We start from the raw sequence: 55469 nt of genomic DNA, 5'->3' as shown, positions 1-55469 counted from the left end.
GAGGGCGCTCAGTCAGTGACGGTTACCGTCCGGGTGTGGATGCTCGGCGGCAGGGGGAGGTCCGGGAAGGCGACCCTGACCGCCAGCTCGAGGCGGTCGGTATCGCTGCCGAAGAGCGCGACCGGCAGCTCGGTCGCCCCGAGATAGCTGTCCTTGGCGGTCATCTCCACCCCGTTGACGGTCACGCGCAGGCCGGCGCGGGCCGCGCCCGCGGCCGTGCGCACGGTCACCTCGTGGAGCGAGCGCTCGCCGCGGCCGACGGTGTCGGGAAGGTCGCCCCAGTCGACCTCGACGACGGGCAGGTCGCGGGCGGCCTCGTGGACGCGTTCGGCGACCCCCTCGGCCAGCCCCGCGGCGGCGAGGCCGTCGACCCCCGTCGCGACCACGTCCTCGGGCGTTTCGAGGCCGGCCGCCGCGAGGGTGCGCGCGCGGGTCGCGCCGACGCCCTCGATGGCGGTCAGCCCGACCGCGTCGGCGCTGATCCCCGTCTCGACGCGGGCGACGACCCGGGCAACGAGGTTGGCGGTCTCCGCGCCGTCGAAGCGGTCGAGGACGGTCCGCAGCGCCCCAAGCAGCCGGAGTGCGTTCTGCCGGATGATCCACGCGTCGCTTTTGAGCGCACCAGGAGTGGAGCCGTCCATCGCCGCCCGGAGGATGGCGAGCACCTTCCGCGAGCCGTCGGCAAGGTCGTCGGCGCGCTCGCCCAGCACGGCGTCGATGGCGTCGGCCTCGTCAGAGCGGGCGCTGACGCTGTCGAACTCGAGGGCGCCGGCGACCGTCCGGAGGACCTCGAACTCGCCGGGGTCGGTCTCCGCGAGTGCGGCGAAGCGAGCGGCAGTCTCCAGGCGCAGGTAGAAGTCCGACGCCAGCCGCCCGAGTTCGGTCGGCTCGACGGCCAGCCCGTCGACCTCGATGAACCCCTCCGCGGCGAGCCACTCGAGGGTGTCGCTGACGCGGTCCCGGAGGTCCTCGCCGGCCACGTAGCCCGCGGCCCGCTGGGCGCGGACGTAGTAGAAGGTGGTCTCCAGCCAGTCCATCGCGTCGCCGACGTCCCCGACGGTCCCGAGCGCGATCTCCGCGTTGAGGTGGACCGCCAGGTCCCCGCCGGGGGGAGCCTGGCGGCTCCCGTCGCTCTCGCCGTCCCCCCCGTTCCGGGTTGCAACCTCGGCGTCCTCGTCGCCGGCCAGCCGGGAGTCGATGGGCTCGCCGTCCCGGAGCAGCCGGCGGTACCGCTCGGCGTCCTCGGGGGGGCAGACCACCCAGGCGTAGCCGGTATCGTCGTAGCCCGGCCGGCCCGCTCGCCCGAGCATCTGGAGGACGTCCAGCGGACTCATCTCTACCTCACCTTCCAGGGGGTCGTGGAGTTTGGTGTCGCGGATGACGACACACCGGGCGGGGAGGTTCACCCCCCAGGCGAGCGTCGAGGTCGAAAAGAGGGCGACGATGCGGTCCTCGCGGAACCACCGCTCGACGCGCTCCTTGTCCGCCCGCGAGAGGCCGGCGTGGTGGAAACCGACGCCGTCGAGCACGGATTGCCGGAGGGTGTCGTTGTCGAGTTCGGCGGCCTCGGTGTGGAAGTCGTAGTCGCCGCGGGCGTCGACGGGAACGTCGCGCTCGGCGAACTCGTCGCGGGTCTTCTCGGCGGCCCGGACGGTGTCCTGCCGGGAGGAGACAAAGACGAGCGCCTGGCCGCCCTCCCGGAGGTGGGGTTCGACCAGGTCCAGCGCCCGGTAGAGCCGGCGGTACTTGTCGGCGAAGGCGTTCTCGCCGTGGCTGTAGGTGGCGACGTCGGCCTCCAGCGGCACGGGCCGATAGGAGTCGTCGAACTGGAAGGTCGTCTCCGCGGGGGCGTCCAGCCACGCCGCGACGTCCTCGACGTTGGGCATCGTCGCCGAGAGGGCCACGACCCGAGGGTCACAGAGCCGCCGGAGGCGGGCGACGGTCACCTCGAGGACGCTGCCCCGCTTCTCGGAGTCCAGCAGGTGGACCTCGTCGATGATACAGCAGTCGATGTCGGTCACGAACGAATAGCGCCGGGAGTCGTACTTGCGGGTGGCGGAGTCGGCCTTCTCGGGGGTCATCACGAGCACGTCCGCCCGCTCGGCCCGCCGGGAGTTCAGGTCGCGCTCGCCGGTGACGACGTAGACGGAGTAGCCCAGGTCCTCGAAGCGCTCCCACTCCCGTTCCTTCTCGTTGGTGAGCGCGCGCAGCGGGGCCAGGAAGAGGGCGGTCCCGCCCTCGGCGAGCGTCCGGCAGATGGCCACCTCGGCGACGGCGGTCTTGCCGCTGGCGGTCGGCGCGCCCACCACGACGTTCTCCTCGGTGTCGAGCAGGGCCGGCAGGGTGGCGGTCTGCATCCGGTTGAACCGCTCGAAGGGAAAGGCGTCGGCGAAGTCGGGGAGCACGTCCGCGACCGCGATTTCGGCCTCGGCGTCGGGCGGACCTGACACGGACGTGTCGGGGGGCCCTGCCGACAAAGAGGTTTCGCGTTCCGCCGTCCGCCGGACTGCCGGGCCACGCGTCCGTCGGACCCACTCGGGGCCGACGGACCGCACGCTTTTGTCTGCGGGCCCGTAACAGCCGTCAATGAGCGGTGTGCGCAAGCCCGAGTGGCTGAAGACGCGGCCGCCGTCGGGCCAGCGGTTCACTCACATCCGGCAGACGCTCGACGACCACGACCTCAACACGGTCTGCGAGGAGGCCAACTGCCCCAATCTGGGGGAGTGCTGGTCGGGCCGTGACGGCCCGGGGACGGCCACGTTCATGCTGCTGGGCGAGCGGTGCTCGCGGGGCTGTAACTTCTGTGACGTGGAGACCGGCGGGATGGAGCCGCCGGACCCCGAGGAACCCGAACAGGTCGCCGACGCCGTCGCCGAGATCGGGCTGGACTACGTCGTCCTGACGAGCGTGGACCGCGACGACCTCCCCGACCAGGGGGCGGGCCACTTCGCCGAGACCGTCCGGGAGATCAAACGGCGGGACCCATCAGTCCTGGTGGAGGCGCTGATCCCGGACTTCCAGGGGGAGCCCGAGCTGGTCCAGGAGGTCATCGACGCCGGGCCGGACGTGCTCGCCCACAACGTCGAGACCGTCGAACGGCTCCAGTGGCCGGTTCGGGACCGCCGGGCGGGCTACGAGCAGTCGCTGTCGGTCCTCTCCCGGGTCGCCGACGCGGAGCCATACGCCAAGACCTCCGTCATGCTCGGGGTCGGGGAGTACGCCCACGAGGTCTACCGGACGCTGCGGGACCTCCGGGCCGTGGGCGTCGACGTCGTCACTCTGGGCCAGTACCTCCAGCCCTCCCGCTCGCACCTGGAGGTGAGCGAGTACGTCCACCCGGACGTCTTCGACACCTGGGAGCGGGTCGCCGAGGCGGAACTGGGCTTTCTGTACTGTGCGGCGGGCCCGATGGTCCGCTCCTCGTACCGCGCCGGCGAACTGTTCGTCGAGGCTCTCGAACGCGACGGGAAGTCGGTCGACCAGGCGCGGGCCGACGCGAAGCGGGCGGACGGCGACTGATGCCGGCGGGTGCGGCCACCGCCAGCTGCGGTGATCAACTGTTCATAATTACCGCGAGTAACACCCCGAAGGCTGCCGAGAACCGGCAGACATAACCGCGAAACGCATAAACGGCGCGGGGGGCAAGCCTGGAAGTATGTCGTACTTCGGCAGGTGGTTTCTCTGAGTACCCTCCAGGCGAGCGGTCAGGTACAGGTGCTGGACGAGAGCGGGCAGGTCCGGGAGGACGCCGAGGTGCCGGACCTTTCCGACGACGAGCTGGTCGAGATGTACCGCGAGCTGAAGCTGGGCCGGCACTTCGACCGGCGGGCGGTGAGTCTCCAGCGCCAGGGCCGGATGGGCACGTATCCCCCCCTGTCGGGGCAAGAGGCCGCCCAGGTCGGCAGCGTCCACGCCCTCGCCGAGCCGGACTGGCTGTTCCCCAGCTACCGCGAGCACGTCTCCGCGTACGCGATGGGGTGGCCCCTGGAGAAGATCCTGCTGTACTGGATGGGGACCGAGGAGGGCAACGTCGCCCCCGAGGGCGTCAACATGTTCACCGTCGCGGTCCCAATCGCCACCCAGATACCTCACGCGACCGGGGCGGCCTGGGCGGCGAAGCTCCGCGACGAGGACCGGGTGACGATGTGTTACTTCGGCGACGGCGCCACCAGCGAGGGCGACTTCCACGAGGGACTGAACTTCGCCGGCGTCTTCGACGTGCCCGCCGTCTTCTTTTGCAATAACAACCAGTGGGCCATCTCGGTCCCCCGGGAACGCCAGACTGCAAGCGCCACGCTGGCACAGAAGGCCCGGGCCTACGGCTTCGAGGGCGTGCAGGTCGACGGGATGGACCCCCTCGCCGTCTACCAGGTCACCCGCGACGCCGTCGAGAAGGCCCGGACCGGCGAGGGCGGCGACCCCGAGGTCGGCGGGGCGACCCGGCCGACGATGGTCGAGGCCGTCCAGTACCGCTTTGGCGCCCACACCACCGCCGACGACCCGACGGTCTACCGCGAGGAGGAGGAAGTCGAGCGGTGGCGCCGCCTGGACCCCATCCCGCGGATGGAGACGTTCCTCCGCGAGCGGGGCCTGCTCGACGACGAGCGGGTCGACGCCATCGAGACCGCCGTCGAGGCAGAGGTCGCCGACGCCATCGACGCCGCCGAGACCCACGAGCGCCCCGACATCGAGGAGATGTTCAAAAACGTCTACGCGGACATGCCCGGGCGGCTCGAAGAGCAACTGGAGTACCTGCGCGACCTGGAGGCCCGTCACGGGGGTGACCTGCTCGAATGAGCACCGACACCGGCGCCGACGGGGACGCCGAGGCCGACGCAGGCACTGGCCCCGGGGGAGAACCCGGCGGCAGCACGCAGAATCTCACGCTCGTTCAAGCCGTTCGGGACGGCCTGTACGGCGAACTCGCCCGCGACGAGGACGTGCTCGTGATGGGCGAGGACGTCGGCGAGAACGGCGGCGTCTTCCGGGCCACCCAGGGGTTGATCGAGGAGTTCGGCGACCGGCGCGTGGTCGACACGCCGCTGGCGGAGTCGGGCATCGTCGGCACCGCGGTCGGCCTCGCGGCCTTCGGCATGCGCCCGGTTGCGGAGGTCCAGTTCATGGGCTTTCTCTACCCCGCCTACGACCAGCTGGTCTCGCACGCCGCCCGGCTGCGCAGCCGGAGCCGCGGGCGCTTCACCTGCCCGCTCGTGGTCCGGGCGCCCTACGGCGGCGGGATCCGCGCGCCCGAGCACCACTCCGAGTCCACGGAGGCGGCGCTGGCGCACATCCCCGGGCTGAAGGTGGTCGTCCCCTCGACCCCCTACGACGCGAAGGGGCTGCTCGCGGCCGCCGTCCGCAGCGAGGACCCCGTGGTCTTCCTCGAGCCAAAGAAGATCTACCGGGCATTCCGCGGCGAGGTGCCCGACGAGACCTACACCCTCCCGCTCGGGGAGGCAGCGGTCCGCCGGGAGGGGACGGACGTCTCGGTGTTCACCTGGGGGGCGATGACCCGGCCGACGCTCGACGCCGCCGAGGCGCTGGCCGAGGAGGGCGTCGACGCCGAGGTCGTCGACCTCCGGACGCTGGCGCCGATGGACCGCGACACAGTACGTGAGTCCTTCGCGAAGACCGGGCGGGCGGTCGTCGTCCACGAGGCCCACCGCAATGGCGGACTGGCCGGCGAGATCACCGCGACCCTCCAGGAGCAGGTGCTCTACCAGGAGGCGCCGATACGCCGGGTGACGGGCTTCGACGTTCCCTTCCCGCTCTATGCGCTGGAGGAGTACTACCTCCCCGAGGCTGAGCGGATCGGGGACGCCATCCGGGAGACCGCGGAGTACTGATGTTCGAGTTCGCACTGCCCGACGTCGGCGAGGGGGTCAGCGAGGGGGAGGTCGTCGCCTGGCACGTCGAGCCGGGTGACCGCGTCGCCGAGGACGACGTGCTCGCGGAGGTCGAGACCGACAAGGCGGTCGTCGACCTGCCTGCGCCCGTCACCGGCGTCGTCCGGGAACTCCACGCCGAGGTCGGCGACGTCGTCCCCGTCGGCGAGGTCGTGGTCACCATCGAGGAGGACGCCGAGGGCGGCGCCGAACCGGAGGAAGCGGAGGCCGCCGACGGCGAGGAGCCTGCGGCCGACCCCGCCGGGACGGCCCCCGGAGGCAACGGGACCGGCGGGCGCGTGTTCGCCGCACCGAGCGTGCGGCGGCTGGCCCGCGAACTCGGGGTCGACCTCGCGGCGGTCGACGGCTCCGGCCCGGGCGGTCGGGTCGTGGAAAGTGACGTGCGCGCGGCCGCGAACGCGGGCGGGAGCGACGCGGAAGCGAGCCCGGCGGGAACGAGCGCAACGGAGGCTGGCGCGGCCAGCGACGGGCCGGCCGGCGGGGCCGGCGACGGGCCGACGGCGGCCGTCACGCGCCGCGGGGACGACAGCGGGGCGGCCGCGGGCGGAGGGACGACCCCGGCCGAGACGGCGGGTGCGGCCGACCGCGACCGGACGCTCGCGGTGCCGGCGACCCGGGCGCTGGCCGACGAACTCGGCGTCGACATCGACAGCGTCCCAACCGACAAGACCCGCGAAGGCGAGCCCTTCGTCGACGCCGAGGACGTCCGCGCGCACGCCGAGGCGCAGTCGGCGGCCGCAGAGGCCGGCGAGGCCAGCGAGGCCGCGGGCGGCGCCGAGTCAGGGGCCGGAGCGGGAGCCGGGTCCACGGCTGGAGCCGAGCCCGCCGGCATCGGCCCGCCGGCCGGCGAGGCCGACACGGGCGGCGCGGCTGCGGCCGGCGAGCGTCGGGAACCGTACCGGGGGATCCGCCGGACCATCGGCGAGCGGATGGCTGCCGCGGACGACGCGGTCCCGCGGGCGACCCACCACGACAGCGTCGTCGTGACCGAACTCGTCGAGACCCGCGAGCGGCTGCGCGGGCCCGCCGAGGAGCGCGGCGTCCGGCTGACCTACCTCCCGTTCGTGCTCAAGGCCGTCGCCGCCGGCCTCCGCGAACACCCCGTGTTGAACAGCCGGCTGGACGAGGAGCGCGAGGAGATCGTCTACCACGACGCAGCGAACGTCGGGGTGGCGACGGCGACGGACGACGGCCTCCTCGTGCCGGTCGTCGAGCGGGTCGGCGAGAAGGGAGTCCTGGAGCTCGCAGCGGAGGTCGCGGACCTGGTCGAGCGCGCCAGAGCGCGCGAACTCTCCCGCGAGGAGATGCAGGGCGGGACCTTTTCGGTGACCAACTTCGGGGCGGTCGGCGGGGAGTACGCCTCGCCGATCGTCAACCACCCGGAGACGGCGATCCTCGGGCTGGGGGAACTCGCCAAGCGGCCCGTGGTGGTCGACGACGAGGTGGTGGCCCGCCACACGCTGCCGCTCTCGCTGTCGATCGACCACCGGGTCATCGACGGGGCCGACGCCGCCCGCTTCGCCAACACCGTCATGGGGTACCTCGAGGAGCCGTCGCTGTTACTGCTGGAGTGAGCGGCGGCCCCGCTGCCCTCACCGCCCACGAATCCACACGAGCGCGCCGACCGACAGCAATCCGAGCAATCCACCGAGGGCGAGCGTCGGGAAGGCGGCGGCGTAGCCCGCCCGGTCCAGCGCCAGCCCGAAGACGACCGGCGAGACCACGGTCGTCGAGAAGCCGGCGAGCGACTGGACCGACAGCGCGGTACCGACGTGCTCGTCGGGGACGACCTCGGTCACCAGCGTCGAGGTGGGGGCGCTGTCGACGGTGAGCACGAGCCCGTAGCCGACCGCAAGCGCGACCAGCGCGGCCAGCGGGAGGCCGCCGAGCAGGCCGAATGCGGCGCTCAGGAGCGTGCTGGCGGCGAGGCCGGCGGCGATCGTTTGGGGCCGACCGACGGCGTCGCTGAGGCGCCCGCCGAGGGCGTCGCCGAACCCGCTGGCGACGATGGAGGCCCCGACCGCGAGCCCCGGGAGGACTGGCGAGCCGGTGGCGGCGAAGGCGGGCGTGGCCGCCAGGAAGGCCAGCAGCCAGTTGCGGACACCGAACAGCTCCCAGTTGTGCCAGGCGTAGACGCCCACGGCGGCGAGATACTCGGGGTTCCGGAGGACCGCGAGGTCGAATCCCTCCGATGCGGACTCGGCCGTCGGGCTGTCGCGGGTGAGCCCGAGCACGAGCGGCGCGACCCCGAGCGCGCCGATGCTCGTCACTGCGACCGCGAGCCGCCAGTCGACGGCCTCGGCGGCAAGCGTCGCGAAGACGAAGGAGAGCCCGCTACCGAACTCGAAGGTGCCGATATAGAGGCCAAGCGCCCGCCCGCGGACGGACTCGGGGTACCAGTCGCTGACGAAGCGCATCCCCGGGACGTACACCCCCGCGACGAACAGGCCGGAGAGAAAGCGCAGGAGGCTTCCGAGGACGACCCCGTCCGCGAGGGCGGCGAAGGCGAGGCTGGGGAGGGCAGTCCCGGTCGCGCCGGCGGCGATGACCCACCGCGGGGAGTAGCGGTCCGCGAGCCGGCCGGCCGGGAGGATCGCAACCAGGTAGCCGGCCTGAAAGGCGCCGAAGACCACGCCCGCTTCCAGCCCCGACAGCCCCCACTCCTCGACCACCAGCGGGAGCACCGCCGAGTAGTTGAACCAGACGAGTACCGAGAAGAAAAGCGCCGTCGACGTCACGGCGAGCACCCGGCGGCGTTCGCGCATCGCCGGGGCTGTCGCAGGGCGGGCACAAATACCGTCGGGTCCGGTGAGGGGTGCGGGCGGGAGGAGCCGCGGTAGTGTTCGCTATGGCAGAATCGGACCGAGCACCGACGCTGCTGAACGAAACACGACCCTGGCTGACGGACGTGGACTTAAGTGGGCCGCCGGGACAGATCACCGCATGGAGACGCTGCTTCTCGACCCGGCGGACGTGACCGAGAGCGCCTCGATGGCGGCGGTCATCGACGCCGTCGAGGGTGCCTTCGCGGCCGACGCCCGCGGGGACACCCAGATGCCCGCCAAGTCCTACATCGACCTCCCCCAGCACGACGGCGACTTCCGGTCGATGCCCGCCTACATCGACGCCGGCGACTGGGAGGCCGCGGGCGTCAAGTGGGTCAACTCCCACCCGGGGAACCCGGACCGCCACGACCTGCCGACCGTCATGGGCACCATGATCTACTCCGACCCCGCGACCGCGCTCCCGCTCGCGCTCATGGACGGGACCAGCCTCACCCGCCTGCGGACCGGTGCGGCCGCCGCCGTCGCGACCCGGTATCTCGCCCGGGAGGACGCCACCTCGCTGGGGCTGGTGGGCGCGGGGATCCAGTCCTACAGCCAGCTGGAGGCCGTCGCCGAGGTCCGCCCCATCGAGCGTGTGGTCGTCGCCGACCGCGACCCCGACGCCATCGCGGCCCTCCGGGAGCGCTACGCCGAAGCGTACGACGTCCGCGAGGGGAGCATCGACGAGGCCGCCGCCTGCGACGTGGTTTCGACGACCACGCCCGTCCGCGAGCCCATCGTCACCAGCGTGGGCGAGCACACCCACGTCAACGCGATGGGAGCCGACGCCGAGGGGAAACACGAGATCGCCGACAGCGTGCTCGCGGACGCCAAGCTGGTCATCGACGACTACGACCAGTGTACCCACTCCGGGGAGATCAACGTCCCCTGGAGCGAGGGCGCGCTCGACGACGGTGACATCCACGCCGAACTCGCCGAGGTAGTCGCCGGCGAGAAGGCCGGCCGCGAGGACGGCGACGGCGTCACCGTCTTCGACTCGACGGGGCTGGCGATCCAGGACGTCGCCGCGGCCCACGTCGTCTACGAACGGGCCCGCGAGACCGGCGTCGGCACCGACTTCGCGCTGGTGGGCACGGACACCTGAGCGCCGGCGGCGCCGCTGCGGGCCGCCGCGGGGGGCTCACGCCGGCCCGCCGCGCTCGCCTGGCTGCCGTGGCGCCGGTCGCGGCCGCCCAAGGGAAAGGTATAGCACCGTCGGTATCCCAACAGGTGACACATGAGTACCGGAAGCGGAGAGCAACGCGAGCGGGGGTTCGACCACACCGAGGTCGAGTCCAGGTGGCAGCGCGTCTGGGACGACGAGGAGGTGTTCCGGATCGAGGACGACGCCGAGGACCCCGCCTACGTGCTGGCGATGTTCCCCTACCCATCGGGGGAGATGCACATGGGCCACGTCCGCAACTACACGATCACGGACGCCTACGCCCGCTACAAGCGGATGCAGGGGGAGTCGGTGCTGCACCCGATGGGGTGGGACTCCTTCGGTCTGCCCGCGGAGAACGCCGCCAACGAGCGCGACGTCGACCCCCGCGGGTGGACGATGGACTGCATCCAGAATATCAAAGACCAGATGGAGCTGATGGGGCTGGGCTTCGACTGGGAGCGGGAGGTGACGACCTGCGAGCCCGACTACTTCCGGTGGAACCAGTGGTTTTTCAACCGGTTCCGGGAGGAAGGGCTGGTCGAGCGCAAGGCCACCGAGCTGAACTGGTGTCCGGACTGCGAGACGGTGCTGGCCGACGAGCAGGTCGAAGGCGACGACGAGCGGTGCTGGCGGTGTGGCACGCCCATCGAGCGCCGGGAGCTCGACCAGTGGTTCTTTACTATCACCGACTACGCCGACGAGCTCTACGACGCCCTGGACGGGATGGACGGCTGGCCCGAGAACGTCCGGGAGATGCAGCGCAACTGGATCGGCAAACAGGAGGGGGCGAGCGTGGGCTTCGAGCTGACGACCGGCGACGAGGTCGAGATCTTCACCACCCGGCTCGACACCATCCACGGGGCGACCTTCTTCGCGCTCGCGCCCGGCCACGAGGTGGCCCAGCGCCTCGCCGAGGACGACGAGGAACTCGCGGAGTACATCCACCGCGCCGAACACACTGAGGAGGAACTCCCCCAGACGTCGGGCGTGTTCACCGGCGAGTACGCCACCAACCCCGCGACCGGCGAGGAGATCCCCGTCTACGTCGCCGACTACGTGCTGGAGGATATCGGCACCGGCGCGCTCTACGCAGTGCCCGCCCACGACGAGCGGGACCACGCCTTCGCCGAGGAACACGACCTGCCGGTCGAGCAAGTGGTCGAGCCCGCCCCCGACGCCGACGTCGACCCCGAGGCAGTGGACGTTCAGGAGGCGGCCTACACCGAGGACGGCGTGCTCGTCAACAGCGGGGAGTACGACGGCCTGGAAAGTCCGGAAGCACGCGACCGGTTCGTCGAGGACCTCGACGGCGAGGAGCGGACGGCCCACAGCCTGCAGGACTGGTGTATCTCCCGGCAGCGCTACTGGGGAACGCCGATCCCCCTGGTGGAGTGTCCGGACTGCGGGTACGTGTCGGTGCCCGACGAGGAGCTGCCCGTCGAGCTCCCGGAGTTCATTCAGACCGCCGGCAACCCGCTGGACGCCGCCACGGAGTGGAAGGAGACGACCTGCCCGGACTGTGGCGGGCCTGCCGAGCGGGAGACGGACACGATGGACACCTTCGTCGACTCCTCGTGGTACTTCCTGCGGTACGTCTCGCCGGACCTGGAGGAAGCGCCCTTCGACACCGGGCGCGCCAGCGACTGGATGCCCGTCGACCAGTACGTCGGCGGCATCGAGCACGCGACGATGCACCTCATCTACTCCCGCTTTTTCACGAAGGTGCTCGCTGACCTCGACATGCTGGAGGGCGTCGAGGAGCCCTTCGAGAACCTGCTCACCCAGGGGATGGTCCGCAAGGGCGGCACGGCGATGAGTTCCTCCTCGGGCAACGTCGTCTCCCCGCGGCCCTTCGTCGAGGAGTACGGCGCCGACACCGCCCGGCTCTTTATGATGAACGCCGCCCAGCCCGAGAAGGACTTCGACTGGACCGAAGAGGGTGCCCGCTCGGCCCACCAGTTCCTTCAAAATGTCTACCGCCTGACTCGCGCGTTCGCAGAGGGCGAGATAGAGACGGCCGGCGGTGACGGTGGCGGCGGCGGGAGCGAGGGCGCGGGCGAAGACCCCATCGCGGAGTACGTCGCCCGCGAGACCGCCGCCACCGCCGCCACCGCCACCGAGGAGTTCGAGCGGTTCCGGTTCAACCACGCGCTGCAGGCGGTCCGCGAACTGGTCGCGCTCGTGCGCCAGTACCGCGACGCGACGACACCCGACGAGGGGGCCGTCACCGAGGCGCTGGAGACGACGGCGAAGCTGCTCGCGCCCGTCGCCCCCCACGTCGCCGAGGAGCTGTGGGAGCTGCTGGGCGGCGAGGGGCTGGTCGCGGAGGCGGCGTGGCCGACGGGGTCGCCCCCGCCCGGCTACAACCTCGAGCGCCGGCTGGTCGAGAACACCCGCGAGGACATCCGCGACATCGTCGACGTGGCCGACATCGCCGACCCCGAGCGGGTCGAGGTCGCCGTCGCGCCGGCCTGGAAACACCGCGCGGCCGACCTCGCCCGGGACGCGGAGGGGGACGTCGTCGGGGCGGTGATGGCCGACGAGGACCTGCGGGAGCGCGGTGAGGCCGCCGCCGACTTCGCGAAGACGCTTGCCGGGAGCGGGCGGGTCGACGAGTATCTCGACCCCGACCGGGAGCGGGCGGCCCTCGAGCGGGCGGCCTGGCTCATCCGGCGGGAGTTCGGCGCCGAGGTGGCGGTCTACGGCGCCGCGGAGGCCCCTGGCGACCTGGCGAGGGACGCCGAGCCCGGCCGACCGGCCATCGACATCCAGTCCTGACCCGCTGTTGTGGCGACCGGCGGTGGGCCCCGCCTCACTCCAGTTCGACCAGCCCGTCCTCCAGCAGGTCCATCAGGAGGTCCCGGGCGTGGCCGTCCGGGCCCACGCCCGTATACACGCGGTGGACCGTGCCGTCGGCGAGGACGAACGTCGTCCGCGGGGTCCGGTCGCCGGGCGCCGTCCGCTCGACGCCGAAGGCGTCCGCGAGGTCGCCGTCGGGGTCGGCAAGCAGGTCGAACTCGACGCCGGTCTCGGCGGCGAAGTCGCGGTGGGAGTCGACGCCGTCGACGGAGACGCCGTAGACGGTCACGCCGGCCTCCTCGTAGACCTCCCGCTCGCGGGCGAACTGCTCGAGTTCGGTCGTACAGCCGGGAGAGCCGTCCTCGGGGTAGAAGGCGACGACCGTCGGGCCGGCGAAGTCGGGGGAGACGACCTCCCCGTCCTGCGTTGGCGCGCTGACGTCGGGAGCGGGGTCGCCCGGGTCGAGTACCATACCCGCCGTTGGCGGGCGCCGGGCAAAAAACCGGCGCGGGGCCGGGCGCGCTGGCAGGCGGGCTGTTCCTCACAGCAGCCGGACGCCGGAGACGGCCACCCGCACCCCGTCCCGGTAGCCGGAGTCGATGGCCACCTCCCAGCCGTGGACGTTCGCCAGCGAGCGGACGTTGGGCAGCTTCATCCCCGCCTTCGCGTCGGGAACGGCCTCGTCGTAGGCGAAGTACTTCTCGACCGGTTCGATAGGGGGGTTACCGTCGTCGGCGAGCGCGAACCCGTCGCGGGTCGCCTCGACCGTGACCTCGGTCGCACCGTTGCGGTCGGCGAACTCGAAGGCGCTGGCGAACAGCGCCCGGAGCCGGCGGGGTTCGGCCTCGATGGTGGCGTCGTCGGTGACGGTGACGGAGACGTCCGTGTCGGCCTCGCGGCGGGCGTCCGCGACGGCCTCGCCGAGGTCGAGCTCGGCCAGCCCCTCGACGGTCTGGCCGTGGCGGGCGAGTACGGTGAAGTCGTCGACGAGGTCACCCATCCGGTCGGCAGCACCGGTGGCCGTCTCCAGGGGGTCCCGCCGGTCGAAGTCGAGGTCGACGGTCTCGGCGGCGGCCTGGACGTTCCAGTCGATGACCTGCAGGGAGTTGCGCAGCTCGTGAGTCATCGCGCCGGCGAAGTCCTCGAGCTGGCGGTTGTGGCGGGCGAGCTCGCGCCGGCGCTGTTCGGAGTCGGTCACGTCCGAGAAGAGGACGACCTGGCCGACGCGGTTCTGCCCGACCTCGAAGACGCTGTTCGAGACCACGAAGTACCGCCGTTCGCCCTCGACGTCGAGTTCGAGCAGCTGGTCGTCGGCAGCGGCGTCGGTCGCGCCGGGGACGACCGCGTCCAGCCGGTCGCCGGCCGCCAGCGCGGGAAACAGGTCGCCGGCGGGCTCGTTGTAGTCCCGTATCCGGCCGTCGTCGTCGAGAAAGACCAGCGGGTCGCTGACGCCGCCGGTGGCCTTGACCGCGAGAAACCGGTCCCGGAACAGAAAGAGGACGCCGATGGCGAAGGCCCCGACGCCGAGTGGGGCGTAGATGATGTCCACCAGAAGCGGGGTCGCGTAGCCGACGATGTCGAGCGTGACCGGCAGCCCGGTCAGCCCCGCCAGCACCGCCAGCGGCCAGGTGTCGTAGTCCGAGGAGACGAACAGGTCGAGCAGCATGAAGATGCCCGCCGCGGCCAGCGCGTAGGAGAAGCCGGTGACCGCCCAGTGGAACACCCCCTGCTGGACCGTGAGGTGGGGGAACGGGTCGGTCACGAAGGCCGTCTCGAAGTAGAGGTGGTGGAACGGGTTGGTCACCTTCACCGCCACGACGGCCAGGTAGATGGCGCCGGCGAGCCACCGGAAAGTCGGCTCGCGGTGGTAGGTCCGCCCGGTGTACGCCGAGGCGAAGTACAGCCACACCCAGACGGTGCCGAACCCGAGGATAAGCCCGAAGAGGTAGCTGAACTCCCGGAACGGGTCCGGGAGGGCGAACATCCCGACGTGAGAGGCCGACCACCCGCCGCTGGCGAGCAACAGCGCAAGCAGGCTCCAGCGCAGTTCCGGATCCTCGACCTTCCAGGCCCGGGTCGCCGCCACGAAACAGGCCAGCGCCGCGACACCGAACAGGAGTTCGTAGCCCAGCGAGGAGTCGAATATCGCCAAAACGACAGTCATGGTGGTGAACAACGTGACCACACTCGTCTCGGCTCGCCCTTCCCGCTCCGCCCTCTCAAACCTTTTGGCAGAGGATCACCCCGTCCGGCACCGCCGCACAGAATGGCAGTTTTGCTGATATGTGCTGGCGGTGACGTGGGTCACAGCCCCCGAGTAACGCGCCGGCGTCGTTGTTCACTCCTCCCCGACCAGCCGCTCCTTTTCGGCGCGGGAGAGCGCCTTGATCTCGTGTTCCCGGGAGAGCGCGGCCGACCGGCTCCCGAAGGATTCGGTGTAGACGAGGTCGACCGGCGCCCGCCCGCGGGTGTACTTCGCGCCCTCGCCAGCGTCGTGTTCGGCCACGCGGCGGTCGACGTCGGTGGTGTACCCGGTGTAGAGGGTGTCGTCGGCACACCGCAGGACGTAGACGTAGTGCACGGGATTGCTGTGGCTGTAGCGGTCAGTAGAGAACAGTCTCGGAGTCATACGAGCCCAGCCGGCGGACCCATCCCTCGCCGGCGATCTCCTCGACCGCCGCCAGGGCGTCCTGGGTGCGCTGCTCGTAGAGGCCCGCGGCGACGTCGATGTGGAAGACGTAGTCGCCCAGCCGCTCGCCGCTGGGGCGGGACTCGACGCGGGTGAGGTTGATGTCCCGGTCGGCGAAGGGTTCGAGCATCTCCAGCAGGAGCCCGGGGCGGTCCTCGCTGGGGTAGACGATGAGGGAGGTTTTGGAGCCGGCCTCGCTGCGCTCGCTCTCGGGCGCGACCACCAGAAAGCGGGTGGCATTGGAGGTCCGGTCCTGGATGTCCTCCGCGAGCGTCCGGAGGGCCGGGTCGCCGTCGGCGTTGGCGGGGTGACCGATGGCGGCCACGCTCGCGTCCTCGCGGGCGCGCTCGACCCCGCGGGCCGTCGAGGCCACCGCTTCGAGGTCGGCGTCCGGGTAGTGTTCCTCCAGATACGAACGACACTGCGCGAGCGCCTGGGCGTGGCTGGCGACGGTCTCGAAGTCCTCGCCCTGCGCGAGCAGGGCGTGGCGGATGGGCGTGATGATCTCCCGGACGACCGCCACCTCGTACTCGGTGAACGCGTCCAGTGACTCCGTCACCGACCCCTCGATGCTGTTCTCGACGGGGACGACTCCCCGGTCGTAGTCGCCGTCGGCGACCGCCTCGACGATGGCCGTCACCGACTCCGTGAAGGCGATCCCGTCGTCGTCGGCGACGGCCCCGGCCGCGCGGTGGGAGTAGGTCCCCGCCGGTCCCAGGGTGAGCGTCTGCATATCCGCCGGATACACCACCGGCGGGCAAAAGGTGTGCGGTCCCACCTTTTTCCGCCTCGGGTGCGCTCCGCGCACCGCGTGGCGGCGAGGCCGCCACGGCATGCAGATGCGGGCCACTGGCCCGCAACTCGCTCGCGGCAAAAACGTGGGCGAAAAAGACCTCCGACCTCGCTGCGCTCGGTCGGAGTGAACCGCGCTCACGCCGTCGCCTGACTACGTCCGGCTGCAGGAGGGGCCTTTGGCCCCTCGCCGTTCGCGCGGATGCTCCCGGTAAAGGCCACCCTCGGATGTGAGCGGCCGCCATCCACGAGCGAACGGACCGCCCGGGAGTCGAGCGGGTCCCCACGGGGGCAGATGTCCGTCAGGACTCGACCCAGCACAGCGGCATGTACCGCCCGCGGACCGCCCCCGGCGTCGGGACCGACCCGGCCCGCTCCCACTCCCCGTCGTCCCGGCGGAGCAGCGTCCCTCGGTGGGTCGCAGTTACCGGGTCGCCCTCGACCACACACCACCCCAGCGGGACCTCCTCGGGGGTCGGGGTGTCGACCTGCTGGAGTCCTTCGCCACCGCGCTCGCGGGAGACCAGCAGCGCGTGGTCGCGGTCCTCCTCCCAGGAGGACGAGGAGGCGGGCGCGGCCCCGGCGTAGACGGCCCCGTCGTGGACGCTCGCTTCCCGGAAGTACCGCTGGCGGTGGCCGGTGTCGAGCCGGGTCCACGTCCGGCCGGCGTCCTCACTTCGGTAGAGCCCGCTCCCGGTCGAGGCGACCAGCGTCCCCGGGTCCGGGAGCGCGATGTGGTGGATGTCGTCGGTGTGCGGGGCGTCGAACCCCTCGATGCTCCTGTCGACCCAGCTCGCGCCGCGGTCGTCGCTGAGGTGGACGCCGCCGACCTCGACGCCGGCGACGAGCCGGTCGGGGGCCCCGGGGTGGGTCCGGAGGCTGCGGACCTGCGCGAGGTCGTCGTGACGGGGGATCCCCCAGTCGGCCCGGTCGCGCAGCGCCCGGAACCCGTCGAGTTCGGTCCAGCGGTCGGCTCCCGGTGGCCCGTCCCAGTCGGCGACGAACACCCGGGCCGGTCGGGTGCCGGCGTAGACCCGCTCGCCCGCGGGGTCGACGGTGACCGCGTAGACCTGCTCCTCCGGGACCGGGAGCCGGAGCCAGTCGTCCCCTGCAGGGGAGTAGTACAGCCCGGACTCCGCAGTGGCGAACAGTCCCTCGAGGGGGTCGTACCGCTCGACGCGGTAGACGTCCTCCGCCTCGAGCACCCGCTCGGCGGTCGTCTCGTCGGGGCCGGGGACGCCGGCGATGCGGTAGACGCCGTCGTCGCTTCCCGCGTAGAGCATACCAAACGATCGTGTGGCCGGTCTCTTGGCGTTTTGGTCGGGCACAAGGTGTGGCCGCGAGCGCGTGTCGCGGCGGCGGCCGCGACCGCGCGACCCGGGGAAGGGCAGGCTGACCACGAGCATCCGGCGGCCGCAGGCCGCCGGTTCCCCGGACGCGAGGGAGCGACGCGACCGAGCGTCCGGCTTTTTTCACTGTGTTTTTTACGCGAGCGAGTTGCGGGCCGGCGGCCCGCACCTGCATGCCGTGGCGGCCTCGCCGCCACGCGGTGCGCGGAGCGCACCCGAGGCCCAAAAAAGTAGTCTATGGCTGGTCGGTCCTGAGTCTGGTCGTGGGTCGCCCCTCGAAGCGGGGTCCGGAGCCGGTCTCCTCGAAGCCGGCGGCGACCGCGGCGTCCTCGACGTCGGGCTCGCCGTCGGGGACGAGCATCTCGACGGCCATCCCCTCGGCGCGGGCGAAGCCCAGCGGCTCCTCCAGCAGCGTCGGGAAGGCGTCGGGGTCGCCCTCGATCTGGGTGACGTGAACCGTCCGGGCGCGGGCGTCGTAGCTGACGAAGCCGACGATCTCCTCCTCGCGCTCGGCGACCCTGACGGTGCGGTCGTGGACGAGGTTGCGCATCACGTCCCGCGGGGCGTCGGTCAACTCCGCCAGGCGCCCGGCGTCGGCCTCGACGGCGTCCCGCAGTTCCATACTCCCGGTTGGGGCGCGGAGACAGTAAAAGTCGGTGGCACAGATGGACACAGTTATCCACGGCGGCGACAAAGCGGGCGCCAACACACCATGAGGGACACGCGTCACGGGGTGGTCGGATGCGGGTCGTAGTCAAGTTCGGAGGGACCAGCGTCGCCGACGGCGACCGGATCAACCGGGCCGCGGACTCGATCGCCGCCGCGGTCGAGGCCGGCCACGAGGTGGCTGTCGTGGTCAGCGCAATGGGGTCGACGACGGACACGCTGATCGACGAGATGAAATTCGACGCCAGCGAGGAGGACCGCGCCGAGATCGTCAGCATGGGCGAACGGACCTCCGTCCGGATGCTCAAGGGCGCCCTGGAGGCCCGCGGGATCGACGCCTCCTTCCTCGAGCCCGGCCGGGCCGACTGGCCGATCATCACCGACGAGTACGGCGAGGTCGACGTCGAGGAGACCCGCGGGCGCGCCGAGCAGTGCGCAGCGCGGATGCGCGACGGGGTCGTCCCCGTCATCACCGGCTTTCTCGCTCAGGACCACGACGGCACGATCACGACGCTCGGTCGCGGCGGGTCGGACACCACCGCCGTCATGCTCGGCAACTACATGGACGCCGACGAGGTGGTCATCGTCACCGACGTCGAGGGCGTGATGACCGGCGACCCCGACGTCGTCGAGGGCGCGCGCAACGTCGGGGAGATCACCGTCGACGAACTCCGCAACCTCTCCTTCCGGGGGGCGGAGGTCGTCGCCCCCTCCGCGCTCGCCTACAAGACCGACGGGCTCACCGTCCGGGTGGTCCACTACCAGCACGACGACCTGCTCGCGGGCGGCACCTCCATCAGCGGGGAGTTTCAAAATCTCATCGACCTCCACGAGCGCGAGCTGGTCTGTCTGACCGCCGCCGGCCGCGCCGTCCGCAACCAGCCCGGGATCCTCGCGACGCTGTCCTCCGCGCTGGGCGAGGAGGGGATCAACATCCAGACCGTCTCCAGCGGGATGGACTCGATCACCTTCTACGTCGACGCCGACAACGCCGAGCGCGCCGAGGCGCTGATGCACGAGGAGGTCGTCGCCGACGAGACCCTCTCCAGCATCACCCGCGAGGAGGAGATCGCCGTCGTCCGGGTCACCGGCAACGACGTCCAGAGCCAGACCGACGCCATCCAGCAGGTGCTCGCGCCGCTCGCCGAGGAGCGGATCTACCTCTACGACGTCGTCACCAGCGCCACCTCCGTTGCCGTGTTCGTCCCCTGGGAGGACCGCGAGGAGACGCTGGACTGTCTGCAGGGCGTGCTCTAGGCGCCCCCGGTCCCCGCCCGCCCCGCCCCCCTCTCCTACCGCCCTTCCCGTAGCCGCTCGCCGAGTTCGGTGGGGAGCCCCGCCGACGCGATGGCCGCGACCACCTCGTCGACGTCGTACTCGACGCGGTGTTCCTCGACCCGCAGCCCCTCGAGGTCGAGAGTCGCGTACGCCGCCCGCGGGTCGCCGTCCCGTGGCTGGCCCACGCTGCCCGGGTTCACGACCACCCCCTCGTCGTAGCGCTCGTGGTGCTGGACGTGGGTGTGTCCGAGCACCAGCACCTGCTCCTCGTCGAGCAGGTGGGGGCCGAACTGCGCGGGGTAGGTGTACCGATCGGGGTCGTCGGGGTGACCGTGGACCAGCCGCACACGCCCCTCGCAGGCCGCCCGCTCGTTTGGGAGGGCCGCGAGCCACTCGAGCTGGTCGTCGTCGAGCGCCTCGCGGGCGTGCCGGACGCCCGCGCCGGCCATCGAGTTGAAGGCGAAGTGCGCCCCGCCCGCGACCGCGCGGTCGTGGTTGCCCATCACCGTCGGCACCGCCCGCTCGCGCATCGCGTCGACGCAGTCGGCGTGCCAGGGGTTGTAGCCGACGACGTCGCCCGCACACACCAGCCGGTCGACCGGTGGCATGTCCGCCAGCACCGCCTCCAGCGCCACCCGGTTGCCGTGGATATCGGAGATGAGACCGACCTGCATACCCCGGCTACGCGCCGGCCGGGTTTAACCCCGGCGCGGATGGCGCCGCTCGCCGTCTGGAGGTCCTCACTTCGTTCGGGTCTCCCCCTCGCTGGGTTTTTGCTCCCCTCGCCCGAACCGGGGTGCAGATGGAGTCGGACGCCGACACGGACCCTGGCTCGGACGCCGACCTCGACCTGGAGTCGATCCCCGGCGTGGGGGCCAAGACTGCCGACGCCCTCCGGGACCTGGAGGCCCCCGAGCGGGCGCTCCGGGAGGGCGACGTCGCCACGCTCGCCCGGGCACCCGGGGTCAGCGAGGGGCGGGCCGCCCGCATCGCCCGCGCGGCCGTCCGGCGGCGCCACGACGACCCCGGCGGGTTTCTCGCCACCGACCGCGCCCGCGAGCTCTACCGTGACACCCTCGCGCTGCTCCAGGAGCGGGCGGTCACCGACTACGGTGCCAAACGGCTGGAGACGTTCTACCCGAGCGCCAGCGAGTCGCGGATCGAGGAAGCCCGCGCCTTCGCCGAGCGGGCGCTGGCCCGCGACCCCGACCCGTCGGTTCGGGAGGCGCTGACCGACGTCGCACCCCTCGGCTCACCCGGAGACGTCCGCGTCCGTGACCGCTGTCTCGCCACGAGCGACGCCGAGACCTACGCCCGCGCCCGGGAGGCGGTGCCCGAGCTGAGCGTCGAACTCGTCGACGACGCCCGCCAGCTGGCCGAGCTCGCCCGCGGGTACGCCACCGTAATTGCCCTCGATTCGGAGTTCGCGGGGATCGACGTCGAGGGCGACGTCCGGGTCCAGTCCGACGCCCTCGAGAATCCCGTTGAGGTGGTCCCCGAGCGAACCCTCCAGTTCTTCGCGACGAACCGTGGGCCGCTCCGGGCCGCGGTGACCGTCGCCCGCCGGGCCGACCTCGACGTCGCCTGCGACCTGGAGACGCTGGCCGACGCCCTGGAGCGGCTCGACGACGAGGGCGAGGTGACCGGCGACGACGAACTCGACCGGCTGGCCGCGGCCGTCGAGGGACTCGATACCGCGGTCGCGGAGGCCGAGCGGGTCGCCAACGACGGCCTCCGGGAGGCCATCGAGGCCCGCGACGTCACCATCGAGGGGACCGACCTCCTCTCGCTGGTCGAGCAGGGCGCCGGCGTGGACTCGCTGCTCTCCCAGGAGCTCTCCGGGGAGTACGAGGCCGCCGTCGAGCGCGCTCGCGAGCACCTCGTCGACGCGCTCGACCTGGAGGGGACTGCCGACCTGGCCCGGCGGGCCTTCGGTGACCGTCCGACCTACCCCGTGGAACGCGACGAGGAGGTCGTCTCGCGCCTGCGCGAGGAGTTGCGGGCCGCCCGGGACCGCCGCCGGACCCGCCGGAAGCGCGAACTCGCCCGCGACCTCGCGGGGCTGCGCGGGGACGCCGAGGCGCTGGTCTCGGCCGCCCTCGAGCTGGACGTCGAACTCGCGGTCGCCCGCTTCGCCGCCGACTTCGACTGTACGATGCCGGCCATCGAGGGAGAGGGGTTCGAGGTCGAGGGCGGCCGGTCGCCGCTGCTCGATGTGCCCTTCGGGGAGGTCGAACCCGTCGACTACGGTGTCGAGGGGGTGGCGCTGCTCTCGGGGGTCAACAGCGGCGGGAAGACCTCGACGCTTGACCTGGTGGCGCTCGTCGTAACGCTCGCGCACATGGGTCTGCCCGTGCCCGCCGAGCGGGCCCGCGTCGGGCGCGTCGCGGAACTCCACTACTACGCCAAGAGCCAGGGCACCCTCGACGCGGGAGCCTTCGAGTCGACGCTCCGAGAGTTTGGCGACCTCGTCACCGAAGTGAGCGCCGACCGCCCCGTCCTCGTGCTCGTCGACGAACTCGAGAGCATCACCGAGCCGGGCGCTGCCGCAGACATCATGGCGGGCATCCTGGAGTCGCTTTCCGACCGGGACGCAACGGCGGTGTTCGTCTCGCATCTCGCCCGGGAGATCCGGGCGGCCGCCGAGGCCGACCTGGCCGTCGACGGCATCGAGGCCGAGGGGTTGGTCGACGGGGAGTTGCGGGTGAATCGCTCGCCGGTCAAGGGGACGCTGGCCCGCTCGACCCCCGAACTCATCGTCGAGAAGCTCGCCGGCGAGGACGGGACCGGCTTCTACGAGGGGTTGCTCGAGAAGTTCTGAGCCTATAAACCGCGAGCGCCCGTAGCCCGGCGGCATGCGCTATCTCGAGGTGAGCGTCTCCCAGTCTCCCGGAGAGCGCAACCCGATGCACCAGTTCGTCGTCGAGCGCGACGCCTACGGGCCGGCGCGGCTGCTCCACCGCGAGGCGGGGGAGTCGACGCACGCCATGCTCGTCCACGTCGAGGGGCCGACCGAGCCATACCGGGAGGCGCTGGAGGCCCGCGAGGCGGTCCGGGCCTACGAGCTCAGCCCCTGCCCGGACGACTCGTTTTACCTGTACGTCCGGGAGGCGCTGACCGGCGAGGACCGGGAGTTCTCGGCGGCCTTCAGCCAGCCCGGGCTGCTTCTGTTGATGCCCGTCGAGTACCGCACCGACGGCACCGTCCACCTCACGGCCGTCGGCCCGGCGGGAGCGGTCCAGGCGGCCGTCGAGGACATCCCCGAGACGATGGGTGTCGAGGTGGTCTCGGTCGGGGAGTACGCGGCCGGCCGGGTCGAGGCTCGGCAGGGACTGACCCAGCGCCAGTTCGAGGCCGCCCGCGCGGCCGTCGAGACCGGCTATTACCGGTCGCCCCGCGAGGCCACCCTCTCGGAAGTGGCCGACAGGCTCGACTGTGCGACCGGCACCGCGGGCGAACTGCTCCGGCGGGCCGAGCGGACCGTCATGGCCGACCTGGTCTCCGGCGGCCCGTTCTGAGACCGGGCGGCTGTGTCTGGAGGACGGAAGTCACCGGCGCTGGCGGGTCCCGTCCGCGGGCCCGCCCAGCAGCTTGTTGCCCGACCCGCAGTGCGGACAGGTCTCCGCCGCTGCCCCGTAGTACTGCCCGCAGTTCCGGCACCGGGCGCGCCGGCCGCCGGCAGCCGCGTCTCCGCTTGCGTCGCCACCCGCGGCCACCCCGCCGTCGTCTGCAGCCACGCCACCGTCCGTTTCCAGTTCGCCGTCGTCCGTGTCGTCGGTTCCGAGGAGCGTGTCGAGTAGGCTCATCACGTCTCCACGTCGGTCCCGTCGCCCCCTGCGCCTTGTCGCTCAAACCTGCGCGGGGTTTATCTGCGGTCGCTGACGCCGGTCGGACCCGGGCCAGCCGCGCCCGGCCGCGACCCGACGGGGCTCCCCAGTAGCGTTAAGTGGCGCGACAGGCTCGGTGAAAGTGATGACCGACGACCCCGAGGAGGGGATGCTGTCCTGGGACGAGTCGGTGTTCCGCGACGAGCGCGTCTTCGAGATCGACTACGTCCCCGAGACGTTCAGCCACCGCGAGACCCAGATGGAGAGCCTGAAGTACGCCCTCCGCCCCGCAGTCCGGGGGTCCCGGCCGCTGAACGTCATGGCCCAGGGCCCGCCGGGGACGGGCAAGACCACCGCCATCCAGGTGCTGTTCGACGAACTCCGCGCCCAGACCGACGTCCAGGCGGTGCGGGTCAACTGCCAGGTCAACTCCACCCGCTACTCGGTGTTCTCGCGGCTGTTCGAGGGCGTCTTCGACTACGAGCCCCCCTCCTCGGGCATCTCCTTCAAGAAGCTGTTCTCGCAGGTGACCGACCGCCTGGTCGAAGACGACGAGGTGCTCGTCGTGGCGCTCGACGACGTCAACTACCTCTTCTACGAGTCCGAGGCCTCCGACACCCTCTATTCGCTGCTCCGGGCTCACGAGGAGCAGGGCGGGGCCCGGATCGGCGTCATCCTGGTCTCCTCGGACCTCGACCTCGAGATCATCGAGGCGCTGGACAGCCGGGTCCAGAGCGTCTTCCGGCCGGAAGAAGTCTACTTCCCCAGCTACGACGAGCCCGAGATCGCGGACATCCTCGCCGAGCGCGCCAAGCGGGGCTTTCACGACGACGTCATCGCCGCCCCGACGCTGGACCGCGTCGCGGAACTCACCGCCGAGCAGGGCGGGGACCTGCGCGTGGGGATCGACCTGCTCCACCGCGCGGGGCTGAACGCCGAGATGCGCGCCAGCCGCGAGGTGGAACGGCAAGATGTCGAGGAAGCCTACGACAAGTCCCGCTACGTCCACCTCTCGCGGCGCCTGCAGGGACTCTCCGACTCCGAGCGGGCGCTCGTGGAGGTCATCGCCGACCACGACGGCAAGCGGGCCGGCGACATCTACGAGGTCTTCCACGAGGAGACCGACCTGGGCTACACCCGCTACTCGGAGATCATCAACAAGCTCGACCAGCTGGGCGTCATCGACGCCACCTACACCGACGTCGAGGGCCGGGGTCGCTCCCGGGAACTGACGCTGAACTACGAGCCCGAGGCGGTGCTGGACCGGCTGTAGCCGGGCAGGGCGCGCTCACTCGACCGTCTCGGCGGTCCTCTCGGCCCACCGGACGGCGTAGTCCGCGCCGTGGTCGCGGTAGGCCGCGGCGTCCAGCGCGTCGAAGGGTGACGGGATGTCGAGCGCGTGCTTGACGCCGCTGCAGGCGAGTTCGGCGGCGTCGGCGAAGCCGGTCTCCCCGCGGGCGACCGCTCCGGGCAGTTCCTCAAGACGGCCGGTCAGCCGGTCGCCGGCGTCCATCCAGGCCTCGAACAGCGGGGCCGTCTCACCGTCTCTCCACCCAGCGAAGATGTCGCGGGTGGCGAGTCCCAGGTAGGCGTCGTGACACGCGGCGGCCACCTGGTAGGTCTCGACGGGCCCGAGCGCGTCCAGGGCGGCGTCGAACTCGGGATAGCGGCCCTGGAAAAAGCCCAGGAAGTGTTCGGGGTCGCCCAGCCCCGCCTGGACGGTGGCCTCGGCGACAAGGAAGTCCGCAAAGGCCGCCGGTGACTCGTCGAGCCGGGGTTTGCAGACGACGACCGGCGGGTCGGTCTGGCGCGTCCAGGCCACGCTGCCGTCGCCGGGCATCCCCACGGTGAAGGTGCCGCTGGCGTACTCCCGGAGGACCTCCGGGGCGTCCGGCGGCAGCCACGCGTCGGGGGCGTCGAAGGGGTCGAGGCCGTCGACCAGCAGGCCCAGGTCCTCGGCCGCGGCGGGGGGGAGCGTCTCGAAATCCTGCTCGCAGTCGAGTACGAGACCGCCGTGTGCCTCGCGGACCGCCGCCACCGCCGGCGCGAGGTCGCGCTCGGCGAACATCAGGCCGCGACGAGGTTGACGAGGATCACGACCGACAGCAGCGCGGCGACGCCGACGGTCCCGAGGACGACCTTCGTTGAGGTGCTCATGCACGGCGGTTCGCGGCCCCGAGTAAAAGCTCCGGGGTTTCGGGGCTGCCCGGGAACCAGCGAGCGCGACGACGGAAAGGCTCTTGTCGTTCAGCCGTCCTCCGGTAGATATGTACGAGCTGCTGGCGGATGCCGGCGCCGAACTGTTCGCCCTCGTGATGTACGGCCTCGGGACGGTCGTCCTGTCGCTGGTCGGGCTGGTCGCCGAGTACAACAGCGTCCAGCAGTATCTCGGCGGTCACCAGTGGCCTGCCGTCTGGCTCGGAGTGTTCGGGCTGGTCGCGCTCGGGCTCGCACTCGACCTGGCCCGCGAGGAGGTCCTGCCGGCGCTGGCGGCGTGGCGGACGTCGTAGGCCTGCGGAGGATGTCATTCGACCGGCGGGAGTTCGACACCGAACACAACCAGTGACAGCAGCCCGACCGGCACGCCGAGGACCTCGGCGTCAGCGAGCAGCATCGTCTCCCACCCAGGCAGGGGGCCGAACAGGGCCGGTCCGACCACTCCGCCAAGCGCTCCGACCGTCCACAGCGCCAGTCCGGCGAGAAAGCCGAGCTTGGCGTTCGGGGCGTAATCACGCGTCGCGTACGTCGGCGTGGTACCGGCCCACCGGCGAAAAGCGAATTCGTTTCGAGCCGACCACCCACCGACTGTGGCGGCTGCTCCCGGGCACGCGGTGCAGTCAGCATTAAGCCGCTGGCGCCGTATCCGTGGATATGGACGACACCCCGGTCAGCGGTATCATGACCAGCCCCGTCCTCACTGTCGACGGGGAGATGACAGTCGTCGAAGCTGCCCGGACACTCAGAGAGGAACACGTCGGCTCGCTCGTCGTCGGCGAGGAGATCGTCGACGGGATCGTCACCGAGGCCGACGTCGTCGCTGCGGTCGGCGAGGAGGTCGACCTCGAGTCGACGACGGTCGCCGAGATCATGTCGGACCCGGTGGTGACGATCCGGCCCGACGAGTCGGTCAGGGTCGCTGGCGAGCGGATGGGGCACAACGGCGTCAAGAAGCTCCCCGTCACCGAGGACGGGGAGCCGGTCGGTATCGTCACGACGACCGATCTGGCCCACTTCGTCCCGCGCAACCGCCTCCAGATGGCCAGCCAGCCCGAACCCGACGTCCGGGAAGGCGAGTACGAGTAGCGGGGCTGGCGCTTTCCGTGCGGTGTCTGCCTGCTGGCGGATGGTCACGCTCATAACCCGCGGGAGCCGACCGACGGGCATGACCCGGTACGACGTGGTCGTCGTCGGCGGTGGTGTGGCCGGACTCTCCGCAGCCATCTTCACCGCCCGCCACGGCCTCGACACGCTCGTGGTCGATGCGGGCGGGTCGTTGCTCCGGCGGAACGCCCACCTGGAGAACTTCCCCGGCTTCCCCGCCGGCGTCAACGGCCGACACCTGCTCGACCTGCTCGGCGAGCAGGCCGAACGGGCCGGCTGTCGACAGGTCGAGGCGAGGGTAGCCAGCGTCGAACAGACCGAGGAGGGCTTCGGGGTCGAGACTGCGGCCGGCGACCGGTACCGCACGGCGTACGTCGTCGCGGCGACCAAGAACGCGGTCGGCTACCTCGAGGGGATCGACGGCGTCGGCATCATCGACCGCGGGAAGGCGTTCATCGACACCGACGAGCGCGGCCGGACCGGCGTCGACGGGCTCTACGCGGCGGGGCGGCTCGCCGAAAAACCCCACCAGGCGGCGGTCTGTGCCGGCCACGGCGCCGAGGTCGGCGTGACGATACTGGAGGACGACGACCGGCCGTTCTACCACGACTGGGTCGCCCCCGAGGGCTACTTCACCGACCGCGACCGGCCGCTGCCGCCGGGCTGTGAGGAGGTCGACGAGGCCGAGCGCCGCGAGCGGGAGGCGGAATCCCTGGCCACGATGCGCGAGCGCTTCGCCGAGCCACACCCCGACGACCAGGTCACGCACCCGAGCCTGGAGGACTGACGTCGCTTGTGAGCGGACCGGGGCGTGACTCAGGTGCTCGCCCGCTGGGCGACGCCCCACCACTTGCCCGACCAGAACCGGCCGGTGTTGACCGCGGCCTTGGCGTAGAAGTCGACGAACAGCGCCAGGAAGACCGCCGTGTATCCCAGGTCCATCCCGGGCGCAAACGAGAAGCCGGCGACCGAAACCGAGACGGTCGCGGGGAGCGCGAGCGCGGCGATGGGGATCCGGACCAGATAGGAGCCCAGCAACTCGGCGTACAGCGGCCACCGGGTGTCACCCGCCCCACGGAGGCTCCCCCGCATCGTCCGGGAGATGCTGAAGCCGGCGGTGACGAGCCCGAACACGCGGATGAAGTCGACCGTGAGGTCGACGTACTCCGTCCCGAAGGCGAGCGCCAGCGGCCGGGCGGCGACGACGAGCACGACCGCCAGCAGGAGCTGGGTCGCCAGCCCGATCCGCAGGGTCTGCCAGCCGTAGTCCGTCGCGTCGTCGCGGTCGCCGGCGCCGATGGCCTGGCCGACGAGCGTGCTCGCGGCGGTCGCGTAACCCCAGGCGGGCATCAGCGCGAGCAGCATCACCCGGCGGCCGATGGCGTAGGCGGCCAGCGCGGGCGTCCCGAGCACGCCCAGGATGAACAGAAAGGGAAAGCGGGCGGTCGACTGGAGCATCCGCATCCCGGCAAGCGGCGCGGCCACACGGACGATCTCGCGGTTCAGGCCGAACTCGAAGTGGGGCCGCGAGAGCGGGAGCGTGACGGCGTACCGGCCCGAGACGAGCAGCGCCAGGAACACGAGCGAGGCCAGGGTGTTTGCGACGGCGGTGCCGATGGCGGCGCCGACGACCCCCAGCGCGGGGAAGGGACCGAGCCCGAAGACCAGCACGGCGTTGAGCACGAGGTTGGTCGGCAGCGTCAGCAGGCGGACGTACATGGGCGTTCGGGTGTCCGCACTACCCGCCAGCGCCCGCGCGGCGACCATCGAGTAGAAGCGGAAGACGAGCGACAGCATCACGACCTGGAGGTAGGCCGCGCCGTAGCCGACGACGGCGGGATCGTCGGTGAGTATCGCCACCATCGGCTCGGCGTAGAGCCACGAGGCGGCCGTCAGGGGGAGGGCGATGGCCGTCGAGAGCAGCAGCGACTGCTTGACCGCGAGGTTCGCCCGGCCGCCCCGCCCCTCGCCCTGGAGCCGGGAGACGACGCTTATCGTGCCGCTGGTCAGGGCGAGCGAGAGCCCGAAGCCGATGAAGTAGTACTGGAAGCCGATCTCGAGGCCGCCGATGGCGGCGTCGCCGAGCGCGATCCCGACGAAGAGGAAGTCGGCGATCCGGAGCAGTACCCGGAGCCCGCCGGTGACCATCACCGGCACGGCCAGGTCGAAGGCCTCGGTCGCGCTGGAGCGCTCGACGACCCCCAGCCGGGCCAGCGCCGACGGGAAGCGGTCGAGGACGTCGCGCACGCGACTGCGGACACTCATCCCTCCGGCACGTTGGCCGCCGGTCACTCCTATGTTTTGTTCCCTGTCTGCGGGCGGGTACGCGCCCGCCGTGGACACCTCGCCCGCCGGGTCCCGAACGCCTTTGCCGGGTCCGTCCCCAGCGGCGTCCATGGAACGGATCGAGGCCACGGACTTTCACGACCTCGCGGGGGTCACCGAGCCCCGCGTCGCGCCGGGTGGCGAGCGCGTCGCGTTCGTCCGCGCGGAGCCGAGCGAGGAGGGGGACAGCTACGAGGCGACGGTCCACCTGGCCCCGACCGGCGGCGGCCAGCCCCGCCGCTTCACCCTCGCGGAGGGGGTCGACAGCCAGCCCCGGTTCAGCCCGGGCGGCGACCGGCTGGCCTTCGTCTCCACCCGCGGGGCCGACGACGACCGCCCGCAGCTGTGGGTCGTGCCGACCGACGGCGGCGAGGCCCGCCAGGTCACCGACGTCGTCGGCGGCGTCGAGGGCATCGCGTGGGGGCCGGCGGGCGACCGGGTGGCGTTCGTCCAGCGGGTCACCGCCGACGACCGCGAGGCCGACCGGGACCTGTCGGTCCCCGACGACTACGAGCCCGAGCCCCCGGACCCGCGGGTGATCGACCGGACGGTCTACCGGTCGATGGAGGAGTACTTCGACGGCCGCCGCGGGCAGGTCTACCTCGCCCACCTCGGCGGTGCGCCCGAGGACGCGCCGGGGCCGACCGGCGGCGAGGGCGACGAAATCGAGCGGGTCACCGACGCCGACCGCGACCACGCCACCCCCGAGTTCGGCGACGCCGACACCCTCTACTACACGGTCCGGGACGGCGAGCCCGACCCCGACGACTCGAACGAGCACACCATCGTCGCCTACGACACGGCGTCCGGGGAGCGCGAGGCACTCCACACCACGACGGCGTGGGCGACGACGCTCGCGGCGACGGGTGACGGCCGCGTCGCCTACACCTACGTCGAGGACGACCGTGCCTCGATGCGTCCCGTGGAGGCCCGGGTCTACGAGGTCGAGGCAGGGGAGGTCCACACCCCGATGGCCGCCCTCGACCGGACGCTGAGTTTCGACCACTCGGTCCAGTGGGGGCCCGACGACGAGTCGCTGTACCTGGTGACGCCCGACGAGGGCGCGGGGGCGGTGTGGGCGGCTCCCTGGGACGGCGACGGGAGCGACGCCGAGCGGGTCGTCCGCGAAGCGTGGGCCAGCGTCGACGGCCTCCACGTCGGCGAGGACCTGCTCGCGGTCGTCCGCAGCGAGTGGGACCACCCCGGGGACCTGTACGTGACCACGCCCGGCGGGACGGAGGAACGCCGGCTCACCCGGGCAAACGCCGACCTGCTGGACGACCGGGCGGTCTCCCGGCCGGAGGAGGTCTCGGTCAGCGTCGACGCGGCGGATTGGGGCGAGAGCAGCCACGAGGTCCAGGGCTGGGTGCTCACGCCGCCCGATTTCGACCCCGACGAGACCTACCCGCTGGCGGTGGAGGTCCACGGCGGTCCCCACGCCATGTGGACCACGAGCGGGACGATGTGGCACGAGTTCCAGACGCTCGCGGCCCGGGGCTACGTCGTCTTCTGGTCGAACCCCCGGGGGTCGACGGGCTACGGCCAGGACTTCGCCGAGGCCATCGAGCGCGACTGGGGGGCCGTGACGGCCGCGGACGTGCTCGCGGGCGTCGACGAGGTGACCGACCGCGCGTACGTCGACGGCGACCAGGTCTTTCTCACCGGTGGGAGCTTCGGCGGCTTCATGACCGCCTGGCTGGTCGGGCACACCGACCGCTTCACCGCCGCGGTCTCCCAGCGCGGGGTCTACGACCTCACCGGCTTCTACGGCTCGACGGACATGGCCTACAAGCTCGTCGAGGGCGACTTCGACGCCGTCCCCTGGGAGGACGCCGACTTCCTCTGGGAGCAGTCGCCGGTCAGCAGCGCCGACGCCGTCGAGACCCCGACGCTCGTGCTCCACAGCGAGGACGACTACCGGACGCCGGCCTCCACGGCCGAACTCTTCTATCGGGCCCTCCGCAAGCACGGCATCGACACCCGCCTCGTCCGCTATCCGGACGAGGGCCACGAACTCTCCCGGTCCGGCCAGCCGAACCACATCGTCGACCGGGTCGAGCGCATCGCCCGGTGGTTCGACGGCTACTCCGAGTACCACGACACTCCACGTGCACTCGACCGCGAGGACGAGGCGGGGCTGTCGGCCGGCGAAGAGGACGGCGGGGACGGCGACGGCGCCGGAACCGGAGACGGAGAAGAGGGAGCCACCGACTGACGACGGGCCGGCGGGCGAAACCCACAACCCCGCCGGCCCCGCAACGGCGGGTGTGACCGAGCGCTACCGGACCGTCGCCGGCCGCGGACGGGCGGCCTTCGAGATACGGGGCTCCGAGTTCCTCGGCCACGTCGCGCCCGTCGAGAGCGTCGAGGCGGCGGAGGACTTCGTCGAGGCGGTCCGCGAGGAGTACGCCGACGCGACCCACAACGTTCCCGCCTACCGGGTGCGGGCCGCCCCGCTGCGGGAGTACGAGAGCGACGCCGGCGAACCCACCGGCAGCGCCGGCAAGCCCGCCCTGAACGTCCTCCAGGGCGAGGAGCTGGAGAACGTCGCCACGGTCGTCACCCGCTACTTCGGCGGGACGGAGCTGGGCGTCGGCGGGCTTGCCCGGGCCTACGGCCGCGCCGTCAAGGAGGCCGTCGCCGACGCCGGGACGACCGAGCGTCGCCCCCGCGAGTCCTTCGCCGTCACCGTCGACTACGACGACTCCGGCAGCGTCCGGGGACTCCTCGAGGGTGCCGACGCCGACTTCGAGGCCGACTACGAGGAGCGGGTCCGGTTCGACGTGCGGGCGCCCGAGGCGTCGGCCGCGGACCTCCGGGACCGGCTGCGAAGCGCCACCAGCGGCCGCGCCGAGATCGACCGCGAGTGACTGGCGGACGGCTCTGTCCAAGTCACGACCCCCCACCGGAGCGAAAGTAGTGGCCCAAGCGCCTGCGACACCGGAGTCGTGCGGTTTTCCACCGGAAGACAGGGGGTTAGATCCACGGGGTACTCCGGCGGCTGTGTTCAGGTAAGGGCGTTTGTGGACGGGTCCCTGGGACCAGCAGGAAAGCCTCCGCTCGCTCGGCTGTTGCGGACTGCCGGGGCAGCTCACTCCCCCTCGGTGCCGAAGGCGCGGTCGCCGGCGTCGCCCAGCCCGGGGACGATGTAGCCGTTCTCGTCGAGGCGGTCGTCGACGGCCACGGTCGCGACCTCCACCTCCGGGAACGCCTCCCGGACCCGCTCGATTCCCGCGGGGGCACTGACCGCCGAGAGCGCGAGCACCTCGTCGGGGTCGCCGGCCTCGTCGACCGCCTCCAGGGCGGCGACCATCGTGCTCCCCGTGGCGAGCATCGGGTCCGCGACAACGACGGTATCGCCGTCGACGTCGGGCAGTTTGACGTACTCCACTTCGACGGGGAAACTCCCGTCCTCGAGCCGTCGGCTCTCGTCGCGGCTCGCCGAGAGCACGCCCTGTCTGGCCCGCGGGAGGCTCTCGACGAGGCCAGCCACGAAGGGGGTCGCGGCCCGGAGGACGCTCACGAGCGCGACGTCCTCCGAGCGGACGCGCGTGCCGGTCGTCTCCGCCAGCGGCGTGGTCACGTCGACGGTCTCGGCGGGCAGGCGGTCCGCGAGCGCGACCCCGCAGACCCGCCCCAGGTCGTTCAGCCGGCCCCGGAAGGCGGCGTCGTCGGTCTCGACGCTGCGCAGGTCGGTCAGACAGTCCTGTGCCAGGGGGTTCGCGACGACGGTGACGTCCTCCTCGTCCATACCGGCTGCTGGGACGGGGCCGGCTTAGCTGGTGTGGTCGGCCGAGAGGGTGCGACGGTTCGGCGCGTCCATCGACGGTTCACGCCCGCAGGTACTGGCGAACGAGGATGAGGCCGGCGAGGGCGATGGTCGCCGCGAGCACCCAGAAGGCGACGGTGTAGCTGTAGAACTGCGCGAGGACGCCGACCACACCCGGACCGGCGGCGTTGGTCGTCAGGAAGAGTCCCCGGGCGGCCCCCAGGTCCCCGCCGACCGAGCCGTCGGGGGCGGCGTCCATCACCACGCTGTCGACGATGGGGAACTGGGTCTTGTAGCCGACCGCCATCACGACCGTGCCGGCCGCGACGGCGGCGAGCGAGCCGGTCAGGAGAACCACGGCGAGCCCGGCGACCGAAAAGAGGAGCGCGCCGATGCTCACCAGCAGGCGGGGGTACCGGTCCGAGACCGCGCCACCGACGGGTTTGGTGACCATCCCGACGACGAACACCAGCGCGTAGACGCCGCTGGCCAGCGTCTCCGAGAACCCGTTCACCACGAGCAGGGTCGGGAAGAAATTGATCAGCCCGCCGATAGCGAAAAAGAACAGGGCGTAGGCGGCCAGGCGCTCGCGCTGGTCGCGGGTGGCGACCACGCGGCGGACGGTGTCGCCGACCGCCAGCCGCTCCCGGCGGAGGATGTAGGATTCGCGGTTCCAGACGACGAACAGCGCCCCCATCAGCCCCAGGCAGACGAGTACCGGGACGAAGGCGGCCCGCCAGGTCGTCCCGATGACCAGGATGGCGAGCCCGGAGGCCAGCAGCCCGCCGATGTCGGTCCCCGCGGAGTAGATCCCCAGCGCCCGGCCCGGCCGGTCGGCAAAGAGGTCCGAGAGCAGCGCCCGCGAGGGGCTGGCAAAGAGACCCTTCCCGACCCCGACCAGCAGGATGCCGACGAGAAACAGCGCCGGGTGGACGGCGATGCCCACGAAGGCAAAGCCAGCGAGGATGACCAGGAATCCGGGGACCAGAAGCGTCGCCCGCGACAGCGAGTCGGAGTAGGTTCCGCTGGGGTACTGGACGAGGGCGTAGACCAGCGTGAAGGCGGCGAGCGCCAGCCCCACGGCTGCCGAGGACAGAGACAGCGAGGCCTGGATGCGGGGCAGAAGCGGCGGGAGCAGAAAGCGGCCCCACTGGAGGGCTGCCCAGCCAAGCGAGACGACGGCGAGCATCCGCCACCGGTAGCCCGAATCGGCGGCCACGGTGGCGTCGCTCGTGGTCTCGGCGCCGCTTCCAGCAGTTGCGTCGACGGCCGACCCGCCGGCAGCGTCGGGGCCCGACGTCACAGCCGGTCGGCGACCGCGGGGGCGACACTCACTTCGCTCACCGGGCGCTCGACGGTGTCGGTCGCGTAGACGGCGTCGACGCCGGCCCGCCGGAGTTTCGTGTAGGCGTCGCGGGCGAACAGGGCGTGGACGCAGGCGACGGTCACGCTCGCGGCGTCGCCGGCCATTCCGGCGATCGCCTGGCTCATCGTCGACCCGGTGGCGACGATGTCATCGACCAGGACGACGTCGCGGCCGCCGACGCCCGTTCCGGCGGGCTCGACGGTCACCTCGCTGCCGGAGTGGCGGGTCTTCTCGCAGTGGTCGACCGCCCCGCGGCCGTAGGCGTCTCGCACCGTCTCCGCGAGGTCGGCCGCGCCGGCGTCGGGGGCCAGAAAGAGCGGCTCGGTCAGGTCACCGAGCGGCTCGGCGAGCAGCCCCGCGGGCGCGACCAGCTCCGCGGGCACCTCGAAGTGCTCGCAGACGCCCGGCTCGTGGGGTTCGACGACGAAGACGCGGTCGGTCCCCGTGGAGAGGGCCCGCGCGACCGCCCGGGCGGAGACGGGCTGGCCGGGCTCGAAGGCCTCGTCCTGGCGGGCGTAGCCCATGTAGGGGAGGACGGTCGTCACCCGGCTCGCGCCGGCCTCGCGGGCGGCGTCCTGGAGCTGGAGGAGTTCGACGTGGGCGGCGTCCGAGACCGTCGAGGCGACGACGACCGCCTCGTCGAGCTCCGGCGGGTCGAGCTCGACGAGCTGTTCGCCGTCGGGAAAGCGGTCGCGGGAGGCGCCGGCGAGCTCGTGGCCCGTTTCGGCGGCGAGCGCGGCCGCCAGGGACTGCGAGCGCGAGCCGCTGAGTATCATTACCGGGGAGTCGCTACCCTGCCTAACGGGCCTTTCGGATCCGGCGGGCGCCCGGCTGGCCGCGGTCGCCTCCTGTCAGTCCAGCAGCCCCATGTCCTCGGCCACCAGGTCCTGCAGCTCCGCGGCGAGGTCGGGGTCGACCTGCGCGCACTCCTCGCCGCCGTGGCGGTTCTCGTTGTGTCGCTCCAGCGTCTCCGCCAGCGCCGAGAGGGCAACGTCCGTCTCGGTCCCACACTCCGGGCAGACGACGGGGACCTGCGGGTCGTCGGTCATACCCGGGCTTCGGCGGGCGGGCTCAAAACGCTGCGGAAACGTGCCGGCACTCAGACGGGTTCAGGCGGCTACGGGACCGCGAGCCGCCGGACTTCCCGCACGCCCAGCGCCCGCGAGCGCCAGCCGCCGCGTCCGTCGGGCGTCTGCTCGGGGTCGGCACGCACCAGCAGCGTCCCCGTCGCCGTGACCGCGTAGACCGACTCGCCGTAGGCCACGTCGACGACCGGCTCGTCGGTCGGCGCGTCGGCTCGCTCCCAGCCACTCTCCCGGCGGGTGAACAGGCCACCCCCGGCGACGGCGTGGGCCCGGCCCCCGCCGGTGTCGGCGGCGACTGCGGTGTGCTCGCCCCCCCGGAGCCGCCGGTCCGGGAGTTCGTACAGCCCGTCCGGGCAGGCGGCGTAGGGGCCGGCCGCGGCGGCGTCGGTCGCCGCCCCCTCCCGGATCCGGTCGAGGCCCTCCGCATCGACCCGGTAGACGCCGTCGCCCGCCGCCAGCAGGTCGCCGTCGATGGCCCGGGGGTCGTCCACTGTCCCGACCGGTTCCCACTCGTCGCCCCGGAGAGTGGCCACCTCGCCATCGGGGGCAGCCGCGAGCGGGCGCGGGCCCGTGCCGGCTGCCCCGGGGGCCAGCCCGACGACCGCCGCGGGACCGAAGCCCGTCGGCTCAAACCCCTCGCCCGTGCCGACCAGCACGTCGTCGTCGGTCGCCACCAGGAGGCGGCCGTCGCGGCCGGCGACGTCGCGGACCTCGTCCCGGAGGGGGAGTTCGAACCGGCCGACCTGGTCGCCGGCGACCTCCACGCGGGTCAGCCCCATCCCGCCGGCGACGTAGACGACCGTCTCCCCGCGCTTGTCGCCGTGCATCCGCTTCTCGTCCAGCGCGATATCGTCGTCTCCGGGCACTACAGAACCTCCTTGTAGGCTTCCAGCGTCTCCTCGATGTCCGCCTCGGTGTGAGCGTCACAGACGAACTGGGACTCGAACTGGTTGGCGGTCAGGAACACGCCCCGCTCGCGCATCGCGGGCCAGTGGAGTCGCTCCCAGCGCTCGGTATCCGCGCGCTTGATGTCCCCGCCGGTCTTCGGGCAGATGTCGTACCGGGGGCAGGACTCCCGCTGGCGACAGCCGGAGCCGCACTGGTTCCCGAGGTCGTCGGGGGCGTCCCGGGTGAACACGGTCTTGAACATCGAGTCCGTCCCGACGACAGTGTACGCGGGGGCCTGGTCGGCACAGATGTCGGTCAGCCCCTCCCGTAACTCGGCGGCGAGGCTGTTGACGTGGTCGTAGACGTCGTGTTCGGCGGCGTATCTGAGGGTTTCGAGGCCGGCGGCCATCGTCACCGGGTGCCCCGAGAAGGTGCCCGACTGGAACACCTCCCCTGACGGGGTGAAGTGCTCGATGATCTCCGTCTTCCCGCCGATGGCGCCGACCGGGAAGCCGCCACCGACGATCTTCCCGAAGGTCGTCACGTCGGGCGTGACGCCGAACTTCCCCTGGGCGCACTGCAATCCCCCCACGCGGAAGCCGGTGATCACCTCGTCGAAGACCAGGAGCGCACCGTGCTCCTCGGTCACCTCCCGGAGCGTCTCCAGGTAGCCGTCGACGGGGTGGACGATCCCATAATTTCCCAGCACCGGTTCGGTCATCACCGCCGCGACCTCGTCGCCGTGTTCCTCGAAGACCTCCCACACCGCCTCCTCGTCGTTGAAGGGAACGGTGAGGGTGTGCTCGGCGAAGGAGTCCGGAATGCCGGGGCTGGAGGGGTGAGTGTCGCTGCCCGCGCCCTCCACGAGCGTCGATTCCTGAGCGCCGTGGTAGCCGCCCTGCATGATGACGACCTTGTCCCGGCCGGTGTACCCCCGCGCGAGCCGGACCGCCGACACCGTCGCCTCGGTCCCCGAGTTGACGAAGCGGGTCATCTCCACGCTGGGGACGTGGCGGGCCAGAAACTCCGCGAGTTCGACCTCGACCTCGGTCGGGGCGCCGTACATCGGCCCCTCGGCAGCGGCCTGCTGGACGGCCGCGGTGACCGGGTCGGGGAGGTCGTGGCCCAGCAGCAGGGGGCCATAGCCCATCACGTAGTCGATGTAGCGGTTGCCGTCGGCGTCGACGACGTGGCCGCCGTCGCCGCGTTCGATGAAGAAGGGGTAGGGCCGGACCGCCCGGACCGAGGAGTTGACGCCGCCGGGCATGGCGTCAAGCGCGCGCCCGTACAGCGAGCGGGACTGGTCGTCGTTCATACTGTGAGGTTCGGCTCGGGGGGAAAGAAGCTGACGCGTCACAGGTCAGTGGTGTTTCGTTTAGCAGAGACGGGATTTACCCCAGCAAGAAAGCCCCGACCTGTTCGACTCGGGGGGCTCTCACGGTTCCCTGTGGTCACCGTTCGAGCAGGCCGAGGTCTCCCTTCGGTCGACCTCGCGCTCGCTGCGGTCCTCACTCACTGCGTTCGTTGCGGTCCTTACGTCGCCCGCCGTCCTCAGAAATCTCCGATTTCTGATGTGCTCCGAAATCGCGCTGCGATTTCCGACCGTCGTCGAACAGGTCGCCCCTTTCAGTCCCACCCACTTCGGCTGTCCAAGCCGGGCGGGACTGAAAGGGGCCGGAGGCTCGCCGAGCGAGACGACGTAAGCACCGCAAGGAGTGAAAGCGACTGAGGAGCGCAGCGAGTCGTAGCCAGAGAGGGAGCGAATCTCCCTCAGGCAGTCGGCGCGTAGCGCCGACGACGGCGAGCCTCCGGGGGCTTTCTTGCTGCTCGCAGCTCTCGCTCCTGAGCCCTCCCAACTAAGTACAACTCATACGTCGGGCCAACAGTTACACCCAGCGAGCGGGTAGCCCGCGTATGTCCCACGAGACGACGGTCCGGGTGACCTGGGGGGACACCGACGCCGGCGGGCTGATCTACTTCCCCCGGTTTTTCCACTTCGTGGTCGTCGGGCTGAACGACTACTTCGCGCCGGTCGAGGACCACCTCATGGAGGCGTTGCGCCGCGAGGGCCACGCGCTGCCGGCCGTCGACGCCGCGGCCTCCTTCGAGACGCCGCTGCGGGCGGGCGAGGCGGCGACAGTGGAGACGGCGGTCACCGCCGGCGAGACGTCGCTGACAGTCGACTTCACGGTCCGTCGCGAGAACGGCGAGCGGGCCGCGTCCGGGGAGGTGAGCTTCGTGCTCGTGGACGAGACCTTCGAGCCGACCCCCCTCCCCGACCGGGTCCACGAGTGCGTCCGCGAGCGCGGGGACCTGGAAGCGACCGACGGCTGAGTCCGCACCGCGAGAAACTGTTCGCCCGCCGCGTTCGGTCGCGGCGCGGGCCTACACGGCGTCGGGGCCGCGCTCGCCGGTGCGGATCTGGACGGCGTCGTCGACGGGCATGGTGAAGATCTTCCCGTCGCCCGGTTCGCCCGTGTGGGCCGCCTCCTCGATCGCGTCGACCACGTCACCGGCGGGCACGTCGGCGACGACGCACTCCACCTTCACCTTCTGGTGGAGGTCGACGACGTACTCCTCGCCGCGCCACTGCCCAGTCTTGGCGGGCTGGGAGCCCCGGCCGGAGACGTTCGTCACAGTGAGAGAGGGCGCGCCCGTCTCCGCGAGCGCCTGTTTCACGTCGCTGAGCTTGTCCGGACGGATGTAGGCGACGACCATCGTGATCTCAGTCATCGGATTCACCCACCCGTTCCGTGGTGTTGAACGTTGCGCCGCCGTCGGCCATCACGCTGTCCCGCCCGCCGAACTCGGGGTAGGTCTCGACGCCGTGTTCGGAGGAATCGAGCCCCTCCCGCTCGTGGTCCTCGGAGACGCGGTGTTGCCCGAGCGCCCGGAGGGCGCCGAAGACCGCGGCGGTCGCCAGCACCGTCCAGCCGCCGATGACGACGACGCCGGTCAGCTGGGTGAGGAAGGCGCCGGGGATACTGTCGACGACCCCCGGCGCGGCCACGAACGGGAACATGAGCGTGCCGAGCACGCCCGCGCTCCCGTGGACGGGAAAGACCGCACAGACGTCGTCGATGTTGAGCCGGCGCTCGACGAACCCGAAGACCACCGGGAGCTGTGCGCCCGCCAGCCCGCCGACGACGAAGGCACCCCACCAGGCCGTGGTGTCGGGGATGGCAGTGATCCCGACCAGGCCCGCGAGCAGCCCGTTGGCCACGTAGAGGGTGTCGACCTTGCGGGTTTTGAGCCAGGCGACCAGCCCGGCACCCATCGCGCCGGCCCCCATCGCCAGCGTCGTGGTCATCGCGACCCGGCCGAGCGTGTCGCTGTTGAAGCCGACGGTCTCACCACCCACCTCGATCACCGTCGAGGCCGCGCCGGGGTCGGGGTTGAAGCTGAGGATCGCCGCGGTACCGACGTTGAAGCCGTACCAGCCGAAGGCCAGCACGAGCGTCCCCAGCACCGCGAACGTCATCGAGTGGCCGGGGATGACGTTGACGCTCCCGTCGTCGTTGAACCGGCCGATCCGCGGGCCGATGACCCACGCGGCGGTCAGGCCGGCGATGCCGCCCATCCCGTGGACGACCATCCCGCCGGCGAAGTCCTGAAAGCCCATCGACCCGAGGAAGCTGCCCGAGACCCACGAGATGCCGCCCACGACGGGGTAGATGACCGCCGAGAGCATCACCGTGTACGTGACGTACGCGCGCAGCTTCGCCCGGCCGGCGACGGCGCCGGAGACGATGGTGGCGGCCGTCATCGCGAAGACGGCGCCGTAGAGCCAGGTGACCCAGTCCAGCCCGCTCCCGGCGAACGTCCAGACGTACTCCCCGCCGCCGGCGACCGCGTAGACGCCGGCGCCGACCAGGAAATACACCGAGACCCCGACGCTCCAGGTCAGGAGGTTCTTGGTCAGCTGGTTCGCGACGTTCTTCGACCGGACCTGCCCCGCCTCCAGCATCGCGAAGCCCGCGTGCATGAAGAATATAAGGAAGGATACCAGCAGGAACCACACCGCGTTGATTTCGTTGACGACGCCCTCGACGACCGCTGCCTGTAGTGGTGCTAGCATGTTGTCACCTGTGTCGTGTGTCTGTCACTGTGTGCGCATTCGTCCAACACTCGACAGTATATTTCCAACATCAGACACTCAATCACGGTCTGTTCGTGTGGAAGGACACTATATAAGAGTTAGCTTTACGTATACAAACAAATAGGAGATTATCCAGCCATTCGTTCGAAATTAGGAGGAATATTAGCCATATAAGGTTGTATATCGGTCGGAAAACGGGACGTTCGTCAGCGGGTTTCGGACGAACGTTGGGCGGAACCGTCCGGAACGGATACGGAACCGGGCGGGCGCGCCCGGGTCAGCCGTCGCCGTCCTCGTCGCCGGCTTCGGGGGCGAACTGGTCGAGGTCGGCGACCGGGCGGACCGGGGTGATGCGGACGTGACGGACCCCCTCTTCTCCGCGGAGACGGCGGCGCGCCCGGACCAGGCTGTCGCGGTCGGGAAAGCGCCCGAACGCGAGGATGTCGTCTGGGCCGGCGACCTCGTAGACCGTGTAGAACCGGGCGTCGTCACGGAGGGCGGCGAGCACCGTCTCCCGGACCGACGGGTCGACGTCGACCTGGAACAGCGCCGTCACCGGCTGGCCGAGCGCGGCGTAGTCCAGACGGGGCTGGTACTCGCGGATGACGCCGGCATCCTCGAGGGACTGGCGTCGCCAGCTCGCGGTCGACGCACCGACACCGGCCGCGGCGCCCAGGTCTGCATCGGCCGCCCGCCCGTCCGCGATGAGGGCGGCGAGGACCTGTCTGTCGATGTCGTCGACGTCCATCTACACGGCGTCGGGACCGCGCTCGCCGGTGCGGATCTGGACCGCCTCCTCGACGGGCATGGTGAAGATCTTCCCGTCGCCCGGTTCGCCCGTGTGGGCCGCCTCCTCAATCGCGTCGACCACGTCGTCGACCGGTGCCTCCTCGACGACGCACTCGACTTTGACTTTCTGGTGGAGGTCGACGACGTACTCCTCGCCGCGCCACTGCCCGGTCTTGGCGGGCTGGGAGCCCCGGCCCGAGACGTTCGTCACAGTAAGGGAGGGCGCGCCGGCCTCGGCGAGCCCCTGTTTGACGTCGCCCAGCTTGTCCGGGCGGATGTACGCGATTATCATCGTGATCTCGCTCATTCGTTCTCACCTCCGTTGGGAGCGTCCGTCGTTGCGTCGACGGTGCCGCCGTCGGTCCGGAGGTCGCCGTCGACGTCGACGCCGCCATCAGTGCGGGCGCCGCCGTCGGCGGCGCTGACGGGGCTGCGGCCGCCCTCCGAGCCGAACTCGGGGTAGGCCGAGACGCCGTGTTCGCCCTGGTCGAGCCCCTCGCTCTCCTCCTCCTCGGAGACGCGGAGCCCACCGGTGATAGCGCCGATGACCTTCAGGGAGACCATCGTCGCCAGCACCGTCCAGGTGCCGATGACGAGCACGCCGACGACCTGCATGGCGAGCTGAGTGCCGCCCAGGAACGTCCAGCCGCCGCCACTCGCCGCGCCGAAGACCGGGATCAGGATCGTGCCGACCCCGCCGGCGGCGCCGTGGACGGCGAAGACGCCACAGACGTCGTCGATCTTCAGCGAGTCGACCGTCCAGCGGTATGCCGGCAGCACGAGTGCGCCGGCGATGACGCCGATGAGCAGGCCACCCCACCAGGTGACGTGGGGGACGGCGCCCGTGACACCGACCAGCCCGGCCAGGAGGCCGTTGGCGGTCCACAGAGGGTCCGGCTTGCCCTGCCAGAGCGAGGAGACGGCCATCGCAGCGACCGCACCCCCACCCATGCCCAGCGTCGTCACCAGCGCCACGCGGCCGAGACCGGAGCCCGAGAAGGCGACGCCGGCCTCGCCGAAGCTGATGATGGTCGCGTTCGTGCCGACGTTGAAGCCGTACCAGCCGAAGGCCAGCACGAGCGTGCCGATCACCGCGAACATGATCGAGTGGCCGGGGATCGCCTGCGAGTTGCCGTTCTCGTCGTAGCGGCCCGACCGTGGCCCGACCATCTTCGCGGCCACCAGACCGGCCAGCCCGCCGGCCATGTGGACGACCGTCGCCCCGGCGAAGTCGAGGTAGCCGGCGCCGATGGCGTCACCGAGGAAGCCGCTCCCCGAGAGCAGGCCGTTGCCGCCCCACGCCATCCCCGGCAGGACCGGGTAGATGATGCCGACCATCGCCACCACGAACAGCACGTAGGAGGTGAACTTCATCCGCTCGGCGACGGCCCCCGAGACGATCGTCGCGGCAGTCATCGCGAAGACCGCACCGAACAGGAAGCTGACCCACGGGTTGAGGCCGACTGCCTCCGTCCCGGGGACGGCGGCCGCCGTGTCCGAGAGGACGCTGAACGCGGAGCCGATGTCCAGCGACAGCCCCGGCGTCGTGAGCATCCCCACGAGGCCCACGACCGCCGTCCCGAGCAGGAAGTAGACGATCACGCCGAGCGCCCAGTCGGTCATGTTCTTCATCAGGACGTTCCCAACGTTCTTCGCACGCACCTGGCCCGCCTCCAGCATCGCGAAGCCGGGCTGCATGAAGAAGATGAGGAACGACACCACCAGCACCCACACGTTGTTTATCCCGTTGGCGAGGGCGATGTCGGTCGCCGACTGCAGCGGTACCAGCCCTGTCAAGAGTTTACACCTCCGTTAGATACACCACGATCAGTACCTGATACCACACCAAACCGCGTCGATTTCCGCACACTCGTTTCGTGCATTACGGTTCCGGCTCAGTACATGATACGTAATAAGGCCTTGGTTTACACAATCCAGAATATTCGTTATTTAGTGGTCATATGACGGATCTTCCCAACGATATTATCGATATAAGGTGGTATTCCGTCCAGTTACGCGACGTTCTTCCATCCGATTCTGTGCATACGTGAACCGCCGGAACCGCCACCGACCGGGTCTTACACGGGGTGTTGCGGCCCGCGCCCCGAACCGGCCGCGGCCCGGGACGGGTGACCCGCCACGCCGACTCGCGCACATGTGGCGGGGCTATTGTGGACAGTCGGCATAAATATTGCCGTATCGCGCAAACGCTTGAGTTGTAGACACAGTCTTCAGGACGATCGTATGGTTACGAGAGGCGTGTGTCTGTTGGACCGGCGATTCGGGGGACCCCGGCGTGTGACTGATGACGGCCGCAGCGGGGGTGTGTCCGCGAGCGGCGCCGGTGCGCCGCCGTCCCCTCACCGGCCGGATGCGGTCGGGGGTGGGCCGGCTGCACCGCCGGGGGGAGCCCGGCCGTGAGCGGCCCGGAAACGACCGCCGAGGAGCGCTTCGGGCACCTGTTCGACCTCATCGGCGACCCGGTCGTCGAGATCGAGCTGGTCGACCAGGTCCCGGTCGTCCGTGCGGTCAACCCCGCCTTCGAGGAGGTGTTCGGCTACGACCGGGAGGCGGTGCTCGGCGAGTCGCTCAACGACTTCATCGTCCCCGGGGACGCGTCCGGGGAGTCGGAACGGTTCGACCGCCGGACGGCGCGGGGCAAGCACAACACCGGGATCGTGACCCGGGAGACGGCCACCGGTCCCCGCGACTTTCTCTACCGGGGGGTGCCCTACGACCGCGACGGCGGACAGTACGGCTTCGCCATCTACACCGACATCACCGACCAGCGCCGCTACGAGCGCCACATGCAGGTGATCCACCGGCTGCTTCGCCACGACCTCCGGAACGACCTCCAGGTCGTGCTCGCGGCCGCCGACCAGGTCACCGAGCGGGCCGGGACCCCGGTGGTCGCGGAGCTGGGCGAGACCATCGCGACCCACGCCAGGCAGCTGCTGAGTTCCGGGGAGGAGACCCGGACTGTCGAGCGGGTGCTCATGGACGACCACGAGCCGGAGCCCACCGACGTCGCGGCGCTGGCCCGGTCGGTGGTTGCGGCTGCGGACGCGACCCACGACGCGACGGTGGTGGCGTCGCTTCCCGACAGCCTCTCCGCACAGGGGGTCCCGTGGCTCCGGGACGCGCTCGCGGCGCTGGTAGAGAACGGTGCGGTCCACGGCGGCGAGGAGCCGACCATCGAGGTCTCGGTGCGGGAGGGGTGGAACCGCGTGGCCGTCGAAGTCGCAGACGACGGCCCCGGGATCCCCCGGCCGGTCCGGGCTCCGGTCTTCGAGGACCGCGACATCACCCAGCTCCGGCACAACACGGGAGTCGGGCTGTGGCTCGCCCGGTGGGTCGCCGAGGCCTGTGGCGGTCACCTCGGCTACGAGCGGGGCGACGGCTGGACGCGGGTCCGGCTGTGGCTCCGGCCGGCCGAACCCGAGGCCGACCGCCCGAACGAGGACGGCTGAGTCACGTCACGGCCGCCCGCCCGACACCGGCTACAGTTCGCGGGCGATCTCCTCGGCGAAGTAGGTCACGATGAGGTCCGCGCCGGCCCGCTTGATCGACAGAAGCGACTCGTGAGCCACCGCTTCGAGGTCGAGCCACCCCTTCTCGGCGGCGGCCTGGAGCATCGCGTACTCCCCGGAGACATTATAAGCGGCCACGGGGTGGTCGAACTTCTCGCGGACCTGCCGGACGACGTCCAGGTACGGGAGGGCGGGCTTGACCATCAGCACGTCCGCCCCCTGTTCGGCGTCGAGCGCCACTTCCCGGCTGGCCTCGCGGGCGTTGGCGGGGTCCATCTGGTAGTGCCGGCGGTCGCCGAACGCGGGCGCGCCGTCGGCGGCGTCCCGGAAGGGGCCGTAGAACGCGGACTCGTACTTGGCGGCGTAGCTCATGACGGGGACGGACTCGTGGCCGGCCCCGTCCAGTTCCTCGCGGATGGCGGCGACCATCCCGTCCATCATCCCCGAGGGCGCGACCATGTCCGCGCCCGCGTCGGCGTGCGAGCGGGCAGTGCGCGCGATCAGCTCGAGGGTGTCGTCGTTGGCGACGGTCATGTGGGGGTCATCGCGGGCCCCCTCCTCCAGCACGCCGCAGTGGCCGTGGCTGGTGTACTCACAGAGGCAGACGTCCGTGATGACGTAGGCGTCGGTCTCGGCTTTCACGGCGCGGACCGCCCGCTGGACGACGCCGTCCTCGGCCCACGCCCGCGAGCCCCGCCCGTCCTTGGAGTCGGGGACACCGAAGACCAGCACCGCGCCGACGCCGGTCTCGCGGACCTCCCGGACCCGCTCGACCGCCTCGTCGACGGGGACGCGCTCGTGGCCGGGCATCGACTCGATCGGCCGGCGCTGGTCGGCGGTGGCGTCGACGAAGACGGGCGCGATGAGGTCCTGTGGGTCGAGGCGCGTCTCCCGAACGAGCGGGCTGACACCGTCCGAACGCAGACGACGGGGACGGTCGGTGAGGTTCATACTCACTCTCGGGGTGAGCGGTTCAAAGCCCTGACGTTTGCCGGCCGGCAGTCGCGTAGCGATATATAAATCTTCGTGTGGTTTCGGTGTGTATGTATACAACAACTTTTAGGTAAAGTTCTGCAGAACATCCCGCCGTAGCATGGCACAGTGTCACAACTGCGGGGCACAGGTAGCACAGGGCGCCGCAGCGTGTCCGGAATGCGGGGCACAGTTCGCGAACAACCAGGGCCACCGGCACCAACAGCAGCCACAGGGTCAGCCGGCGGGACGGCCCGACGGCGGCGGTGTCGGCGCGGCGCAGCCTGCCGCGGGTGCACAGCAGTACTCACAGACCGCGCCCGCGAAGTCGAAGGTCGTCACGGGCATTTTCATCTTCTACGGCATCCTGGGGATCCTCGCCGGGATCGCGTTCGTCGCGCTGGCGGACGCGCTCACGGCAGTGCCCGGTGACCTCGCCGGCCTGGGTCTCGCTGGCGCGCTGATCTTCTTCGTTCTGGGTGGCATCGACATCGCACTCGGCTACGGCATCTGGAACGCCGAGGAGTGGGGCTGGTACGGCGGAGTGATCATCTCCGTTCTCTCCGTTGTCTGGTGGATCATCACCCTCGCCAACGAGTTCAGCTTCCTGAGCCTGGTTCTCCTGTTGGCCTCGGTGTACTGTGTCGCCGCACTGGCGCTCGACCGGACCCACTTCGGCATCGACTTCTGACCCCGTCGGAACCCGGTCGTTTCTGCCCTCCCTCACGTCGCGCAGCTCACCCTTTCCGCTGCGCCTGCCGTTTCCGGATGAGGTTCGCGATCTTCTGGTAGTCCTTCACGCCCCCCAGTTCGAGCCCCGTGTGTGGCTGGGCGAACGGAAGCAGAAGTCCCAGCCCCGGCAGCGCACTCTTGCGCGGAAGGATGTCGTGGGAGACGGTAATGTGGCCGTGGCCGAGCACCCGCTCGAAGAAGGAGGCGCCGGTCTGCATCCCCTTGATGTCCTCCAGCCACGCCTCGTTTGTCGCCTGCGTCGTGATGCCGGTCACCACGAGGATCCGGTAGTCGGTGACGAGATACCGGATCCGGCGGCGCTTGTACCAGACGTACCCGACGATGAGCAGGCCGATGAAGATGCCGAGTACGGCGGGGGTCCCCGCCTCGGCGCCGGCACTCGAAGCGAGCCCAAGCAGTATGACAAGCCCCGCGAGAAACAGCTGTAGCGTCCAGTTGGTCCAGGCCGGCCGCTCGTCGACTATCACCTGTTCGTTCGGGAGCAGGGCGTCGACGTTCACGTCGCGCCCCTCCGGATGCCCGTGCTGTACTTGCTGCCCCTGCTGCCCCTGCTGCCCTGACATCACTCGGCCCGTCGGAGACGACCCCCATAAATCCGTCCACGGCGGCAAAGCCGTAGCGGCTGGCGGTCTCGGTCCCCGTTCGCTCTCCGGGAGCCACCCCGTGGCCGACGGCGGACCGGGCCGGCGGCGGGCCCCGGCGCCCGGTCGGGCGGCGAGACGCACTTGTGTCGCGGCCGCGTACGGACGCCCGATGGACGACCCCGACGACCGCGAGGACGCCGGTGACCAGCCGCCCGGCGGCGCGGGCAGTGCGGCCGAAGACCGGGGCGAACCGGGTGAGACCGAGCGGCTCCGGGAGGTGTTCGTCGAGGCCACCGGAACGGAGACGGCCACCACGGAGCAACGCGCCGACCGCGGGTCACTGCTGGAAGACGGGGACGCGGAAGGGGTCGTCGGCGTCGTCGCCGGGATGCGTGCCGCTCTCGGGTTCGACACCGACCTCGACGACGGGGCGCTCGCGACGGTCGTCGAGCGGTTCTACGCCGGCGACGACGACGCCGCCATCGCCGCCGAACTGGACGTCCCGGAGGCGGCGGTGTTCCGCGCCCGGACGGACCTGCACCTCCTGCGCGAGGACGACGCCGACCCGGAACTGCTGGCGGCGGTCGCCGCGGGCCGGGAGGTCGATGCCGACCCCGGGGCCCTCGAGCGGGCCGAGCGGGTCGCCCGGGCCCAGGAGCGAGTCCGCCGGACCAGCGAGCGGTTCCGGACTGCCTTCGAGGAGCGGCTGACCGACGCCGACCTGGAAGGGCGGGTCGTCGGCGACGCCCGCGCCGACGGCCTCCGGGAGGCCGCCGAGGACATCGACCCCGAACTCGACCTCGATTTTTAAATCCGAAGCCGGGACCAGACCGCCCATGCACGCCTTCCGCGACGTGGCGACGGCCGCCTACTGCCCGCGCAAGCTGTACTACCGCCGCCGCCAGCCCGCCGACGCCCGCGAGACCCCGCCCGAGGTCCGGCGCCGGCGCGCCGTCGCCTTCCGGTACCCCGAACTGCTCGCCGACGACGCGGCGCTTCGGGAGGCGCCCGTCGAGGTCACCCCGACGCAGTTCCGCTCGCGGCTCGGGAGCGCGAAGGCCCGGCTGGACTGCTGGGGGGCGCTCGCCGACCCCGACGACCGCGACATCCTCCTCTCGGGGAAGGACTGCCGGGGAGTCGCCCACAAGCGGTTCGAGGGGCCGGCGGGCCCGTCGCTGTCGCTCGTGTTCACCGGCGAGCCCCCCGAAACGGGCGTCTGGCACCCCCAGAGTGTGCGCCTGGTCGCCGCGGCGAAGGCCCTGTCCTGGGAGCGCGAGACCCGGGTCGAACGGGTCTACGCGGAGTACCCCGCACACGGAGTCGTCCGGGCCGTCGACGTGGGCCCACGCCGGAGCGCCGAGTACCGCGAGGCGGTGCGGGCCGCCCGGACGGTCGACGGTCCGCCGCCGCGGGTCGACAGCGACGCCAAGTGCGAACCCTGCGAGTTCCGCGAGGAATGTGGGGTTCGGACGCGGTCGCTGCGGTCGCTGCTGGGCGGGTGAGCGCCTGCGGGATGAGGCCGGCCGGTCAGTGCGCGTCGAGCCAGTCCTCGACGTCCGCGGCCGCGGCTCCACGGCGGTGGACCCGGCCGGCAGTCACGTCGACGACCGTCGAGGGCGTCCCGCCGGGGGTCTCGCCGGCGTCGAGCGCGACCGCCACAGCCGCCCGGATCTCGGAGTCCAGGTCCGCGACCCGGCGGGCGCTCTCCCGGCCGCTGACGTTGGCGCTGGTGGCGGTCAGCGGCCCCGTCTCGGCCAGCAACGCGAGCGCGGGCTCACAGTCCGGGACGCGCACGCCGACGCGGTCGCGCCCGCCCGTGAGGACGTCCGGGACCGCCGCCGTCCGCTCGAGGACGACAGTGACCGGACCGGGCAGGAACTCGTGCATGAACGCCCGCTCGGGCGCGGTGGCGCGGGTGTATTCGAGGGCGGCCTCGACCGTCGGGACGGCCATCGAGACCGGCTCGGTGCGGTCGCGGCGCTTGGCGTCGAACACCCGCGTGACGGCCTCGGCGTCGAGCGCGTCGGCCCCGAGGCCGTAGACCGTCTCGGTGGGGTAGACGACCAGGTCCCCGTCTGCGACCGCCGCGGCGGCGACGGCGGGGTCGGTCGTCTCCATCACACCTCGTCGAGGGCGGCCTCGAGGTCGTCGTAGTCGGGGAAGTCGGGCCACTCCTCGGCGACCCAGGCGTACCGGACGACCCGCTCGGCGTCGACGACGAAGACCGCGGGCCGGGGCTCGGAGACACCGGTCATCCCGTCGAGGTCGTGGACGACGTCGTAGGCCTCTGCGACGCCGTTTTTCGGGTCCGAGAAGACCGCGAAGTCGACCTCGCGGTCCTCGATGAGCGCCTTGTGCTCGTAGGGGGTGGAGATGGAGCAGCCGACGACCCGTACCTTCTCGGCGACCTCCCGGTCCCGAAGCTCGTTGTACATGTAGGTAGCCGGGAAGGCCCCGTCCATCGGGTGAAAGACCAGCAGGACCGGCCCCTCGGCGGTCAGCTCCGAGAGCGCGCGGTCCTCCCAGAACTCCTCGGTTACGAGCGGGCGCCGGAAGTCCGGCGCCTCCTCGCCCTCGGTGGGGTGGTCGGTCGGTTCCAGGTCGACGACGTCGAAGGGCAGGTCCACTCAGGACCCCCCCGCCGCGGCCGTCCCCTCGTCGGCGCCCGCGGCGGCCCCGCCGTAGGTCCGTTCGAGGTACTCGACGATGTTGGCGGACTCGGACATCGTGACGCCGGTGTTCTCGTCGACGATGGCGGGGACGGTCCGGCTCCCGGTGACCCGCTTGACGACGTTTCGCTTCGAGTGCAGCGCCTCGACGAACCGCGACTGGTACTCGAGGTCGTACTCCTCGAGCTTCCGGACGACGCGCTCACAGAACGGGCAGGCCTGCAGGCGGTACAGCGTGATGGCTGGCTGACTCATACGCGTCTTTCGGGCGAGGCGCGTGTAAGCCCTTCGGCGACCGGCTGACGCCCCGCACGACCGCGTCGCCGGGTGGGCCTCTGCGTCACGCGGGCCGGTTCCCCGGCCCCCCGGCGGTCCGGTCGAAAGCATGGTAACGCTTACACCCGCCGGCACGCAAGTACCGACGCTAATGACCGTTCCCCTGGCCTTCGAGGTGCTGGGCCTCACCATCTCCGATACCCTCTTTGCCGTCATCGGGGGCCTCATCATCCTCGTGTTGCTCGTGCTCTCGGGGTTTTTCTCCTCCTCCGAGATCGCGATGTTCTCGCTTGCCTCCCACCGCGTCGAAGCGCTGTCCAGCAACGGGACGAAAGCGGGGAAGACGCTCGCGGCGCTGCGCAACGACCCCCACCGCCTGCTGGTGACGATCCTCGTTGGCAACAACCTCGTCAACATCGCGATGTCGGCCATCGCGACGGGGCTGTTGACCTACTACCTGGGGAACGGCCTGTTGCCGGTGGTGCTCTCGACGGTCGGGATCACGAGTCTCGTGCTCCTGTTCGGCGAGAGCGCCCCCAAGTCCTACGCCATCGAGAACACCGAGTCCTGGGCGCTGACCATCGCCCGCCCGCTGAAGTTCGCCGAGAACCTCCTGTTGCCGCTCGTGGCGCTGTTCGACTACCTCACCCGCGCGGTCAACCGTGTCACCGGCGGGCGCTCGGCGATCGAGACCTCCTATGTCACCCGCCAGGAGATCCGCGATATCATCGAGACCGGGGAACGGGAGGGCGTGCTCGACGAGGAGGAACGGGAGATGCTCCAGCGCACGCTCCGCTTCAACAACACCATCGCGAAGGAGGTGATGACTCCCCGGCTGGACATGACGGCGGTCTCGGTCGACAACACACTGGAGGAGGCCCTGGAGACGTTCGTCCAGAGCAACCACGCCCGCCTGCCGGTCTACGAGGGGAGCCTCGACAACATCATCGGCGTCGTCCACATCCGCGACCTGGTACGGGAGCTCCAGTACGGCGAGGTCGAGGACGTCGACCTGAACGACCTGACCACGCCCACGCTGCACGTCCCCGAGTCGAAAAACGTCGACGACCTGCTGACCGAGATGCGCGACGAGCGGCTCCACATGGTGATCGTCGTCGACGAGTTCGGCACCACCGAGGGGCTGGTGACGATGGAGGACCTGACCGAGGAGATCGTCGGGGAGATCCTCGAGGGCGGCGAGGAGGAGCCGATCGAGGTCCTCGACGACGACACCGCCATCGTCAAAGGCGAGGTCAACATCGACGAGCTCAACGAGGCGCTGGGGGTCGACCTCCCGGAGGGCGAGGAGTTCGAGACCATCGCGGGGTTCATCTTCAACCGCGCGGGCCGGCTGGTCGAGGAGGGCGAGGCCATCGAGTACGACGGGCTGACCATCCGCGTCGAGCAGGTCGAGAACACACGGATCATGAAAGCCCGGATCACCGGCCTGGCCGCCGAGGAGGACGAGGACAGCGAGGACGGCGCGGCCGAACCCGACGCCGAGGCGACGACGGACGACTGAGCCGCCCCCACTCCCGCCCGTACGCTCGCCTCACAGCACGGCCGATACGCCAAGGAAGGCTCCGTAGCTGACGGCGAAGGCACCGACCAGCGAGCCGACCCACGCCAGCACGGTGTAGCCCATCTTCGCGCCGGAGACCTCGCCGCCGGCCCCGCTCGCGGCGTAGCCGCTGCCGATGATCGCCGAGACGATGATCTCGTTGAACGAGACGGGGATCCCGAAGAAGACGGCGGTCTGAGCGATCGCGAAAGAGGGGATCAGCGCGGCGATCGACCGGCGGGGTCCAAGCGAGGAGTAGTCCTGGCTCAGCGCCTTGATCATCCGCGGGGCACCGGTCCAGGAGCCGACGAGGAGACCGAGGCCACCCCCGAACAGCAGCGCGACAAGCGGCAGCTCGAGCGACCCGGTCAGGGGGACCAGCGGGCCGAGCGCGAGACCGACCTGGCTCCCGCCGGCGGAGAAGGCGACCAGCCCTCCGAGCGCCAGCAGGAAGTGTCGCTGGCTGGCCGCCGGCCCGCTGGCCCGCATGTCGTAGGCCAGCACCCCCGCGACCAGCAGCGCGACCAGCAAGGAGGCGCCGGCCGCGGCGGCGAGGCCGCCGTCGACGGCGACCGCGACGGCCGTCGCGACGGAGGTCTGTTCGTCGGGCGGCCCCAGCAGGACGAAGCCGATGTTCGCCAGGAGGAGCCCCACCAGCCCGCCGAGGACGGGCACGGCGACCCGTTCGGGGACCGACTCCGCGCGCAGCAGCCGGGCGGTCCCGTAGGAGAGGCCGCCGCCGATGACCGGGGTGAGTACCCACAGCGCGCCGATCTGCTGGTACTTCGCCCACGCGGGCGCGCCCCCGCTCGCGAGGCCGACGCCGACGACCGCTCCGGTGACGGTGAAGGCCGTCGCGATGGGATAGCCCGCGAAGATACCCACCGCGACCAGCGTCGCGGCGACCACCAGGCCGATGACCGCAGCGGTCGCGCCCAGCGGCTCGCCGACCACCAACTCCTGACCGACGGCCTCGGTGACGTTCGCCCCCTGGAGGACTGCCCCCAGGAGGCCGAGGATGCCGACGACGAAGCCCGCCCGGAGGATCGAGATGGCGTTTGCCCCGACCGCGGGGGCGAAGGGGGTCGACCCCGAGGAGCCGGCGCCGATGGCCCACGCCATGAACAGACTCGCCGCGCCGGCCACGAGCAGGACCGCGAGCGTCGGGGTTGCCATTGGGACGGGTACTGGCTCCCCGGGCCATGAGCCTACCGGCTCGCGGCTGCCGGCCGCGGGCCCGGCCGAACGGCGGCGCGGGGCGTGACCGCCGGCGGCTCAGCGGTCCGCGACGACCGCCTCGGCGGCGTGTTCGCCGCTGATGAGACACATCGGCACACCGATCCCCGGCCGGGTGTACGCGCCGGTGTAGTACAGCCCCTCCAGGGCGTCCGAGCGGTGGTCCGGCCGGAAGGGGCCGGTCTGGCGCAGGGTGTGTGCCAGCCCCAGCGCGCTCCCGCGGGGGTCGCCGTACCGCGCTGCGAACTCGGAGACGCAGGCCTCCCGCTCGACCGCGATCCGGCCGCGCAGGTCGACGCCGGTGTGGGCGGCGATATCGTCGAGGACCTGCTCGCGGAACCGCTCGCGGGCCGGGTCGTCGTCCTCGAGGCCCGGGGCGATGGGCACGAGCACGACCACCGTGTGCCCGCCCTCGGGGGCGACCGCGTCGTCGGTCGTCGAGGGCACGTTGACGTAGTAGGCGGGGTCCTCCGGCCAGCGCGGCTCCTCGAAGATGGACTCGAAGTGGCTCTTCCAGTCCGTGGGGAGCACCAGCGTGTGGTGTGCGAGGGGGTCGACGCCGCCCTCGACGCCGAGATAGAGCATGTACGCCGAGGGGGCGAGCGTCCGGCCCTCCCAGTAGCCCTCGCCGTGCTCGCGGCGACCCTCCGGGAGGAGTTCGCGCTCGACGTGGGCGGGGTTTGCGTTGCTGATGACGGCGTCGGCGGCGACCGGCCCCGCGTCGGTGTCGGTGCGCAGCCCCGCGCCGTTACGCTCGACCCGGCGGACCGGCCGGCCGGTTTCGACCGTCGCCCCCAGGTCCTCGGCGAGTTCGACCATCCCCTCGACGACGCTGTACATCCCGCCCTCCGGGTAGTAGACGCCGAGGTTGAAGTCGACGTGGCTCAGCAGGTTGTACAGCGCCGGCGTGTTGTACGGCGACCCGCCCAGAAAGACCAGCGTGTACTGCAGTAGCTGACGTAGCTTGGGGTGGTCGACGTAGTCCGCGACGTGGTCGTTCATCGTTCCCAGAAGCGAGAGTCCCCGGGCAGACTTGAGCACGTCCAGGTCGACGAAATCGCGCAGCCGCCCGCGGTCCTCGTAGACGAAGCGGTCCATGCCCACCTCGTAGGTGTACTCGGCCTCGTCGAGGTAGGCCTCCAGCGCCTCGCCGGCACCGTCCTCGTAGGAGTCGAAGAGGGCGCGGTTGTGGGCCATATCCGGCCGGACGTCCGCACGGTCGCCGTCCTTCCAGAACACCCGGTAGTGGGGGTCGAGGTGGACCAGGTCGTAAAAGTCCTCGGGCGAGCGTCCGAAGTGACCGAAAAACCGCTCGAAGACGTCGGGCATCAGGTACCAGGAGGGACCGGTGTCGAAGGTGTACCCGTCCTCGACGAAGCGGTTGGCGTGCCCGCCCGGCCGGTCGTGCTGTTCGAGGACGCGGACGTCCGCGCCGGCGTCAGCCAGGTAGGCCGCCGCCGCGAGACCGCCGACCCCCGCGCCGACGACGGTGACCTCGCGGCCGCCGACGTCGCCACGGTCGCCACTGCCGGACCCGAGTATGTCCAGGCTCATCGGACGGCAGTAGGGACCGGACGGCCGAGTAAAAGGTCCCGAACGACTGGGGGTGACGACCCCCGTGCTGCGGCGTCGGGTGGCGCGGTTGCCCGCCCGGTGACGGGGGCTAGTTGGTGTCGGCGTCGGCGGGCGTGCCGTTGTCGGGTGCCTCGGCGCCCTCCGCGGCCTCGGCGGTCTCGGTGGCCTTCTCGGTGTCGACGTGCCAGCGGTCGACCTCGGACTCGTAGTCGGCCAGCCTGTTCGAGACGTGGACCTTCAGGTCGTCGTCGTTGACGTTGACCTCGAAGACGTACTCGTCGGCCCCCCGGACCTGCTGGAGGTTCGCGCTGATGAGTTCGTTGTCGAAGTAGTAGGGAGCGATCTGGGTCATCACGTTGCGGTAGACGGCGTTCTCGACCGTGCGGATGGCCTTCCGCCCCGCCGAGTCGGCCGCGCGGGCCACGTAGTCGATGCTCTCGCCCCACTTGCCGACGGCCTCGTCGGGCTCGTCGAGGTTCTCGTAGGACTCCGCGAGCTTCTCGCCGGCGGTCTGAAGGTCCTCGTCCGGACCTTTCCCTTCCTTCTCGCCTTCCCCTTCGGCGACGCTTGCCTGCGCCGCGGTCTTCTCGTTGACGTCCTCGTCGATGCGCTCGTGGCTCTTGGGACGCCACTCGTCGAATTCGTCGAGGGCGTCCCCGAGGTCGATCCCCTCCTCGTCGGCGACTTCCTGCAGCGCGCGCGTGATGCGCTCGCCGTGCTCGACGATGGCCATCCAGTCACCGCGGGTCTTGAATCCCGAGACGCTCTCTTCCATGGTCACGCGGGGTCTCTTGCCCCCCCTATTCGTATCGAACCGAATAAGGGTTGTCACACGCGGCCCGCCGGGCGGCCGGCTGCCCCCCTCCCCCCTTTCTCGCGGCGGTCACCCGTTCCCGGGAGCCAGGCGCCGTGCCGTCAGTCGCCACCTGCGGCCACCTCCGCGAGAGGCTCGCGGCCGGTCAGTCGTCGCTGGCGGCTGCCTCCGGAAGTGGCTCAATAGCGATCTCCACGTCGACGCCCTCGACCTCCCGAGGCCACCTTTTTCTCCTCGGGTGGCTCGTTTCACTCACCACCGCGTGGCGGCTCCGCCGCCACGGCATCCGGGTGCGGGCCGTCGGCCCGCACCCCGCTCGTCGAAAAACGTGGGCGAAAAAGCCGGCCGCTCGTCGTTCCACGCCGCTCCCGATGGTGGGGCCCGCCCCGCACGCCGCCCGTGAGTGGTGGCGGGGGGGGGGGGGCGGGGGCGGGCGGGCCCCCCCCCGCCCCCCCCCCGACCCCCCGGCCGGTGCCTCTGCCAGTTCCAGCCGCGCGTCGGCCATGCCGGCGTTGGTCGGCCCTTCGGACTTAAAATCTTGTGCGCAGGAATGATCGTCCA

54 protein-coding genes are annotated in these 55469 nt (G+C 71.2%); 21 read left to right on the top strand and 33 right to left on the bottom strand.

The genetic code is table 11. From position 1 onward, the window contains the following. Nucleotides 1-8: 8 nt before the first annotated feature. Nucleotides 9-2420: a DEAD/DEAH box helicase gene (locus GN153_RS14125; protein WP_159905029.1), complete on the bottom strand. Its 2412-nt coding sequence runs from the start codon at nt 2418-2420 to the stop codon at nt 9-11. Between the two features lie 166 nt (nt 2421-2586). Between GN153_RS14125 and lipA the strand changes: the two genes are divergently transcribed. From lipA to GN153_RS14105, 4 genes are all read left to right on the top strand, one after another. Beyond that, a complete protein-coding gene (gene lipA, locus GN153_RS14120) occupies nt 2587-3519 on the top strand; it encodes a lipoyl synthase (protein WP_159903908.1) in 933 nt (310 codons plus the stop codon). Nucleotides 3520-3681: 162 nt separating this feature from the next. Further along, a complete protein-coding gene (gene pdhA / locus GN153_RS14115; protein ID WP_159905027.1) occupies nt 3682-4797 on the top strand; it encodes a pyruvate dehydrogenase (acetyl-transferring) E1 component subunit alpha in 1116 nt (371 codons plus the stop codon). After that, entirely contained in the window at nt 4794-5846 is a 1053-nt protein-coding gene (locus GN153_RS14110) for an alpha-ketoacid dehydrogenase subunit beta (RefSeq protein WP_159903906.1), read from the top strand. Before pdhA ends, GN153_RS14110 begins: the two co-directional genes overlap by 4 nt. Continuing rightward, nucleotides 5846-7480, top strand: a complete 1635-nt coding sequence (locus GN153_RS14105) for a dihydrolipoamide acetyltransferase family protein (RefSeq protein ID WP_159903904.1) — start codon at nt 5846-5848, stop codon at nt 7478-7480. Before GN153_RS14110 ends, GN153_RS14105 begins: the two co-directional genes overlap by 1 nt. Before the next feature lie 18 nt (nt 7481-7498). Here GN153_RS14105 and GN153_RS14100 read toward each other — a convergent pair whose 3' ends face one another. Further along, complete coding sequence (locus GN153_RS14100; RefSeq protein WP_236544825.1) at nt 7499-8671, bottom strand: MFS transporter; 1173 nt, start codon at nt 8669-8671, stop codon at nt 7499-7501. 178 nt (nt 8672-8849) lie between these two features. Here GN153_RS14100 and GN153_RS14095 point away from each other — a divergent pair, with 178 nt between their 5' ends. Then, nucleotides 8850-9836: an ornithine cyclodeaminase family protein gene (locus tag GN153_RS14095; RefSeq protein ID WP_159903902.1), complete on the top strand. Its 987-nt coding sequence runs from the start codon at nt 8850-8852 to the stop codon at nt 9834-9836. A 132-nt stretch (nt 9837-9968) separates the two neighbouring features. Beyond that, nucleotides 9969-12674, top strand: coding sequence for a leucine--tRNA ligase (gene leuS, locus GN153_RS14090; protein WP_159903900.1), 2706 nt, complete (start codon nt 9969-9971; stop codon nt 12672-12674). Between the two features lie 34 nt (nt 12675-12708). Here the strand turns inward: leuS and GN153_RS14085 are convergent, their stop codons facing one another. The 6 genes from GN153_RS14085 to GN153_RS14060 all read right to left on the bottom strand — a co-directional run bounded on the left by GN153_RS14085 (nt 12709) and on the right by GN153_RS14060 (nt 18147). Next, a complete protein-coding gene (locus GN153_RS14085) occupies nt 12709-13167 on the bottom strand; it encodes a peroxiredoxin (RefSeq protein ID WP_159903898.1) in 459 nt (152 codons plus the stop codon). A 69-nt stretch (nt 13168-13236) separates the two neighbouring features. Continuing rightward, nucleotides 13237-14859 carry a sensor histidine kinase gene (locus GN153_RS14080; protein WP_159903896.1) on the bottom strand — a complete coding sequence of 541 codons (1623 nt, stop codon included), beginning with the start codon at nt 14857-14859 and terminating at the stop codon, nt 13237-13239. A 174-nt stretch (nt 14860-15033) separates the two neighbouring features. Then, the gene (locus GN153_RS14075) at nt 15034-15324 is read right to left on the bottom strand and encodes a GIY-YIG nuclease family protein (protein ID WP_159903894.1); all 291 of its coding nucleotides are present in this window, start codon (nt 15322-15324) and stop codon (nt 15034-15036) included. Then, on the bottom strand, nt 15299-16117 hold the full coding sequence (pheA, locus tag GN153_RS14070) for a prephenate dehydratase (RefSeq protein WP_159903892.1): 819 nt from the start codon (nt 16115-16117) through the stop codon (nt 15299-15301). Before pheA ends, GN153_RS14075 begins: the two co-directional genes overlap by 26 nt. A gap of 361 nt (nt 16118-16478) precedes the next feature. After that, nucleotides 16479-17459 (bottom strand): WD40/YVTN/BNR-like repeat-containing protein, encoded by a 981-nt coding sequence (locus GN153_RS14065; protein ID WP_159903890.1) that lies wholly within the window; start codon nt 17457-17459, stop codon nt 16479-16481. A gap of 301 nt (nt 17460-17760) precedes the next feature. Further along, the gene (locus GN153_RS14060; RefSeq protein WP_159903888.1) at nt 17761-18147 is read right to left on the bottom strand and encodes a hypothetical protein; all 387 of its coding nucleotides are present in this window, start codon (nt 18145-18147) and stop codon (nt 17761-17763) included. 119 nt (nt 18148-18266) lie between these two features. On the opposite strand from GN153_RS14060, the gene GN153_RS14055 reads away from it, so the two are divergent. Then, nucleotides 18267-19448: an aspartate kinase gene (locus GN153_RS14055; protein WP_159903886.1), complete on the top strand. Its 1182-nt coding sequence runs from the start codon at nt 18267-18269 to the stop codon at nt 19446-19448. A gap of 35 nt (nt 19449-19483) precedes the next feature. On the opposite strand, the gene GN153_RS14050 is transcribed toward GN153_RS14055, so the two are convergent. Then, entirely contained in the window at nt 19484-20143 is a 660-nt protein-coding gene (locus GN153_RS14050) for a metallophosphoesterase family protein (protein WP_159903884.1), read from the bottom strand. Nucleotides 20144-20271: 128 nt separating this feature from the next. On the opposite strand from GN153_RS14050, the gene GN153_RS14045 reads away from it, so the two are divergent. Both GN153_RS14045 and GN153_RS14040 read left to right on the top strand, forming a co-directional pair. Further along, a complete protein-coding gene (locus tag GN153_RS14045) occupies nt 20272-22290 on the top strand; it encodes a helix-hairpin-helix domain-containing protein (protein WP_159903882.1) in 2019 nt (672 codons plus the stop codon). A gap of 34 nt (nt 22291-22324) precedes the next feature. Beyond that, nucleotides 22325-22987 carry a helix-turn-helix domain-containing protein gene (locus tag GN153_RS14040; RefSeq protein ID WP_159903880.1) on the top strand — a complete coding sequence of 221 codons (663 nt, stop codon included), beginning with the start codon at nt 22325-22327 and terminating at the stop codon, nt 22985-22987. Nucleotides 22988-23017: 30 nt separating this feature from the next. Here GN153_RS14040 and GN153_RS14035 read toward each other — a convergent pair whose 3' ends face one another. Next, nucleotides 23018-23275, bottom strand: a complete 258-nt coding sequence (locus GN153_RS14035; RefSeq protein ID WP_159903878.1) for a zinc ribbon domain-containing protein — start codon at nt 23273-23275, stop codon at nt 23018-23020. Nucleotides 23276-23441: 166 nt separating this feature from the next. On the opposite strand from GN153_RS14035, the gene GN153_RS14030 reads away from it, so the two are divergent. Next, nucleotides 23442-24569: an ORC1-type DNA replication protein gene (locus GN153_RS14030; RefSeq protein WP_159903876.1), complete on the top strand. Its 1128-nt coding sequence runs from the start codon at nt 23442-23444 to the stop codon at nt 24567-24569. 15 nt (nt 24570-24584) lie between these two features. On the opposite strand, the gene GN153_RS14025 is transcribed toward GN153_RS14030, so the two are convergent. Together GN153_RS14025 and GN153_RS17940 are read right to left on the bottom strand one after the other, a co-directional pair. Further along, entirely contained in the window at nt 24585-25364 is a 780-nt protein-coding gene (locus GN153_RS14025; protein WP_159903874.1) for a DUF7089 family protein, read from the bottom strand. Further along, a complete protein-coding gene (locus GN153_RS17940) occupies nt 25364-25453 on the bottom strand; it encodes a hypothetical protein (protein ID WP_449329034.1) in 90 nt (29 codons plus the stop codon). Before GN153_RS17940 ends, GN153_RS14025 begins: the two co-directional genes overlap by 1 nt. Before the next feature lie 110 nt (nt 25454-25563). Here GN153_RS17940 and GN153_RS14020 point away from each other — a divergent pair, with 110 nt between their 5' ends. Further along, nucleotides 25564-25806: a hypothetical protein gene (locus GN153_RS14020; RefSeq protein ID WP_159903872.1), complete on the top strand. Its 243-nt coding sequence runs from the start codon at nt 25564-25566 to the stop codon at nt 25804-25806. Between the two features lie 14 nt (nt 25807-25820). Here the strand turns inward: GN153_RS14020 and GN153_RS17935 are convergent, their stop codons facing one another. Continuing rightward, nucleotides 25821-26159: a DUF7860 family protein gene (locus GN153_RS17935; protein ID WP_449329036.1), complete on the bottom strand. Its 339-nt coding sequence runs from the start codon at nt 26157-26159 to the stop codon at nt 25821-25823. Between the two features lie 8 nt (nt 26160-26167). Here GN153_RS17935 and GN153_RS14015 point away from each other — a divergent pair, with 8 nt between their 5' ends. Both GN153_RS14015 and GN153_RS14010 read left to right on the top strand, forming a co-directional pair. After that, complete coding sequence (locus tag GN153_RS14015) at nt 26168-26599, top strand: CBS domain-containing protein (RefSeq protein ID WP_159903869.1); 432 nt, start codon at nt 26168-26170, stop codon at nt 26597-26599. 79 nt (nt 26600-26678) lie between these two features. Beyond that, nucleotides 26679-27404 carry an NAD(P)/FAD-dependent oxidoreductase gene (locus tag GN153_RS14010; protein ID WP_159903867.1) on the top strand — a complete coding sequence of 242 codons (726 nt, stop codon included), beginning with the start codon at nt 26679-26681 and terminating at the stop codon, nt 27402-27404. A gap of 29 nt (nt 27405-27433) precedes the next feature. Here GN153_RS14010 and GN153_RS14005 read toward each other — a convergent pair whose 3' ends face one another. After that, nucleotides 27434-28882, bottom strand: coding sequence for an MATE family efflux transporter (locus GN153_RS14005; protein WP_159903865.1), 1449 nt, complete (start codon nt 28880-28882; stop codon nt 27434-27436). A 130-nt stretch (nt 28883-29012) separates the two neighbouring features. Here GN153_RS14005 and GN153_RS14000 point away from each other — a divergent pair, with 130 nt between their 5' ends. Then, a complete protein-coding gene (locus GN153_RS14000) occupies nt 29013-31157 on the top strand; it encodes a S9 family peptidase (protein WP_159903863.1) in 2145 nt (714 codons plus the stop codon). A 52-nt stretch (nt 31158-31209) separates the two neighbouring features. Continuing rightward, nucleotides 31210-31812, top strand: a complete 603-nt coding sequence (locus GN153_RS13995; RefSeq protein ID WP_159903861.1) for an IMPACT family protein — start codon at nt 31210-31212, stop codon at nt 31810-31812. Nucleotides 31813-32033: 221 nt separating this feature from the next. On the opposite strand, the gene upp is transcribed toward GN153_RS13995, so the two are convergent. From upp to hemL, 6 genes are all read right to left on the bottom strand, one after another. Further along, the gene (upp, locus tag GN153_RS13990; protein WP_159903859.1) at nt 32034-32693 is read right to left on the bottom strand and encodes a uracil phosphoribosyltransferase; all 660 of its coding nucleotides are present in this window, start codon (nt 32691-32693) and stop codon (nt 32034-32036) included. A 79-nt stretch (nt 32694-32772) separates the two neighbouring features. After that, on the bottom strand, nt 32773-34014 hold the full coding sequence (locus GN153_RS13985) for an MFS transporter (RefSeq protein WP_201287922.1): 1242 nt from the start codon (nt 34012-34014) through the stop codon (nt 32773-32775). Further along, nucleotides 34011-34853 carry a ribose-phosphate diphosphokinase gene (gene prs / locus GN153_RS13980; RefSeq protein ID WP_159903857.1) on the bottom strand — a complete coding sequence of 281 codons (843 nt, stop codon included), beginning with the start codon at nt 34851-34853 and terminating at the stop codon, nt 34011-34013. Before prs ends, GN153_RS13985 begins: the two co-directional genes overlap by 4 nt. 75 nt (nt 34854-34928) lie before the next feature. Further along, nucleotides 34929-35126 carry a hypothetical protein gene (locus tag GN153_RS13975; RefSeq protein ID WP_159903855.1) on the bottom strand — a complete coding sequence of 66 codons (198 nt, stop codon included), beginning with the start codon at nt 35124-35126 and terminating at the stop codon, nt 34929-34931. A 68-nt stretch (nt 35127-35194) separates the two neighbouring features. After that, complete coding sequence (locus GN153_RS13970; RefSeq protein WP_368372794.1) at nt 35195-36028, bottom strand: HVO_0234 family beta-propeller protein; 834 nt, start codon at nt 36026-36028, stop codon at nt 35195-35197. Next, nucleotides 36028-37365: a glutamate-1-semialdehyde 2,1-aminomutase gene (gene hemL / locus GN153_RS13965; RefSeq protein WP_159903853.1), complete on the bottom strand. Its 1338-nt coding sequence runs from the start codon at nt 37363-37365 to the stop codon at nt 36028-36030. The genes GN153_RS13970 and hemL overlap by 1 nt, the downstream gene beginning before the upstream one ends. A 599-nt stretch (nt 37366-37964) precedes the next feature. On the opposite strand from hemL, the gene GN153_RS13960 reads away from it, so the two are divergent. Then, nucleotides 37965-38384, top strand: coding sequence for an acyl-CoA thioesterase (locus GN153_RS13960; protein WP_159903851.1), 420 nt, complete (start codon nt 37965-37967; stop codon nt 38382-38384). A gap of 51 nt (nt 38385-38435) precedes the next feature. Here GN153_RS13960 and GN153_RS13955 read toward each other — a convergent pair whose 3' ends face one another. The 5 genes from GN153_RS13955 to GN153_RS13935 all read right to left on the bottom strand — a co-directional run bounded on the left by GN153_RS13955 (nt 38436) and on the right by GN153_RS13935 (nt 42726). Then, nucleotides 38436-38783, bottom strand: a complete 348-nt coding sequence (locus GN153_RS13955) for a P-II family nitrogen regulator (RefSeq protein ID WP_159903849.1) — start codon at nt 38781-38783, stop codon at nt 38436-38438. Further along, on the bottom strand, nt 38776-40128 hold the full coding sequence (locus tag GN153_RS13950) for an ammonium transporter (RefSeq protein ID WP_159903847.1): 1353 nt from the start codon (nt 40126-40128) through the stop codon (nt 38776-38778). Before GN153_RS13950 ends, GN153_RS13955 begins: the two co-directional genes overlap by 8 nt. A gap of 298 nt (nt 40129-40426) precedes the next feature. Continuing rightward, a complete protein-coding gene (locus GN153_RS13945) occupies nt 40427-40897 on the bottom strand; it encodes an Lrp/AsnC family transcriptional regulator (RefSeq protein WP_159903845.1) in 471 nt (156 codons plus the stop codon). After that, nucleotides 40898-41245: a P-II family nitrogen regulator gene (locus GN153_RS13940; protein ID WP_159903844.1), complete on the bottom strand. Its 348-nt coding sequence runs from the start codon at nt 41243-41245 to the stop codon at nt 40898-40900. It lies immediately after the preceding gene. Further along, nucleotides 41242-42726, bottom strand: coding sequence for an ammonium transporter (locus GN153_RS13935; RefSeq protein ID WP_159905019.1), 1485 nt, complete (start codon nt 42724-42726; stop codon nt 41242-41244). The genes GN153_RS13940 and GN153_RS13935 overlap by 4 nt, the downstream gene beginning before the upstream one ends. Nucleotides 42727-43355: 629 nt before the next feature. On the opposite strand from GN153_RS13935, the gene GN153_RS13930 reads away from it, so the two are divergent. Beyond that, complete coding sequence (locus GN153_RS13930) at nt 43356-44408, top strand: ATP-binding protein (RefSeq protein WP_159903843.1); 1053 nt, start codon at nt 43356-43358, stop codon at nt 44406-44408. Nucleotides 44409-44438: 30 nt separating this feature from the next. Here the strand turns inward: GN153_RS13930 and hemB are convergent, their stop codons facing one another. After that, nucleotides 44439-45419, bottom strand: coding sequence for a porphobilinogen synthase (gene hemB / locus GN153_RS13925; RefSeq protein WP_159903842.1), 981 nt, complete (start codon nt 45417-45419; stop codon nt 44439-44441). Nucleotides 45420-45561: 142 nt separating this feature from the next. On the opposite strand from hemB, the gene GN153_RS13920 reads away from it, so the two are divergent. Beyond that, entirely contained in the window at nt 45562-46131 is a 570-nt protein-coding gene (locus GN153_RS13920) for a zinc-ribbon domain-containing protein (protein ID WP_159903841.1), read from the top strand. Between the two features lie 46 nt (nt 46132-46177). On the opposite strand, the gene GN153_RS13915 is transcribed toward GN153_RS13920, so the two are convergent. Then, nucleotides 46178-46756 (bottom strand): PH domain-containing protein, encoded by a 579-nt coding sequence (locus GN153_RS13915; RefSeq protein WP_201287921.1) that lies wholly within the window; start codon nt 46754-46756, stop codon nt 46178-46180. Nucleotides 46757-46946: 190 nt separating this feature from the next. Here GN153_RS13915 and GN153_RS13910 point away from each other — a divergent pair, with 190 nt between their 5' ends. Beyond that, nucleotides 46947-47588: a conditioned medium-induced protein 4 gene (locus tag GN153_RS13910; protein WP_201287920.1), complete on the top strand. Its 642-nt coding sequence runs from the start codon at nt 46947-46949 to the stop codon at nt 47586-47588. 25 nt (nt 47589-47613) lie between these two features. Next, nucleotides 47614-48279 carry a CRISPR-associated protein Cas4 gene (locus GN153_RS13905; protein ID WP_159903840.1) on the top strand — a complete coding sequence of 222 codons (666 nt, stop codon included), beginning with the start codon at nt 47614-47616 and terminating at the stop codon, nt 48277-48279. Nucleotides 48280-48304: 25 nt separating this feature from the next. Here GN153_RS13905 and GN153_RS13900 read toward each other — a convergent pair whose 3' ends face one another. From GN153_RS13900 to GN153_RS13890, 3 genes are read right to left on the bottom strand one after another with little or no spacing between them, the layout of a single operon-like run. Further along, a complete protein-coding gene (locus GN153_RS13900; protein ID WP_159903839.1) occupies nt 48305-48895 on the bottom strand; it encodes an L-threonylcarbamoyladenylate synthase in 591 nt (196 codons plus the stop codon). Beyond that, complete coding sequence (locus GN153_RS13895) at nt 48895-49404, bottom strand: redoxin domain-containing protein (RefSeq protein ID WP_159903838.1); 510 nt, start codon at nt 49402-49404, stop codon at nt 48895-48897. Before GN153_RS13895 ends, GN153_RS13900 begins: the two co-directional genes overlap by 1 nt. Continuing rightward, the gene (locus GN153_RS13890) at nt 49405-49701 is read right to left on the bottom strand and encodes a glutathione S-transferase N-terminal domain-containing protein (protein ID WP_159903837.1); all 297 of its coding nucleotides are present in this window, start codon (nt 49699-49701) and stop codon (nt 49405-49407) included. Nucleotides 49702-49873: 172 nt separating this feature from the next. On the opposite strand from GN153_RS13890, the gene GN153_RS13885 reads away from it, so the two are divergent. Further along, entirely contained in the window at nt 49874-51244 is a 1371-nt protein-coding gene (locus tag GN153_RS13885; protein ID WP_159903836.1) for a hemolysin family protein, read from the top strand. 30 nt (nt 51245-51274) lie between these two features. Here the strand turns inward: GN153_RS13885 and GN153_RS13880 are convergent, their stop codons facing one another. The 3 genes from GN153_RS13880 to GN153_RS13870 form a co-directional block, all read right to left on the bottom strand. Beyond that, entirely contained in the window at nt 51275-52459 is a 1185-nt protein-coding gene (locus GN153_RS13880; protein ID WP_159903835.1) for an inorganic phosphate transporter, read from the bottom strand. 99 nt (nt 52460-52558) lie between these two features. Further along, nucleotides 52559-54073, bottom strand: coding sequence for a phytoene desaturase family protein (locus tag GN153_RS13875; RefSeq protein ID WP_159903834.1), 1515 nt, complete (start codon nt 54071-54073; stop codon nt 52559-52561). Nucleotides 54074-54182: 109 nt separating this feature from the next. Continuing rightward, a complete protein-coding gene (locus GN153_RS13870) occupies nt 54183-54869 on the bottom strand; it encodes a DUF5828 family protein (protein ID WP_159903832.1) in 687 nt (228 codons plus the stop codon). Between the last annotated feature and the right edge of the window lie 600 nt (nt 54870-55469).

The sequence above is a fragment of the Salinirussus salinus genome (assembly GCF_009831455.1).
GTDB lineage: Archaea > Halobacteriota > Halobacteria > Halobacteriales > Haloarculaceae > Salinirussus > Salinirussus salinus.
Note: the sequence above shows the minus strand (reverse complement) of the source record. Positions and strands in the feature narration are given on the sequence as shown.

Coding starts and splice junctions, on each gene's coding strand:
- lipA (WP_159903908.1), top strand. CDS start 2,587: ATGAGCGGTGTGCGCAAGCCCGAGTGGCTGAAGACGCGGCCGCCGTCG.
- GN153_RS14110 (WP_159903906.1), top strand. CDS start 4,794: ATGAGCACCGACACCGGCGCCGACGGGGACGCCGAGGCCGACGCAGGC.
- GN153_RS14105 (WP_159903904.1), top strand. CDS start 5,846: ATGTTCGAGTTCGCACTGCCCGACGTCGGCGAGGGGGTCAGCGAGGGG.
- GN153_RS14100 (WP_236544825.1), bottom strand. CDS start 8,671: ATGCGCGAACGCCGCCGGGTGCTCGCCGTGACGTCGACGGCGCTTTTC.
- GN153_RS14095 (WP_159903902.1), top strand. CDS start 8,850: ATGGAGACGCTGCTTCTCGACCCGGCGGACGTGACCGAGAGCGCCTCG.
- leuS (WP_159903900.1), top strand. CDS start 9,969: ATGAGTACCGGAAGCGGAGAGCAACGCGAGCGGGGGTTCGACCACACC.
- GN153_RS14085 (WP_159903898.1), bottom strand. CDS start 13,167: ATGGTACTCGACCCGGGCGACCCCGCTCCCGACGTCAGCGCGCCAACG.
- GN153_RS14080 (WP_159903896.1), bottom strand. CDS start 14,859: ATGACTGTCGTTTTGGCGATATTCGACTCCTCGCTGGGCTACGAACTC.
- GN153_RS14075 (WP_159903894.1), bottom strand. CDS start 15,324: ATGACTCCGAGACTGTTCTCTACTGACCGCTACAGCCACAGCAATCCC.
- pheA (WP_159903892.1), bottom strand. CDS start 16,117: ATGCAGACGCTCACCCTGGGACCGGCGGGGACCTACTCCCACCGCGCG.
- GN153_RS14065 (WP_159903890.1), bottom strand. CDS start 17,459: ATGCTCTACGCGGGAAGCGACGACGGCGTCTACCGCATCGCCGGCGTC.
- GN153_RS14060 (WP_159903888.1), bottom strand. CDS start 18,147: ATGGAACTGCGGGACGCCGTCGAGGCCGACGCCGGGCGCCTGGCGGAG.
- GN153_RS14055 (WP_159903886.1), top strand. CDS start 18,267: ATGCGGGTCGTAGTCAAGTTCGGAGGGACCAGCGTCGCCGACGGCGAC.
- GN153_RS14050 (WP_159903884.1), bottom strand. CDS start 20,143: ATGCAGGTCGGTCTCATCTCCGATATCCACGGCAACCGGGTGGCGCTG.
- GN153_RS14045 (WP_159903882.1), top strand. CDS start 20,272: ATGGAGTCGGACGCCGACACGGACCCTGGCTCGGACGCCGACCTCGAC.
- GN153_RS14040 (WP_159903880.1), top strand. CDS start 22,325: ATGCGCTATCTCGAGGTGAGCGTCTCCCAGTCTCCCGGAGAGCGCAAC.
- GN153_RS14035 (WP_159903878.1), bottom strand. CDS start 23,275: ATGAGCCTACTCGACACGCTCCTCGGAACCGACGACACGGACGACGGC.
- GN153_RS14030 (WP_159903876.1), top strand. CDS start 23,442: ATGACCGACGACCCCGAGGAGGGGATGCTGTCCTGGGACGAGTCGGTG.
- GN153_RS14025 (WP_159903874.1), bottom strand. CDS start 25,364: ATGTTCGCCGAGCGCGACCTCGCGCCGGCGGTGGCGGCGGTCCGCGAG.
- GN153_RS17940 (WP_449329034.1), bottom strand. CDS start 25,453: ATGAGCACCTCAACGAAGGTCGTCCTCGGGACCGTCGGCGTCGCCGCG.
- GN153_RS14020 (WP_159903872.1), top strand. CDS start 25,564: ATGTACGAGCTGCTGGCGGATGCCGGCGCCGAACTGTTCGCCCTCGTG.
- GN153_RS14015 (WP_159903869.1), top strand. CDS start 26,168: ATGGACGACACCCCGGTCAGCGGTATCATGACCAGCCCCGTCCTCACT.
- GN153_RS14010 (WP_159903867.1), top strand. CDS start 26,679: ATGACCCGGTACGACGTGGTCGTCGTCGGCGGTGGTGTGGCCGGACTC.
- GN153_RS14005 (WP_159903865.1), bottom strand. CDS start 28,882: ATGAGTGTCCGCAGTCGCGTGCGCGACGTCCTCGACCGCTTCCCGTCG.
- GN153_RS14000 (WP_159903863.1), top strand. CDS start 29,013: ATGGAACGGATCGAGGCCACGGACTTTCACGACCTCGCGGGGGTCACC.
- upp (WP_159903859.1), bottom strand. CDS start 32,693: ATGGACGAGGAGGACGTCACCGTCGTCGCGAACCCCCTGGCACAGGAC.
- prs (WP_159903857.1), bottom strand. CDS start 34,853: ATGATACTCAGCGGCTCGCGCTCGCAGTCCCTGGCGGCCGCGCTCGCC.
- GN153_RS13975 (WP_159903855.1), bottom strand. CDS start 35,126: ATGACCGACGACCCGCAGGTCCCCGTCGTCTGCCCGGAGTGTGGGACC.
- hemL (WP_159903853.1), bottom strand. CDS start 37,365: ATGAACGACGACCAGTCCCGCTCGCTGTACGGGCGCGCGCTTGACGCC.
- GN153_RS13960 (WP_159903851.1), top strand. CDS start 37,965: ATGTCCCACGAGACGACGGTCCGGGTGACCTGGGGGGACACCGACGCC.
- GN153_RS13955 (WP_159903849.1), bottom strand. CDS start 38,783: ATGACTGAGATCACGATGGTCGTCGCCTACATCCGTCCGGACAAGCTC.
- GN153_RS13950 (WP_159903847.1), bottom strand. CDS start 40,128: ATGCTAGCACCACTACAGGCAGCGGTCGTCGAGGGCGTCGTCAACGAA.
- GN153_RS13945 (WP_159903845.1), bottom strand. CDS start 40,897: ATGGACGTCGACGACATCGACAGACAGGTCCTCGCCGCCCTCATCGCG.
- GN153_RS13940 (WP_159903844.1), bottom strand. CDS start 41,245: ATGAGCGAGATCACGATGATAATCGCGTACATCCGCCCGGACAAGCTG.
- hemB (WP_159903842.1), bottom strand. CDS start 45,419: ATGAACCTCACCGACCGTCCCCGTCGTCTGCGTTCGGACGGTGTCAGC.
- GN153_RS13920 (WP_159903841.1), top strand. CDS start 45,562: ATGGCACAGTGTCACAACTGCGGGGCACAGGTAGCACAGGGCGCCGCA.
- GN153_RS13915 (WP_201287921.1), bottom strand. CDS start 46,756: ATGTCAGGGCAGCAGGGGCAGCAGGGGCAGCAAGTACAGCACGGGCAT.
- GN153_RS13910 (WP_201287920.1), top strand. CDS start 46,947: ATGGACGACCCCGACGACCGCGAGGACGCCGGTGACCAGCCGCCCGGC.
- GN153_RS13905 (WP_159903840.1), top strand. CDS start 47,614: ATGCACGCCTTCCGCGACGTGGCGACGGCCGCCTACTGCCCGCGCAAG.
- GN153_RS13900 (WP_159903839.1), bottom strand. CDS start 48,895: ATGGAGACGACCGACCCCGCCGTCGCCGCCGCGGCGGTCGCAGACGGG.
- GN153_RS13890 (WP_159903837.1), bottom strand. CDS start 49,701: ATGAGTCAGCCAGCCATCACGCTGTACCGCCTGCAGGCCTGCCCGTTC.
- GN153_RS13885 (WP_159903836.1), top strand. CDS start 49,874: ATGACCGTTCCCCTGGCCTTCGAGGTGCTGGGCCTCACCATCTCCGAT.
- GN153_RS13880 (WP_159903835.1), bottom strand. CDS start 52,459: ATGGCAACCCCGACGCTCGCGGTCCTGCTCGTGGCCGGCGCGGCGAGT.
- GN153_RS13875 (WP_159903834.1), bottom strand. CDS start 54,073: ATGAGCCTGGACATACTCGGGTCCGGCAGTGGCGACCGTGGCGACGTC.
- GN153_RS13870 (WP_159903832.1), bottom strand. CDS start 54,869: ATGGAAGAGAGCGTCTCGGGATTCAAGACCCGCGGTGACTGGATGGCC.